Source organism: Ruegeria sp. N11 (assembly GCF_056531525.1).
The window spans coordinates 170,252-214,523 of sequence record NZ_JBQFLX010000007.1; the positions used below are offsets into that span (position 1 = coordinate 170,252).

General features: G+C 59.6%; 40 protein-coding genes and 1 pseudogene (1 of these 41 only partly in view). 21 read left to right on the forward strand and 20 right to left on the reverse strand.

All coding sequences use genetic code 11. The annotated features are described in order from the left end of the window. The 4 genes from ACR0J8_RS09735 to ACR0J8_RS09750 all read left to right on the forward strand — a co-directional run. Window positions 1–940 carry the 3' portion of a TCR/Tet family MFS transporter gene (locus ACR0J8_RS09735; protein ID WP_480524951.1) on the forward strand. 260 nt of this gene lie to the left of the window's left edge, so 940 of the gene's 1,200 nt are visible here — the last part of the coding sequence; its start codon lies beyond the left edge, outside the window; its stop codon occupies window positions 938–940. A gap of 81 nt (window positions 941–1,021) precedes the next feature. Next, window positions 1,022–2,116, forward strand: coding sequence for a Zn-dependent alcohol dehydrogenase (locus ACR0J8_RS09740; protein WP_480524953.1), 1,095 nt, complete (start codon window positions 1,022–1,024; stop codon window positions 2,114–2,116). Between the two features lie 24 nt (window positions 2,117–2,140). Next, on the forward strand, window positions 2,141–3,373 hold the full coding sequence (locus ACR0J8_RS09745; RefSeq protein ID WP_480889889.1) for a mandelate racemase/muconate lactonizing enzyme family protein: 1,233 nt from the start codon (window positions 2,141–2,143) through the stop codon (window positions 3,371–3,373). Between the two features lie 112 nt (window positions 3,374–3,485). Beyond that, a complete protein-coding gene (locus ACR0J8_RS09750) occupies window positions 3,486–3,779 on the forward strand; it encodes an ArsR/SmtB family transcription factor (RefSeq protein ID WP_480525030.1) in 294 nt (97 codons plus the stop codon). Here the strand turns inward: ACR0J8_RS09750 and ACR0J8_RS09755 are convergent. Continuing rightward, window positions 3,776–6,772 (reverse strand): cyclic nucleotide-binding domain-containing protein, encoded by a 2,997-nt coding sequence (locus ACR0J8_RS09755; RefSeq protein WP_480525031.1) that lies wholly within the window; start codon window positions 6,770–6,772, stop codon window positions 3,776–3,778. The two genes, ACR0J8_RS09750 and ACR0J8_RS09755, sit on opposite strands and share 4 nt — an antisense overlap. Before the next feature lie 214 nt (window positions 6,773–6,986). Between ACR0J8_RS09755 and ACR0J8_RS09760 the strand changes: the two genes are divergently transcribed. After that, the gene (locus tag ACR0J8_RS09760) at window positions 6,987–7,376 is read left to right on the forward strand and encodes a DUF3307 domain-containing protein (RefSeq protein WP_480524956.1); all 390 of its coding nucleotides are present in this window, start codon (window positions 6,987–6,989) and stop codon (window positions 7,374–7,376) included. 10 nt (window positions 7,377–7,386) lie between these two features. Here the strand turns inward: ACR0J8_RS09760 and ACR0J8_RS09765 are convergent, their stop codons facing one another. Next, a complete protein-coding gene (locus ACR0J8_RS09765; protein WP_480524958.1) occupies window positions 7,387–8,016 on the reverse strand; it encodes a glutathione S-transferase family protein in 630 nt (209 codons plus the stop codon). Window positions 8,017–8,040: 24 nt separating this feature from the next. Beyond that, a complete protein-coding gene (locus ACR0J8_RS09770) occupies window positions 8,041–8,538 on the reverse strand; it encodes a class I SAM-dependent methyltransferase (protein WP_480524960.1) in 498 nt (165 codons plus the stop codon). A 233-nt stretch (window positions 8,539–8,771) separates the two neighbouring features. Here ACR0J8_RS09770 and ACR0J8_RS09775 point away from each other — a divergent pair, with 233 nt between their 5' ends. From ACR0J8_RS09775 to ACR0J8_RS09795, 5 genes are read left to right on the forward strand one after another with little or no spacing between them, the layout of a single operon-like run. Continuing rightward, entirely contained in the window at window positions 8,772–10,544 is a 1,773-nt protein-coding gene (locus ACR0J8_RS09775; RefSeq protein ID WP_480524962.1) for an ABC transporter ATP-binding protein, read from the forward strand. Then, entirely contained in the window at window positions 10,537–12,450 is a 1,914-nt protein-coding gene (locus ACR0J8_RS09780; RefSeq protein WP_480524963.1) for an ABC transporter substrate-binding protein, read from the forward strand. The genes ACR0J8_RS09775 and ACR0J8_RS09780 overlap by 8 nt, the downstream gene beginning before the upstream one ends. 13 nt (window positions 12,451–12,463) lie before the next feature. Continuing rightward, a complete protein-coding gene (locus tag ACR0J8_RS09785; RefSeq protein WP_170613497.1) occupies window positions 12,464–13,492 on the forward strand; it encodes an ABC transporter permease in 1,029 nt (342 codons plus the stop codon). Next, a complete protein-coding gene (locus tag ACR0J8_RS09790; protein ID WP_170678343.1) occupies window positions 13,489–14,643 on the forward strand; it encodes an ABC transporter permease in 1,155 nt (384 codons plus the stop codon). The genes ACR0J8_RS09785 and ACR0J8_RS09790 overlap by 4 nt, the downstream gene beginning before the upstream one ends. Further along, entirely contained in the window at window positions 14,640–15,995 is a 1,356-nt protein-coding gene (locus tag ACR0J8_RS09795) for a CoA transferase (protein WP_480524967.1), read from the forward strand. Before ACR0J8_RS09790 ends, ACR0J8_RS09795 begins: the two co-directional genes overlap by 4 nt. A 189-nt stretch (window positions 15,996–16,184) precedes the next feature. Here the strand turns inward: ACR0J8_RS09795 and ACR0J8_RS09800 are convergent, their stop codons facing one another. Continuing rightward, on the reverse strand, window positions 16,185–18,566 hold the full coding sequence (locus ACR0J8_RS09800) for a mechanosensitive ion channel domain-containing protein (protein ID WP_480889896.1): 2,382 nt from the start codon (window positions 18,564–18,566) through the stop codon (window positions 16,185–16,187). Between the two features lie 371 nt (window positions 18,567–18,937). Between ACR0J8_RS09800 and ACR0J8_RS09805 the strand changes: the two genes are divergently transcribed. The 7 genes from ACR0J8_RS09805 to ACR0J8_RS09835 are packed head-to-tail and all read left to right on the forward strand — an operon-like array spanning window position 18,938 to window position 25,437. After that, window positions 18,938–20,152 (forward strand): glycosyltransferase family protein, encoded by a 1,215-nt coding sequence (locus ACR0J8_RS09805; protein WP_480524971.1) that lies wholly within the window; start codon window positions 18,938–18,940, stop codon window positions 20,150–20,152. Continuing rightward, window positions 20,149–21,396, forward strand: a complete 1,248-nt coding sequence (locus ACR0J8_RS09810; protein ID WP_480524972.1) for a glycosyltransferase family 4 protein — start codon at window positions 20,149–20,151, stop codon at window positions 21,394–21,396. Before ACR0J8_RS09805 ends, ACR0J8_RS09810 begins: the two co-directional genes overlap by 4 nt. Continuing rightward, window positions 21,396–22,472 carry a glycosyltransferase family 4 protein gene (locus ACR0J8_RS09815; protein ID WP_480524974.1) on the forward strand — a complete coding sequence of 359 codons (1,077 nt, stop codon included), beginning with the start codon at window positions 21,396–21,398 and terminating at the stop codon, window positions 22,470–22,472. Before ACR0J8_RS09810 ends, ACR0J8_RS09815 begins: the two co-directional genes overlap by 1 nt. Continuing rightward, window positions 22,469–23,053, forward strand: a complete 585-nt coding sequence (locus ACR0J8_RS09820; RefSeq protein ID WP_480524976.1) for a histidine phosphatase family protein — start codon at window positions 22,469–22,471, stop codon at window positions 23,051–23,053. Before ACR0J8_RS09815 ends, ACR0J8_RS09820 begins: the two co-directional genes overlap by 4 nt. Next, complete coding sequence (locus ACR0J8_RS09825) at window positions 23,050–24,192, forward strand: glycosyltransferase family protein (RefSeq protein ID WP_480889901.1); 1,143 nt, start codon at window positions 23,050–23,052, stop codon at window positions 24,190–24,192. The genes ACR0J8_RS09820 and ACR0J8_RS09825 overlap by 4 nt, the downstream gene beginning before the upstream one ends. Then, window positions 24,189–24,974, forward strand: a complete 786-nt coding sequence (locus ACR0J8_RS09830) for a polysaccharide deacetylase family protein (RefSeq protein WP_480524981.1) — start codon at window positions 24,189–24,191, stop codon at window positions 24,972–24,974. Before ACR0J8_RS09825 ends, ACR0J8_RS09830 begins: the two co-directional genes overlap by 4 nt. After that, the gene (locus ACR0J8_RS09835; protein WP_170678362.1) at window positions 24,961–25,437 is read left to right on the forward strand and encodes a class I SAM-dependent methyltransferase; all 477 of its coding nucleotides are present in this window, start codon (window positions 24,961–24,963) and stop codon (window positions 25,435–25,437) included. Before ACR0J8_RS09830 ends, ACR0J8_RS09835 begins: the two co-directional genes overlap by 14 nt. A 20-nt stretch (window positions 25,438–25,457) precedes the next feature. Here the strand turns inward: ACR0J8_RS09835 and ACR0J8_RS09840 are convergent, their stop codons facing one another. Continuing rightward, window positions 25,458–26,600, reverse strand: coding sequence for an alpha-D-ribose 1-methylphosphonate 5-triphosphate diphosphatase (locus ACR0J8_RS09840; RefSeq protein WP_480524983.1), 1,143 nt, complete (start codon window positions 26,598–26,600; stop codon window positions 25,458–25,460). Window positions 26,601–26,653: 53 nt separating this feature from the next. Between ACR0J8_RS09840 and ACR0J8_RS09845 the strand changes: the two genes are divergently transcribed. After that, window positions 26,654–27,337, forward strand: a complete 684-nt coding sequence (locus ACR0J8_RS09845) for a DUF1045 domain-containing protein (protein ID WP_480524984.1) — start codon at window positions 26,654–26,656, stop codon at window positions 27,335–27,337. Here ACR0J8_RS09845 and phnN read toward each other — a convergent pair. The 8 genes from phnN to phnG form a co-directional block, all read right to left on the reverse strand. After that, a complete protein-coding gene (gene phnN, locus ACR0J8_RS09850; protein ID WP_480524986.1) occupies window positions 27,319–27,867 on the reverse strand; it encodes a phosphonate metabolism protein/1,5-bisphosphokinase (PRPP-forming) PhnN in 549 nt (182 codons plus the stop codon). The genes ACR0J8_RS09845 and phnN overlap by 19 nt on opposite strands. Beyond that, on the reverse strand, window positions 27,864–28,547 hold the full coding sequence (phnL, locus tag ACR0J8_RS09855; RefSeq protein WP_480524988.1) for a phosphonate C-P lyase system protein PhnL: 684 nt from the start codon (window positions 28,545–28,547) through the stop codon (window positions 27,864–27,866). Before phnL ends, phnN begins: the two co-directional genes overlap by 4 nt. Window positions 28,548–28,571: 24 nt before the next feature. Next, window positions 28,572–29,342, reverse strand: coding sequence for a phosphonate C-P lyase system protein PhnK (gene phnK / locus ACR0J8_RS09860; protein ID WP_480524990.1), 771 nt, complete (start codon window positions 29,340–29,342; stop codon window positions 28,572–28,574). Further along, window positions 29,339–30,199, reverse strand: a complete 861-nt coding sequence (locus tag ACR0J8_RS09865; RefSeq protein WP_480889907.1) for an alpha-D-ribose 1-methylphosphonate 5-phosphate C-P-lyase PhnJ — start codon at window positions 30,197–30,199, stop codon at window positions 29,339–29,341. Before ACR0J8_RS09865 ends, phnK begins: the two co-directional genes overlap by 4 nt. Window positions 30,200–30,461: 262 nt before the next feature. Further along, the gene (locus ACR0J8_RS09870) at window positions 30,462–31,058 is read right to left on the reverse strand and encodes an HAD family hydrolase (RefSeq protein ID WP_480524993.1); all 597 of its coding nucleotides are present in this window, start codon (window positions 31,056–31,058) and stop codon (window positions 30,462–30,464) included. After that, window positions 31,055–32,146, reverse strand: coding sequence for a carbon-phosphorus lyase complex subunit (locus ACR0J8_RS09875; RefSeq protein WP_480524995.1), 1,092 nt, complete (start codon window positions 32,144–32,146; stop codon window positions 31,055–31,057). Before ACR0J8_RS09875 ends, ACR0J8_RS09870 begins: the two co-directional genes overlap by 4 nt. A 3-nt stretch (window positions 32,147–32,149) precedes the next feature. Continuing rightward, window positions 32,150–32,725 (reverse strand): phosphonate C-P lyase system protein PhnH, encoded by a 576-nt coding sequence (phnH, locus tag ACR0J8_RS09880; protein WP_480889911.1) that lies wholly within the window; start codon window positions 32,723–32,725, stop codon window positions 32,150–32,152. Next, entirely contained in the window at window positions 32,722–33,183 is a 462-nt protein-coding gene (gene phnG, locus ACR0J8_RS09885) for a phosphonate C-P lyase system protein PhnG (RefSeq protein WP_480524999.1), read from the reverse strand. The genes phnH and phnG overlap by 4 nt, the downstream gene beginning before the upstream one ends. A 103-nt stretch (window positions 33,184–33,286) precedes the next feature. On the opposite strand from phnG, the gene phnF reads away from it, so the two are divergent. Next, window positions 33,287–33,997 carry a phosphonate metabolism transcriptional regulator PhnF gene (gene phnF, locus ACR0J8_RS09890; RefSeq protein WP_480525001.1) on the forward strand — a complete coding sequence of 237 codons (711 nt, stop codon included), beginning with the start codon at window positions 33,287–33,289 and terminating at the stop codon, window positions 33,995–33,997. Between the two features lie 156 nt (window positions 33,998–34,153). Here phnF and ACR0J8_RS09895 read toward each other — a convergent pair. The 5 genes and pseudogenes from ACR0J8_RS09895 to phnC all read right to left on the reverse strand — a co-directional run. Then, window positions 34,154–34,465: pseudogene (locus ACR0J8_RS09895) on the reverse strand (LbetaH domain-containing protein); the annotation flags it as partial. 23 nt (window positions 34,466–34,488) lie between these two features. Further along, the gene (phnE, locus tag ACR0J8_RS09900) at window positions 34,489–35,856 is read right to left on the reverse strand and encodes a phosphonate ABC transporter, permease protein PhnE (RefSeq protein WP_480889915.1); all 1,368 of its coding nucleotides are present in this window, start codon (window positions 35,854–35,856) and stop codon (window positions 34,489–34,491) included. Then, on the reverse strand, window positions 35,853–36,734 hold the full coding sequence (phnE, locus tag ACR0J8_RS09905; protein ID WP_480525005.1) for a phosphonate ABC transporter, permease protein PhnE: 882 nt from the start codon (window positions 36,732–36,734) through the stop codon (window positions 35,853–35,855). The genes phnE (ACR0J8_RS09900) and phnE (ACR0J8_RS09905) overlap by 4 nt, the downstream gene beginning before the upstream one ends. A gap of 66 nt (window positions 36,735–36,800) precedes the next feature. Next, the gene (phnD, locus tag ACR0J8_RS09910; RefSeq protein ID WP_480889917.1) at window positions 36,801–37,703 is read right to left on the reverse strand and encodes a phosphonate ABC transporter substrate-binding protein; all 903 of its coding nucleotides are present in this window, start codon (window positions 37,701–37,703) and stop codon (window positions 36,801–36,803) included. A 63-nt stretch (window positions 37,704–37,766) separates the two neighbouring features. Beyond that, the gene (phnC, locus tag ACR0J8_RS09915) at window positions 37,767–38,588 is read right to left on the reverse strand and encodes a phosphonate ABC transporter ATP-binding protein (RefSeq protein WP_480889920.1); all 822 of its coding nucleotides are present in this window, start codon (window positions 38,586–38,588) and stop codon (window positions 37,767–37,769) included. 207 nt (window positions 38,589–38,795) lie between these two features. Between phnC and rpe the strand changes: the two genes are divergently transcribed. Beyond that, the gene (gene rpe / locus ACR0J8_RS09920; RefSeq protein ID WP_480525011.1) at window positions 38,796–39,482 is read left to right on the forward strand and encodes a ribulose-phosphate 3-epimerase; all 687 of its coding nucleotides are present in this window, start codon (window positions 38,796–38,798) and stop codon (window positions 39,480–39,482) included. Between the two features lie 131 nt (window positions 39,483–39,613). Here the strand turns inward: rpe and ACR0J8_RS09925 are convergent, their stop codons facing one another. Beyond that, a complete protein-coding gene (locus ACR0J8_RS09925; RefSeq protein WP_480525013.1) occupies window positions 39,614–40,552 on the reverse strand; it encodes a transferrin-binding protein-like solute binding protein in 939 nt (312 codons plus the stop codon). 237 nt (window positions 40,553–40,789) lie between these two features. Between ACR0J8_RS09925 and ACR0J8_RS09930 the strand changes: the two genes are divergently transcribed. Beyond that, the gene (locus ACR0J8_RS09930) at window positions 40,790–42,046 is read left to right on the forward strand and encodes a surface lipoprotein assembly modifier (RefSeq protein ID WP_480889924.1); all 1,257 of its coding nucleotides are present in this window, start codon (window positions 40,790–40,792) and stop codon (window positions 42,044–42,046) included. Window positions 42,047–42,264: 218 nt separating this feature from the next. On the opposite strand, the gene ACR0J8_RS09935 is transcribed toward ACR0J8_RS09930, so the two are convergent. Then, window positions 42,265–43,977 (reverse strand): amidohydrolase, encoded by a 1,713-nt coding sequence (locus tag ACR0J8_RS09935; RefSeq protein WP_480525018.1) that lies wholly within the window; start codon window positions 43,975–43,977, stop codon window positions 42,265–42,267. Window positions 43,978–44,272 lie beyond the last annotated feature (295 nt).

Sequence of the window (44,272 nt, forward strand, 5' to 3'; positions counted from 1 at the left end):
CGTGGTCATGGCGGTTGCAGGTAGTATCTGGTTGCTTCTTGCCGGGCGCATCGTGGGCGGCATTACCGCCGCCACCCACGCAACCGCGGCAGCTTTCATGGCGGACGTGTCAAAGCCATACGAGAAAGCCGCCAATTTCGGACTGATCGGGGCGGCCTTTGGCGTTGGCTTCGTGCTTGGGCCGGTTCTGGGCGGTGTGCTGAGTGAATACGGAACCCGCGCGCCGTTCTGGGCGGCGGCGGGATTGTCTGCGCTGACCTTCGTCATCGGTCTGTTCGTGATGCCGGAAACGATCACGGACAAGACCCGGCGAGCATTCAGCTGGCGACGTGCCAATACCGCAAATTCTTTGCGCGCCATCGCCGGACTGCCGGGAATTCGACCCTTGTTGTGGGTCTATTTCCTGTATTCGGTGTCAATCTATGTCTACCCCGCAATCTGGTCGTATTTCACGACTGAGCGCTTTGGCTGGTCACCGCAGATGATCGGATTATCCCTTGGGGTCTACGGCATGGCCATGGCGGCCGTGCAGGGCGGTCTGATCCGCCCGGCCACGCGATATCTGGGCGAGCGGGCAACCATCATCTACGGCATGGGATTCGAGATAATCAGTTTCTTGCTGTTGGCGTTTCTGACCAACGGAACTGTCGCTCTGATCCTGATCCCGATCACGGCCTTTGGCGCCGTGATCACCCCGGCCCTGCAGGCCATGATGTCGCGGGCCACACCGGATTCCCAACAGGGCGAACTACAGGGCGTTCTGACCTCACTCCATGCTCTGTCGATGATTATCTCTCCGTTGCTGATGACCGGCGTATTCGCGCATTTCGTGCGACCGGACACAGCTATCTATTTGCCCGGTGCGCCGTTTCTTCTTGCCCTTGTGCTGATGATTGCAGGTTTCGTGCTGTTTTCCCGGGCGCGCCCGCTTGTGGCGTAACAACGACATCCCAATGACGGATTCCGCCTTGCAGCCTGCGCGCCATAACGCCACCGTGTGCGAAAGGGAGAGTTAACAACAATGCAAACCATCAAAGCCGCTGTATGCCATGCGTTCGGGGAACCGCTTGTTATTGAAGATGTCCGGATTTCGGCTCCGGGCAATGGCGAGGTCGAAGTGACCCTGCACGCCGTCGCGATCTGTCATTCCGACATAACCTACGCCAGTGGCGCCTGGGGCGGGTTTCTGCCTGCCGTTTACGGGCACGAGGCGGCTGGCATCATATCGGCGGTGGGCAAGGACGCAGGCGGGTTCCAGGTCGGCGACCCGGTCGTTGTCACACTGATCCGGGCCTGCGGGTCCTGCCCGTCCTGCGCAGGTGGCAAACCCACGATCTGTGAAACCCCTTACGACACGGTCAAGGGTCCGCTACGTACAGCCGATAACGGTCCGCTTGAACAGGCCATGGCCTGCGGCGCTTTTGCGGAAAAGGTGGTCGTCAGCCACAGGCAGATCGTCAAGATCCCGGAAACGCTGCCCAAGGACGTTGCCAGCCTGTTGTCCTGCGGCGTGATCACGGGCGTTGGCGCAGCCGTCAACGCGGCCGGTTTGCGCCCGGGTCAGGACGTAGTCGTGATCGGCGCCGGGGGCGTAGGCCTGAACGCGATACAGGGCGCACGGCTTGCCGGGGCGCGGCGCATCGTGGCTGTAGACATGACCGAAGAAAAACTGGAAATCGCCAAAGAGTTTGGCGCAACACATGGCGTGCTGGGCAGCCTGGACGAGCCGTGGAAGGCTGCATACAAGGCTTTGGGCGGGCGCGGGGCGGATGCTGTTCTGATTACCGTTGGCGCGATACCGGCCTATGATCAGGCCCCGCGTTACCTTGGGCGCGGCGGCAAGGCCGTCATGATCGGCATGCCGCATTCCGGCGATCAGTCTACCTACGAACCCGTCATCCTTGCCGCATTGGGACAGGGCCTGGTCGGATCGAAAATGGGCGACGTGGTCATTCAGCGCGATATCCCCTGGATGATCGACCTGTACGAACAGGGGCGGCTGAAACTGGATGAACTGATCTCGGGGCGCTGGACGCTGGATCAGATCAACGAGGCGATTGCCGACACGAAGACCGGCTCGGCCAAACGCAACGTCATTATCTTCGACCAGAACTAACGCGACCCGGCAGGAGGGCAGCTGATGAAACTGCAGGATCTCGACATTATTGTCACGGCCCCTCCGGCCCCCGGCTGGGGCGGGCGGTACTGGATACTGGTCAAGGTCACGACCGATACCGGGATCATCGGCTGGGGGGAATGCTACGCCTCGTCGGTTGGCCCGGAGGCCATGAAACATGTCATCCGGGACGTGTTCGAACGACATATGCTGGGCGAGAACCCGGAAAACATCGAGCTGATGTTCCGCCGCGCCTATTCAAGCGGCTTCACCCAGCGTCCGGACCTGACGGTCATGGGCGCGTTTTCCGGGCTTGAAATCGCGTGCTGGGACATTTTGGGCAAGGACCGGGGCCGCCCGGTTTACGCCCTGCTAGGCGGGCTGATGAATGAACGCATTCGCGCCTATACATATCTGTACCCCCTGCCCCGGCACAATCTGACCGATTTCTGGACGTCACCCGATCAGGCGGCGGAAAGCGCGACCGAAATGGTCCGGCGCGGCTTCACCGCGGTCAAGTTCGACCCGGCTGGTCCTTACACGATGCGCGGAGGCCATATGCCGGCGATGTCCGATATCTCGATGTCGGTGGCGTTCTGCAAAGCCATACGCGAGGCCGTCGGGGACAAGGCCGACCTGCTGTTCGGCACCCACGGCCAGTTCAACACGGCGGGGGCCATCCGACTGGGTCAGGCGCTCGAGCCGTACTCGCCGCTCTGGTTCGAAGAACCCACACCGCCGGACATGATCGAAGACATGGCGCGCGTTGCCCGCAATGTCCGCATTCCGGTGGCCACAGGCGAGCGAATGACCACAAAGGCCGAGTTCGGGGCGGTTTTGCGGGCTGGCGCGGCAGAAATCCTGCAACCCGCGCTGGGACGCGCAGGTGGGATATGGGAGATGAAGAAAGTCGCCGCCATGGCCGAGATCTTCAACGCACAGATGGCACCGCACCTATACGCGGGGCCTGTGGAATGGGCCGCGAATATCCATCTGGCCGCATCCATACCCAACTTGTTGCTGCTGGAAACCATTGAAACCCCGTTCCACAACCAGTTGATCAACGGCAGTTTGCAGGTGGACAATGGATTCGTGATCCCGCCCACTGCTGCCGGCCTCGGGATCGACGTCAATGAAGAACTGGCCCGCGCGCACCCCTATACCGGGGATGGCCTGCACCTGCAGATGCAGGAGGCACCTTGTGACTACGTCAACGGCAACGCCTTTCAGGGCGGCGCACCGGCTGTCGAGGGGTGACAATCACGACTGTAATCAGGCATAATGCTGACAATACAGACTAGTAGACAGGTCGCGCGTGACGTTCAAGGAAGTGCAGTCCCAACAACTGAGCCCTGAAAAACCTGCGGATATGAGCGAAAGCGCCGCTCGCGCGGCAGCATTTCTCAAGACGCTGGCCCATGAAGGCCGATTGATGATCCTGTGCCATCTGGGCGATGGCGAAAAATCCGTAGGGCAACTGGAGGAGCTGTTGCAGCTAAGGCAAGCGGCAGTCAGTCAGATGCTTGCCCGCTTGCGCGAGGAAAACCTGGTCTCGACCCGCCGGGATGGCAAGACAATCTACTACACGCTGAAAGACGGCAATACCGCACAGGTCATCACATTGCTCTATGACCTGTTCTGCAGCCCCGAGGGCGGCATCTAGTTCGAAACGTAACCGGCAATGACCTGCAACAGCTTGAACGCGGTTGCGGCATCGTTTTCGACGACGGCAAGGAATTCTTCTTCACCGATACGCAGGCAGGACAGGTCGGTTTCGGCAATCATGCTCAGCGCGCGCGGCTCTTTGCGGATCAGACCAAGCTCACCAACCAGCGCGCCGGGTCCGACCTTGGTGATCAGCTGATCCGGTTCGTCCTTTTGCGGCAGATACAAACCCGCCTCGCCCTCAAGAACAACGTATGCCCCATCCGTCGGCTGGTCGTCTTTCAGAAAGATTACCTCGCCTTTGGCGGCCTCGAACCAGCGCGCACCAAATGCCAGCAGGCGCAGTTGTCTGCGGTTCAGACCCGAGAACAATGGCGTCTGTTCCAATGCCCGCAGTTTGCGCGCAAGGTCGGCTGAGGCGGCGCTGTCTTCCTCCACGTCGATCGGTCCCTCCCCTGAAACGACACGACCTTGCCTGATTTCCACATGCATGTCGAATGCATCCGGATTCTGGAACTGATCGTTCAGGTATACAACCGTGGTGTCCGGCAGCAACTCGCGCAGGTTCTTGTAAACCGCCACTTTGGTTTTCATGTCATAACTGGCCAGCGCGTTCTCAAGGACCAGAACGTCCGGCTTCTTGATCGTTGCACGGGTAAAGGCCAATGGTTCGGCAAAAACCGCCGGAAGGTTTTGCCCGCCGAGGGCAACCGGAACGTTGTAGATCAGTTCGATCACCAGTGGGCGCGCGCCGTTTTCGGACAGCACATCGACAATCACCTTGCGCAACTCGTCGGACCGGGCCCCTCCAACCTGGCTGACCTTGCCAAAAAGGGCGTTCTCCATCACGGTCAGCCCCGGTGCAAACTCGCCCTCATCCAGCGGCACGAAGACGTCATGCAATGTCTCAAGCAGCTTGTCAGAGTGACTGTGACGCAACTCGAGAATCCGGTCCTTCAGTTCACTGGTAAAGGCCGGCCCGATCTGTTCGGCCGAGATCACCAATGGCACCGCCAGCAGGTTTGCCAACTGTTCATCGTTCAGCCCTGTCGCGCCTTCGTCCCGGGTGCGGTCGATCAGCTCGACTGCGGCCTCATAGGTCTGGGCTTCAAGGCCAAGTTTGCGGAACAGAGGGTGATCGGTTCCATCCAGCCCAAAGATCTGGCGCAGCATGTCGATCACGTCCCGGGTCAGACTGACCAGCGTTTCATCCAGCCCCAGTTCGCGCAATTGCCCAAGAAACACGGATTGGCGCGCCAGAAGATCCTGCGTGACCCGGACGCGCGGGGTGGCAAACAGCAGGTTTTCCGCCACGGGCAATGCCGGGTTATAGGTATCGCGACGGAAAATCAGCGCTTGCTGTTCCAGCCCATTCTGCTGAACAGCCTGCTGCACCACCGGGCGCAGTTCGACCAGTTTTGCCGCCAGCTCGGGGTGCTCGGCTGCATCGAATGTCTGCTCGCTACCCCGCTGGAACAGGGCCGCGCCCGAGCCCATCCCCTCGACCAGTTGCAGCCACCACGCACGCAGTGCCTGCGCATTGTCCAGACCGGCCAGTGACGGATCCAGCCAATCTGCCCGGAACGGGTCCGGGCTGTTTCCGGCACGCTGGGTTTCGGCGAATCCGGGATCGGCCGGCCCTTCCGACAATGGCTTGAACCGCATCGGCATCATGACGTTGTCGCCCAGCGTTCCCTGAAACATCACGGGCCGCGACGTGGCATACCCGATCCGAGCCGCCACAACCCCCTGATGCATTTCGGCCAGGTTCTGCCCCCCGATTTCAACGCGCCCGGCACTTGGCAGGATTTCCCGTGTCAGCAGTTCCGCCAATGCGCGCCGGTCTTCCTCGCTGGGGGCGGAAATACCAACCGTCTTTCCACCCGGAAACGTCAGGTTCAGATCGTCCAGCACCTGATTCCCATCCATATCGCGCACCGAGACATGGTTCAGGTGGATATCGCCGTTCAGATGCGGACGTGTTTCAGGTTCGCCATCGAATAGATTTTCATCCAGCATTCCCGAGGGCGCAAAGCGTTCGACCACCACGTCCCAGCGCAGGGACATGTCCTGTGTCTGGTTGTAATAGGTCAGAAGTTCCTTCCACGGGGAACTCAGGTCCTTGTAGGCAGCCAAGGCCGCGACCAGCGCCCCCAGCGAGACCGACCCCTGAAGCACCAGAAGCCCGCCAACCAGATAGAACATGAACGGCGTCAGCTGCGAGATGAAGTTGTTTATGAATTTCATAAAAAACTTCTTTTGGTAGATCTCTAACCGGATGCCGAACAGCCGCCCCAGCTGATCCGAGACCATCGCGCGACGATACCGCCAGCCGCCGTTTGACCGCAATGTCGATGCGCCCGCCGCGTTTTCACCAATCTGGGCCGCAAGCACGCGCACTTCCTGAATGCGTTTCTTGTTCAGCAGGTTGATCTGCTGCTGCAGGCGCGGGATAAGCCAGGCCTGCAAGGGGATCAGCGCCACTGCTGCCAATCCGAACCAGACGCTTTGCAGAAACAGGAACGACAGGATCGTGATCATCTGTCCGGCCTGCAACACCGGCTGGCTGATCGCATCGCCCATCAACCCGCCCATCGGCTCGCTTTCGGCTGTCACCATCGAGACCAGTTCACCCTGGCTGACCCGCTCGAAATAGGGTTGTGGAAAACGCAGCGCGCTGTTGATCAACTGATAGCGGAACCGGCGCAACATCCGTTCGCTAAGGATCCCCTTCATCGTGTTGATGCGCATCTTCATCAAACCATGCGCCAGAACCGAGGCCAGAAATGCAAAGCACAGGATGATCAGGAAATTGGTCTGCGTCAGACTGTAGCCCCAGACCTCGACCACGCTGCTGGTTGCGCCGATGGCGTCATTGATGATGCGCTTGGGCAGTTCCAGCGTCAGGTAAAGCAATGGAAACAGCGTCGCCGTCACGGCCAGCAGCACCAGCTGATCGCGTTTGGAGTACTTCCAAATAAACCGGAAAATCGTTCTTTCTATTGAACCCGCCCCTACTTCAGGTCATCGACCCGTACGTCATGGTAATCTTTAAATTCAGCAGTACGAATTTACCGCAATCCCAACAAAAGACGCAAATAGTTTCCAATTGATCGAAAATTCCCCCCTTGTGTGAACTAGTTCATTTGCGCGAGCCCAATTTAGCACCTAGAGTTTGAGACAGACTGATATGGGGAAGGCGATTTTGACTGCTACACTTGGCGCGGTGTTGCTGATGATCTGCTTATTGCAGGTCAAACATATGTTCGCGGATTTTTATCTCCAGACAGCAAAAATGCTGTCGGGCCGCGGGGAATATATGCATTTGGGACGCGCGCAGCATGCAGCGGTGCATGCGGCGGGTTCTGCTATTGTGTTTCTGCTGTTCGGGACCGCGATAGCTTTCATCCTTGTTATCGCCGTTCTGGAATGGTTCGTGCATTTCAACATAGACTTTGCCAAGGCCCTGTACTCGGACAAGCGGCAACTGCAACCCAATCAGGCGGCATTCTGGCGGGCTGCCGGGCTGGATCAGTTCATGCACAACCTGACTTACGTCGCCATGGTCTGGGCCTGGGTGGTCTACGCTTCCTGAAACCTTGGCTTCAAAGGTTGGCGCTGGGTCGTTCCTTGATCCCCTCGAACCATGCCAGCGTCGCCGTGTTTTCCTGAGGTATGCGCGTTCTGATGACACGCGCAAAATCGACAAAAACAAAAGCCGAAATATCCGCCAGTGAAAACTCTGCCCCGGCCAAGAATGCGCTGTTTCGCAAGCGCTGCTCCAGAAGATCGAAAAACCGTGCCACGCGGTCGGCGCCGCGCTGCGCCAGTTCGGGGATCTGCGCGTAATTGACCGGTCCCGGGATCGCCCGGTCCTGAAAGAAGGGATTGGTGTTTCGCAGCACTTCGGCAATCGGGGCGCCGCCCTGTTGCTCGACAATACTGTTCCACATCAGAACAAGGCCCTTTTCGTCCGGATCACGGCCCAACAAAGGCGGATTGGGAAAGCGCGCTTCAAGATAGGCAGCGATTCCAAGGTTTTCGGTCAGGACTGTGCCGTCATCCGTCACCAGAACCGGCACCGTTGCCCATGGATTTACCGCTTTGAAATCGTCGCTCAACTGCTCTCGATCAGCGATCGAGATGTGCCGGGTTTCAATATCAAGCCCTTTTTCAGCGATGAACATGCGGGACCGGCGCGGGTTGGGGGCGGTTGAGCAGTCATAAAACAGCATTGGCGATCTTTCCTGTGGCCCGGATCAGCGGCGATAAATGAAACAGCGGCCTTCCACAGCACCTGCCGGCAGCGGCACTTCAGTCAGGGCCTCGAAATACATACGGTCACTGGACACCATCAGTCCGCCCTCGGCCAGCAGCGGTTCGATCAGAGGCGATACAAATCGGGCGAACGCATCGTTCTTGGCCCTGTTATGCCCGCCCAGATCCGCATGTATCAAGCTGGCCGATGCGCCAAAACGGTCGACCGACGCGGGCAGAGTTTCCCGCACGTCGCCAAGGATCACCCGATCGTCGAGCGGCGTGGACTCCGGGTGCGACGCAACCGCCCGTTCAAAAACATAAACCGGGCGATCCTGAATACGACCGATCATGTGATGATAGGTTCGCCCGTTGCCCAGCCCGAGCTCAAACACGGGACCCGGCATGCCGCGGGTTTGCGCAATGGCAAAATCCAGGCAGGCACGCTGTGACACCATGCGGTCGATGAACAGATCCAGACGGCTTTGATTGTCGGACACGGGGCAAATCTCTCCTTGATGGCAGTCGACAGACAAGATGTGGCCGACACTGCCCTAGATGACAAGAACTCAAGACCTTGTGTAGATAAATTGCCCCCGGTTTCACGTTTCCGCGACGTTTGGGCCCAAGAACGGTTTGACTATGCGGCACTAACCGCGCGAAACTGAGCCAAAAAACACAGGGAGTTGAACAAGCCGATGCCGACCTACGGTCAAACAGGTGGTAAACCTGCATGAATGCGTTGTTGTCTGTCCAAGACCTCAGCATTGGCTTTGGCAGTGCGGAATCTGTTGTCAAAGGCGTGAATTTTGACGTCGAGGCGGGGCAAACGCTTGCTTTGGTCGGAGAATCCGGATCGGGCAAAACCATTTCCTGCCGGGCAGCGTTGCGCATTCTGCCGCGCACGGCCCAGATCCGCAGCGGAACAATTACCTTGAATGATTCCAAGGGTCTGGTGGAACTGACCCGAATCAACGAACGCCAGATGCGCGATATTCGCGGCAATCGCGTTTCGATGATTTTTCAGGAGCCGATGCGATCCCTCTCTCCATTGCACAAGATCGGCAATCAGGTCAGCGAGGTTCTCTGGCTGCATCGTGGCGCGTCCGAGGCGCAGGCTCGCAAAGAGGTTCTGACCCAGTTCGAGCGCGTCGGGTTCCCCGACCCTCAGCGGGCGTATGATTCTTACCCTTTTGAATTGTCCGGCGGCATGCGGCAGCGGGCGATGATCGCCATGGCGATGGTCTCGAAACCCGAGCTGCTGATCGCAGATGAACCGACCACCGCGCTGGACGTGACGACGCAGGCGCAGGTTCTGGGGCTGATCAAGGACCTACAAAAAGAAACCGGTATGGCGCTGATCCTGGTCACGCATGACTTGGGCGTTGTCGCCAACATGGCCGAGCAGGTTGTCGTCATGCACAAGGGTCGCGTGATGGAGGCCGGTCCGGCCGAGCCGATGCTGAATGCGCCCGCGCACCCATACACGCGGCAACTGTTTGATGCCGCACCGGAAATCCCGGACAAGGATGCCGTCGGCCTGCCGATGCCGCAGGATGATCTGATCCTGCAGATGAAGGACGTCAGCAAGACCTACACCATGCGTTCAAGCAAGGGTTGGCAGGACGACAAGAAAATCTTCGCCTGTCAGGGTGTCGATCTGCAGCTGGCCCGGGGCAAAACACTGGCCGTTGTAGGCGAAAGCGGGTCTGGCAAGACCACCGCCGCCCGCATCGCCTTGGGAGCCGAGCTACCTGATCCGGGCGGCGAAGTGCTGTTCCGAACTTCCGCAGATGCCGATCCGATCACCGTCCACAAGATGACACGCGCCCAGCGCACCGCGTTTCAACGCAATGCGCAGATGGTGTTTCAGGATCCCTACAGTTCGCTTAGCCCGCGCATGCGCATTCAGGACGCCATGACCGAGCCGTTGGAAATCCACCGCATCGGGTCTGTTTCCGAACAGCGGGACAAGGCGGCCGAGATGCTGAAACGGGTGGGCTTGAATGCGGACATGCTCAAACGCTACCCGCATGCGTTTTCCGGTGGCCAGCGCCAGCGCCTGTCGATTGCCCGCGCCATGATGCTGGACCCGTTGCTGATCGTCTGTGACGAGCCGACCTCGGCACTGGACGTGTCGGTGCAGGAACAGATCCTGACATTGCTGGAGAATCTACAGGACAGTCTGAACCTGTCCTATTTCTTCATCTCCCACGACCTTGCCGTCGTGGCACGCATCGCTGATGAGGTCGCCGTGATGCGACGGGGACTGATCGTCGAACAAGCCCCGCCTGAGACCCTGTTTTACAATCCCCGCCACCCTTACACCAAAGCGCTGATTGCCGCTCAACCGGAACCTGACATCAACCGTCCCATCGACCTGAAACTGGTCGCTTTGGGCGCGGGGGCACCGAGCAGCTGGGAAGAAGCCTTTCGTTTCTCTGACACCGTGGTACCCTCATTGATAGAGCTGGAGCCCGGCCATAAGGTACGTTGCCATGTTTAAAACCACTCGTCCCCTGTTTCTGGCCGCGTCGCTGGCCCTGACCTGGATGCTGCCCGCCACGGCAGAGACCGTTCCGACACCACAGGAAAGCGAATTCTGGGCCACTGAAGTCAACGCAGGCAACCTGCCCCCGGTTCAGGAGCGTTTGCCAAAGGACCCCCTGATCGTTGATCTGGCCGCAAAGGGGCGTGAATTCGGCACGCCCGGCGGAACTTTGCGCACGATGGTGACGCGATCCAAGGACATCCGCCAGATGGTCGTCTATGGGTATGCCCGCCTGGTCGGTTTCGACCAGAATTATGAAATTGTCCCGGACCTGCTGGCCTCATTCGACAACGAAGACAACCGCAAGTTCACGCTGCATCTGCGCGAAGGGCACAAATGGTCCGACGGCTCTCCCTTCACCTCGGAAGATTTTCGCTACTGGTGGGAGGATGTGGCCAACAATGAACTCCTCAGCCCCTCCGGTCCGCCGGATTTCCTGCAAGTCGAAGGCAAGTTGCCGACCGTGACTTTCCCGGACGAGCAGACAATCATGTACGAATGGGACGATCCGAACCCGAATTTCCTTCAATCTTTGGCGCAGGCCCGCCCCCCCTTCATTTACCGCCCGTCCGCCTTCCTCAAGCAATACCATGAGAAGTTTGCAGACGCCGAAGATCTGGCCTTTCAGGTTGACGATGCAAGGGTCAAAAGCTGGGCCGCGCTGCACAACAAGCTGGATAACCTCTATAAATTCGACAATCACGAACTGCCTACCCTGCAGCCCTGGCTGAATGCAAGCTCTGGCAAGAAGATCCGGCACAACTTTGTCCGAAACCCTTACTATCACCGCATCGACTCCAAGGGTGTGCAACTGCCCTATATCGATGTGGTCGAGATGGAGATCGTCGCCCCCGGCCTTGTTGCAGCCAAGACCAACGCGGGTGAGACCGATTTGCAGGGGCGCGGGCTGGCTTTCCGTGACGCATCAATCCTGAAAAAGGGTGAGGAGAAGGGAAACTACAAGACACTGCTTTGGAAAACCGGGGTGGCGTCACAGATCGCAATCTACCCGAACCTGAATTACTCGGATGATGGCTGGCGCGAAGTGTTGCGCGATGTGCGCGTGCGCCGCGCCCTTTCACTCGCAATTGACCGCCAGACGATCAACCAGGCGCTTTACTTCAAACTGGCCCAGCCCGGTGCGATGTCGGTGCTGCCTGCCTCACCTTTCTACAACGAAGAAAACGCACAGGCTTGGGCGCAATTCGACATCGAACAGGCCAATGCTCTGCTGGATGAGGCCGGGCTGGACAAACGAGATAACAATGGCATCCGCTTGCTGCCCGATGGCCGACCGATGGAGCTGGTGATCGAAACCGCCGGCGAACGTCAAGAGGTTGAAAACGCATTGCAGATCGTCACCGACACCTGGCGCGAGGTTGGCGTCAAGCTGGTCATGCGTCCGCTGGACCGGGACATCCTGCGCAACCGCGTCTTCTCGGGTAATACGATGGCATCCGTCTGGTTTGGCTGGGATGACGGTATCCCGCAAAATCACACTTCCCCCGCCTATCTGGCCCCGACCGATCAGGTGTTTCTGGCGTGGCCGAAATGGGGGCAGTATCATCAGACAGGTGGCGAAGCGGGCGAGTCACCAGACATGCCTGAGGCAGAGCGGTTGATGGAACTGGCCCACAAATGGGAAATCGCCACAACCGACGAAGAGCGTCAGGCCGTCTGGACCGAAATGCTGAAAATTCATGCTGACCAGCTTTACGCCATCGGTATACTGAACGGCGCACCGCAACCGATCGTGGTTTCGAACCGTCTGCGCAATGTACCTCAGCAAGCCATGTGGGCGTGGGAACCCGGTGCGCATTTCGGCGTCCACCGGCCAGACGAGTTCTTTTTCGCCGACTGACAGGAGCAGCTAAATGATCATGCTGCGCTACGCGGTGTACCGCTTTTTCACGATGCTGCTGACACTGCTGGTGGTGTCGGTTCTGATCTTCGTGATCATCAACCTGCCGCCCGGCGACTATCTCAGCAACCAGATTGCCGAATTGCAGGCCTCGGGTCAGTCGGCCGGCGTGGCCAAGGCCGAGTTTCTGCGCAAGGAATACGCGCTGGACCGGTCGATGCCGGAGCAATACCTGATCTGGATGGGATTCTGGCCCGGTCCCCACGGGTTCGAAGGATTGTTGCAGGGCAATTACGGCTGGTCCTTTGAATTCGACCGCCCCGTGTCCGAAATCGTGGGTGACACGCTGTGGCTGACGGTCGTGGTCAACCTGGCCGCGATCCTTTTCGTCTATGCAGTGGCCCTGCCGCTGGGTGTTTTGGCTGCTGCAAAGTCACGAACCTGGATCGACTACACCTCGGCCTTTGTTGGCTATCTTGGTCTCGCCACGCCAAACTTTCTTCTGGCGCTGATCCTGTTCTATTACGGCCACCGCTATTTCAACCTGCCCATCGGCGGGCTGATGGACCCATCCTTCGAAGGCCAGCCGATGAGTTGGGACAAGCTGAAGTCCATTCTTGTCCACCTGATTGTTCCGACCTTTGTCATCGGCACCTCCGGGGCATCCGCAATGATGCAGCGTTTGCGGGCCAATATGCTGGACGAGTTGGGCAAGCCTTATGTCGAAACCGCCATCGCCAAGGGCATGGCCCCGTCGCGGATGCTGACGAAATACCCATTGCGCGTTGCCTTCAACCCGTTTGTGGCGGACATCGGCAACCTGCTGCCCTCGATGGTATCGGGATCGGTACTTGTGTCGGTCGTTCTGGGTCTGCAAACCATTGGCCCGACCCTGCTGACCGCGCTTAAGACACAGGATCAGTTCCTGTCGGCCTTCATCCTGATGTTCGTCGCCCTGCTGACCCTGATCGGGACGATGATCTCCGACATCCTGCTGGTCATGCTGGACCCGCGCATCCGATACGAGGGCCGTGAAGCATGAGCAAACTTCCCGACGGCCGCTATGTCGACGACGCCCCGTTCGATCCCGAAGCCTCGATCCAACAACTCGAACGCGCGGATCTGGACGCACCGAACTGGGTTCTGGTCTGGCGCAAGTTCCGGACCCATAAGCTGGGCCTGATTTCGGGTATCTTCCTGCTGCTATGCTATCTGATGCTGCCCTTCGCCGGGTTCATTGCGCCTTACGGGCCGAACGACCGCAATGGTGAACACCTCTATGCCCCGCCCCAAAGCGTCAACTGGTTCCACGAAGGTGAATTTGTCGGGCCTTACGTCTATCCCATCATAGCCGAAGCTGATCTTGAGACCTTTCAGTGGAAATTCGTCCCCGACACCGAAGACCCACGCCCGATCCGGTTCTTCTGTGAAGGGTCCGAATACAAGCTGGCAGGACTGATCAAAACAAACAGGCACCTGTTCTGCGCCCCCGAGGGCGCCACGCTGTTCCTTTGGGGCTCGGATCGGCTGGGCCGGGACGTGTTCAGCCGCATCCTTTACGGCGCGCAACTGTCGCTGACCGTGGGCCTCATCGGTATTTCGGTGTCGTTCTTTCTGGGTATCCTGTTCGGGTCGATGGCGGGGTATTTCGGCGGCAGGATCGACTGGACCATCAACCGGGTGATCGAAATCCTGCGCTCGCTGCCGGAACTGCCTCTGTGGCTGGCCTTGTCCGCTGCGGTCCCGTCGAACTGGAGCCCGGTGGCGGTGTTCTTCATCATCTCGATCATTCTCGGCATTCTCGACTGGCCCGGCCTCGCCCGATCCGTTCGCGCCAAGTTCCTGTCCCTGCGCGAAGAGGAATACGTACGCGCGGCGGAAATGATGGGCGCGAGCTCGGGGCGGGTGATCCGCAAGCACCTGTTGCCGAACTTCATGTCACATCTGATCGCCTCAGCCACACTGTCGATCCCGGCAATGATCCTCGGGGAAACGGCGCTCAGTTTCCTCGGCCTTGGCCTGCGGGCACCGGCGGTCAGCTGGGGCGTGATGCTCAACGACGCACAGAACCTCGCTTCGATCGAGATCTACCCATGGACCGCCATCCCGATGTTGCCGATCATCGTCGTCGTGCTGGCCTTCAACTTCCTTGGCGACGGGCTGCGCGACAGTCTGGACCCCTATCAGCAATGAGCCTGCTGTCGTCCCTTCCCGCCGCAGACAGCTATCGGACTACCGGGAACGGCGCACTTTCAAGCGTGTTTGCGGTGTCAGAGCTGGCCACGGCCAGCTTTGCCGCCGTCGGGCAAGAGCTTGCTTCATTGACTTCAGCCCTGAACCTGTCCGCGAAGCTACCGGAAATCACCGTCGATCACCGCCTGGCATCGCTCTGGTTCGGGTTTTCGTTCAAACCCGATGGCTGGCAGATGCCGGACCTGTGGGATGCGGTTGCCGGCAACTACAGGGCATCGGACGGTTGGATCCGGTTGCACACCAACCTGCCGCATCACCGCAGCGCGGCCCTCAAGGTTCTGGATACACCCGCAGATCGGGACGCCGTATCCCAGGCGGTCAGGCAGTGGGCGATTTCGGAACTTGAAAGCGCGATTATCGCCGAAGGCGGTGTTGCGGCCGCCATGCGCAGCCGGGTGGAATGGCTTGAACATCCTCAGGGCCGTGCCGTGTCGCGCGACCCGCTGATTACCTGGGAAAACCCGCGAATGGTCACCCTGCGCGACCGGCCAAATGCCACAGCAGAACGGCCGCTGGCTGGCTTGCGGGTCCTTGATCTGACCCGCGTTCTGGCTGGCCCGGTTTCCACACGAACCCTCGCCGGATTCGGCGCTGAAGTGCTGCGGATCGATCCCCCCGGCTGGGACGAACCCGGTGTCATTCCCGACATCTCGCTGGGCAAACGATGCACCTATCTGAACTTGAAATCTCCTGCCGGGGTTCAAAAGTTGCATGACCTGCTGGCCGAGGCGGACGTCTTTGTTCACGGCTATCGTCCCGGCGCACTGGACGCGCTTGGATTGACCAAAACCAAACGGGATGAACTGGCCCCGAACCGGGTTGAGGTGACACTGGACGCCTATGGGTGGCAAGGCCCCTGGTCGACCCGACGCGGGTTTGACAGCCTTGTCCAGATGAGCGCCGGGATCGCCGACGCCGGGCGCATCTGGGCGCAGGCGGACAAGCCTACCCCCCTGCCCGTGCAGGCGCTGGATCACGCCACCGGTTACCTGATGGCCGCATCAATCCTGTCGGCACTTGCGCAGGCCGCGCGGGGGAACCCGGTGATGCACGCCAAACTGTCACTTGCACGCACCGCAGAGTTGCTGGTGGCACTCAGCAAATCCGACCCCGAGGTTGAGATGCAGGGTGCCACCCCGCAGGACTATGCCCAGGCTACCGAGGTTTCGGGCTGGGGACCAGGCCACCGACTGAAACCCGCGCTGAGCGTCGGGACGGCCAGGATGCACTGGCCGCTACCCGCATCAAGGCTTGGCACCTCCCCGCCACAGTGGGCTGGTCTGTCTGCCTGACGCTTTTTCGACAGACCCTCGCTCGCAAAAATCCCAACCGCTCTGCACGTTCTCGGCCCGCCGTGGCTCAAAGGCGTGTCAGTTTATCCCACTCATCCAAAGAGCCACCGCCGCGCGGGACGCGCGGCCCGGCCCAACACTTTGCTGGCGTCTCGTCAGAGACGCCGGTCAAAGGGGCGGGAGGATGCGCTATCTGTCATCACCGCCGCCCGGGCCGATATCGTCAAGATAGTCTTCATCAATCGCAGCCTGCACAGCGCCGGTTACGGCCTCGCGCTGCTTGGGCGTCAGGTCCTCGGCATTCTTGTCATCGGCCAGACGCACGGTGACCTCGCGGTGGGCGAAACGAATGCCCTCGCGCGCGAACAGTTCGCGGATTTCCTGATAGACCTTCTTGCGCACCAACCACTGGTCGCCCGGCTTGGTCATGAACTTGACCCGGATGATCATCGCTGAATCCTGCATTTCAATCACGCCTTGCGATTTCAATGGCTGAATGAAGTTCTCGCCGATCACCGGATCGCTCAGCAACTGCTGGCCCAGCTTCTTGATCAGCTTGCGCACTTGCTCGACATCGGTGTCATAGGTCACACGCAGCGGCAGCTTCATGATCACCCAGTCGCGCGAGTAGTTGGTCAGCACCTTGATCTCGCCAAACGGAATGGTGTTGAGCGCCCCAAGATGGTGGCGCAGCTGGAAGGACCGGACCGAGATTTTCTCAACTGTCCCCTTCACGTCGCCGATATCGATATATTCGCCTTTGCGGAAGGCATCATCCATCAGGAAAAACGCGCCCGAGAAGATGTCCCGCACCAGCGTTTGCGAGCCGAACCCAACGGCCAGACCAACAACACCGGCACCCGCGAACAGCGGACTGACGTTGATGCCCAGCTCCATCAGCACAATCAGAATGATGGTCACGACGACAACTGCAAGGATCGCACCGCGGAACAGCGGCAGCAGGGTGGCCAGACGGCTTTGCCCCCCTTCGCCGCCTTCATCGCCCAGTTCCGCTTCGCCGACATCGACCTCTTCTTCGGCGATTTTGGAATCGATCCAGATGCGGAAGAAATGGAACAGGATATAGCCCATGAAGATGATCACCATCACATCGAGCACCCGCTCGATCGGAAGATCCTCGCTCCAGTTGGCGTCCGGGTTCCAGATCACCACCAGTGCGTAGGCACCAACCACGAAGGCCAGAATGCCCGCAACACGCCGGGCCAGATCCTCGTAGGTCAGGATGGTGTGCTTTCTCTGCTCAGCTTCAGGTGTTTCCGCTGCGCCCTGCCCCTCTTCGGTTTCGGCCTCTTCCGCGCGGGCGTTCATTTCCTCGATCTGACGGTTGCGGTCGAAATACCGCTCCAACAGATAATTCATGGCGCCGTAAGCAATCACGACGGACATGAAAATGAGATAGCTGCTGGCGACAATCGGTATGGAGTTCTGATTTTCCAGCAGCAGGTCCACGGCCAGTTTCAGCCAGCTGAACACCAGATACACGATCAGCACAGGGGCCCAGGCGAACGAGATGAACCGCAATATCCACGACACCTGATCCGGCGCGCGTCCGCCGCGAATGGCGTTCGAGATCGCACGGGCATTGAACAGGATCATGAAGACATTGGCGACAGCACCCAGCATCGTCAGACTTCCGTAGACCATCGCGTAGACGTTGTAGTTCAGCCCGAAATCGGCAACCCAGGTGGAAAACAGAACGACCGAAATATCATAGGTCGCGATGGCCGAAGCCCAGATGTACAAGCGCTTTGCGTCCCTGTCGGAAAAGGGTGGCAGTCGGTATTGGCTCAGGTAGGGCGACAGGACCATCCGCCACAGATCCGACACTGTCCGCGACAGGAAGAACGCCGTGAAGATGGCTGTGACCGTGAACTGGATCGAGATGTCCTCGGCCTCGCCAAGAAACAGATACCCCACGATCAGCGCCAGCAACATGGCAAACACGGTGGCCCCAATCCCCATCAGGAACCGGAACACCAGGAACGGCATCTTCTCACGGTACCCCTGGGGGTTGTCCTTGGATCGCGCCACCACGATACGCCGCGCGATGCGCTTGCCGTAGATCTCGATGGACAGCCACCGTCCCAGCAGCAGGAACAGGATATTCCAGGCCAGAACCTCGACATAGGTCATGATCCGCCCGTCCGGGCTGGTCTGGCGCAGAATGTACTGCACTTCGAAGATCGAATAGGGCAACGCCTCCAGCCGCGACTGAACCGACCCCCGGAAAGTCCTGAACCTCTCCTGCGCCTTCATCAGTTGCGAGCCTTCACCCATCGGGTCGTTCTCGTCGCCCGTAGCCGCACCTGCGGTTCCGGTGGTTCCGGCAGTTGCGACCTGCCCGGCGCTGTCGATCACAATCACGCTTGCGCCAGCTTCGGTCGCGGCGCGGATGGCTGCGGCTATGTCTCCGTCGGCGGTCGTCTCGGCACTGGTGTCGCCAGCAGTCGGGTATCCCGGAATCAAGGATGTCTGAGCGACGGCCCCCGTTCCGGCAGCAAGCACTGCCCAGAAAGTGAAAACCAGCGCGGCAAACAGTTTGAAGTGCATGGGTTTGTGTCCAGTTCGCATGTTGCCGCACAGAATACTCAAGCGTTTACAGGTGTTCAAATTATCCAACCTTCCCATCTCGATAAAGTGTCCAGCCGTGTTCCTGGCGCACAGTTTTGGACAAGGCTGTTTTCAACCTGACAAAAACTGAATATGACCAATCCTGTAACAAGTGAACACCGTCAGACCGGTTCGGGCGGGACAATCCGGTGCCACGCGCCTGTTCTGCCCTGGAATTGATGTTGCCAAATCGCAATGCATGGCGCATTTGCAGGTCGGCAGCGCTCGTTTGGCGGGCAGAGACTGAAATAATAAGATACGGGTGCATTTGCGCGGATACTGCACCGAAATGACAAAAAACGGGCGAAGGCATGAGCCTAGAACGACATAGTGAGATATCCGGCCGCGCGCCGCGCATTTTGTTTTACAGCCACGATACGTTCGGGTTGGGCCATTTGCGCCGTTCCCGTGCACTGGCCGCCGCGATCACCCAGGCAGATCCGACGGCGTCCGCGCTGATCCTGACGGGCTCCCCCGTGGCGGGGCGGTTTACGTTTCCACGCCGCGTCGACCATGTGCGCCTGCCCGGCGTCACCAAGCGGGCCGACGGTTCATATGCCTCGCAGACCATTGGCATGGGCATCGAAGAAGTCACGGAGCTGCGCGCCCGTCTGATTCAGACCGCAGTCGAGCAGTACGATCCCGACGTCTTTGTCGTGGACAAAGAGCCGACAGGGTTTCGGGGCGAGTTGCTGCGTACACTGGAATCCCTTGAACGTTCGCGCCGGACGCGGCTTGTGCTGGGTCTGCGGGATGTTCTGGACGAGCCCGAGGTTCTGGCCGCCGAGTGGGCCAGAAAGGACGCAGTGGCCGCGACGGAGCGGTTTTACGACGAAATATGGGTGTACGGGTTGCGCTCGGTCTACGATCCGACCAAGGGGCTGCCGCTAAGCCCGGCGGCGCAGTCCCGTATTCACTGGACAGGTTATCTTCGGCGCGATCTTGGCCCCGTTGGTGAACCACCCAAGCAGCCTTACGTGCTGATCACGCCCGGCGGCGGCGGAGACGGCAAAGCGCTCGTCAATCTGGTGCTGTCCGCTTACGAAAGCGACCCCGACCTGTCGCCAAGGGCGGTGCTGGTCTACGGACCGTTCCTGTCGGGCGAATTGCGGGAAGAGTTCGAAACGCGCGTTGCCGCGCTTGATGGGCGTGTTACCGCGGTAGGATTTGAATCGCAGATTGAAACCCTGTTTGCCGGCGCCACCGGAGTTGTCTGCATGGGTGGTTACAACACCTTTTGCGAGGTTCTGTCCTTTGACAAACGCGCGGTCATCGTACCGCGCACGACACCGCGCCTGGAACAGTGGATCCGGGCTTCCCGGGCCGAAAACCTGGGCCTGATCCGCATGCTGGACGAACGCCGGGAAGGGTTGACAACCGAAGCAATGATCCAGGCCATTCGTAATATTCCGCACCAACCGCTGCCGTCAGAAGCCATCCGGGGCGGATTGTTGGGCGGGCTGGATTACGTGACCGATCGTATAGAGGTTTTGCTGGGCCGCAAACGGGAACGGGCCACCGGATGACCGCAGACCTGCCGAAACTGGCGGTGCTGGTCAAAGGTTGGCCGCGCCTGTCCGAGACGTTCATCGCCCAGGAACTGGTGGCCCTGCAAGAGGCTGGCCACCGCTTTGACATCTGGTCCCTGCGCCACCCAACGGATGTCAAACGCCACCCTCTGCACGACCGTTTTCGGGGTCGGGTCCATTATCTGCCCGAGTACTTGTACGAAGAACCCGGCCGTGTCTGGGTTGCCCGTCATGTGGCGCGGGCTTTGCCCGGCTACAACCAGGCTTACCGGGTCTGGCGCGATGATCTTCGCCGCGACCCTAGTCACAATCGCATCCGGCGCTTCGGGCAGGCCTGCGTTCTGGCCGCCGAACTGCCGGAGCAAACGCTGGCGCTTTATGCGCATTTCATGCACACGCCCTCCTCAGTCGCGCGATATGCCGCGATCATGCGGGGATTGCCGTGGAGCTTTTCCGCCCACGCCAAGGACATCTGGACCTCACCAGAATGGGAGAAGCGGGAAAAACTGCGGTCCGACACGTTTGGTGCCGCGTTTGGGGCCACTTGCACCGCCATTGGCGCAAAACACCTGCGTGGGCTTTCTGATGATCCCGCGCGGATTGAACTGATCTATCACGGGCTGGATCTGTCGCGCTTCCCGTCCCCTCCTGACCGTATGATCCGGGCCGCAAACGACCCGTTTCACATGCTGTCCGTCGGCCGGTTGGTCGAAAAAAAAGGGTTTGACCGACTGATCGACGCATTCGCCCTGTTACCGGATGCACTGGACTGGCACTGGACCCATATCGGGGGCGGTTCATTGAACAAACAGCTGCAGGAACGGGCCGTCGCTGCGGGTTTGGCGGACCGGATCAGCTGGAAAGGTGCCTGCGATCAGCCCGAAGTGATCGAGGCGATGCGGCGTGCCGACCTGTTTGTTCTGCCCAGCCGGATTGCGGTGGACGGCGACCGTGATGGTTTGCCCAACGTGTTGATGGAAGCGGCCTCTCAGCAGTTGCCAATCCTGTCCACCCCGGTTTCCGCCATTCCCGAGTTCATCGAGACCGGCGTGCACGGTATTCTGGCGGACGATGATCCCGCAGCGCTTGCATCCGCAATGTCCGGTGTTGCCGCCGATCCGGAAGAGGCGGCCAGAATGGCTGCGGCGGCTTACAAGCGCCTGATCACCCAATTCCAAATGGATCCCGGCATTGCCCGGCTGTCCGCCCGCCTGAACGCCTTGTGTCTGGAACCTGCCTGATGGCAAGGGTTGCCTTTTATGCTCCGATGAAATCTCCGGACAGCCCGGTTCCCTCGGGCGACCGCGAAATGGCGCGCAATCTGATGAAGGCGATCGGCGCACAGGGGGACAAGGTCGATCTCGTTTCCACGCTCCGCATCTATGACAAGACCGGAGATACCGGAATCCAGCAGGCGCTGCATGCCGCGGCACGGGTCGAAGTGGAACGCGTTCTGGACACGATGCCAGCCGAAACGGCTCTGTGGGTGACCTATCATAATTATTACAAGGCCCCTGATCTGCTGGGGCCACAGGTCTGCAAGGCCCGGGGAATTCCGTATGTGCAATTGGAAAGCACCCGCGCTTCCAGCCGGCTGAACGGCCCTTGGGCCGATTTTGCCAGTGCTGCGCATCGGGCCAGTGATGCGGCGCGGGTGATCTACTATCACACCGCCAACGACCTGATCACGCTGGAGCGGGACCGATTTGGCGATCAAATCCTGGCCGAGTTGCCGCCGTTTCTGCCCATTGCAGATCTGCCCGCCGTTTCGGAACGCAACGGGCCCATGCTGGCGGTCGGCATGATGCGGCATGGCGACAAGCTTGCCTCGTACCGGGTTCTTGCCGACGCACTGGCGCGGTTAAACGGGGAATGGGCCTTGAATATCGTTGGCGATGGGCCCGCCCGGCCGGAAGTCGAAGCCTTGATGGCCCGGTTTGACGGGAAGGTGCGTATTCTGGGTCTGCTGGACCGGGCCAGGGTCCAAGCTGCCTACCTAAAGTCGTCCTTTCTTGTCTGGCCCGGCGTGAACGAAGCCTATGGTATGATCTATCTTGAGGCTCAGGCCTGTGGCCTTCCGGTTGTTGCGCAGGACAGACCCGGTGTGCGCGATGTTCTGGCCCCCTCGGACCATCCGACTGTCGAAGCAGGCGCCCAAGGCCTGGCCGACCGGATGCAGCTGTTGCTGAATGACCCGGTCCTGCGCCGCACGCTGGGAGAAAACGCGCGCGCGCATGTGGCGGCGCGCAACCTGATGCCCGAAGCCACCAGGCGCTTCTGGCAACACGCCCGCCCGTTATCGGGGGCACCTACATGACCCGGCTTGCCCTTCTTCGACATGGCCACACGCATTGGAACCGTGCGGGGCGCATTCAGGGGCGCAGCGATATTGCACTGGATGACGACGCGCAAGCCGAGCTTTCGGGTTCCGCCCTCCCTTCCCCGTGGGACACGGCCGAGCTGTGGTCCAGCCCGCTGATGCGTGCAAGCGAAACGGCGCAACTGGTGTCAGGACGCGCGCCAAAGACGTCAGACGCCCTGATCGAAATGAATTGGGGCGCCTGGGAGGGTAAGCGTGGCGTTGACCTGATCGCAGATGCCAGCAGCGGTTACCGTCATATCGAGGACTGGGGATGGGATTTCCGCCCCCCAAACGGAGAAAGCCCGTCCGACGTCCGAGCCCGTCTGGCCCCTTGGCTGTCAGGCCTGCAAAGGGACACAATTGCCGTCTGCCATATCGGTATCATGCGGGTCATTCTGGCGCAGGCCTGGGGGTGGGACTTTAACGGCCCCGCACCCTTCAAAATCAAGCGCAACCGGCTGTATATCGTCGACATGAGAAACATGCACCCTGATCCCGAACCGGTTCGCCTGCTGCGCCCGGAGGCCAATTCATGAAGGTTCTGATCGTAGTCACGCACCTGTTGGGCACTGGTCATCTCAGCCGTGCCCTGACACTTGGGCGCGCCTATGCGCGGGACGGGGCTGAGGTGTTGGTCGTATCTGGCGGGATGCCCGCACCGCAACTGAACAGTGCGGGGCTGACGCTTTTCGGGCTGCCGCCCCTGCGGTCGGATGGAACGGACTTCACGCGACTTCTGACCGAAACAGGCTCTGTTGCGGACGACACATATCTGTCAGCCCGGATCGTCGCGCTGACGCAGGCCGTTCAGCGTTTTCAGCCGGATGTGCTGATCACCGAACTGTTTCCGTTTGGTCGGCGCTCGCTGGCCCGAGAGTTCACGGCTGCCCTTGAAGCAGCGCATGGCCTGCCGCGCCGCCCGCTGATTCTGGGGTCGATCCGCGACATCCTTGCGCCGCCCTCCAAACCGGAAAAAGCTCATCGCGCACTTGCGATGGTGATGCGGTACTATGACGGCATCTTTGTCCACTCGGACCCAAAATTCACGAAACTGGATGTCAGCTGGCCCGTCACGGCGGAGCTGTCCGAGCGGTTGCACTACACCGGTTTTGTTGCCCCACCGGCACCACAACCGCACGCGGACGGCGTCGGCCGGGACGAGGTCATCGTCAGCGCCGGTGGCGGATCGGTGGGCCAGCCGATCTTTCGCGCGGCCATCGAGGCCGCCCAAAAGATGCCAGACAGGCGCTGGCGCCTGCTGGTCGGCGGACGAGACGCAAGCGCGCGCATCGCTGATCTGTCGAAACAGGCCAAAGGCACCAACATCACGCTGGAACCGGTCCGGCCGGATTTTCGTGAAATGCTTCCAATTGCCGCCGCTTCGGTCAGCATGTGCGGTTACAACACTGCGCTGGATATTCTGCAAAGCGGCACGCCGGCGGTTTTCATACCCTTTGACGACGGCAATGAGGTCGAACAGGGTTTGCGCGCTCAAAGCCTTGCAGATCTTCCGGGCATCGGGGTGCTGCCCAGCGCCCGGTTAAGCGGCACTGCTCTGGCCAAGGCTGTCGGCACAGTATTGTCAGACGGTGCACGCGAGGTTCCAACACAGGGGTTCGACGGGGCGCGGGAAGCGGTCGAGATCACGAAAACGCTGCTGGAGCGGTGCCGATGACCGCAAACTGGAATCCTCTGACACACGAACTGAAACTCTGGTCGGATGCAGAGTTGACCCTGCCGCTTTGGTGGCGGGACGACGATGCGGTAACCGTGACGCCGCAGTTGGAAACCCTGTCGGCACTGTCTTGCCGCATCGGCCTGCCCGTACATCTTGCCGTAATCCCCCGCAACGCAGACGAAGCCCTGGTCGATTATGTCGCGCAGCATTCCGAACTGGTCCCGGTGGTGCACGGGTTGTTCCATCAAAACCACGCTCCCGCCACCGAGAAAAAAGCTGAATTCCGCCTGCACCGTCCAATCGCGCAAATTGCGCAGGACGCGGGGGCTGGAATTTCGACTCTGCACAAACTGTTGGGCGACCGGCTCAGGCCCGTTTTCGTTCCGCCATGGAACCGCATCGCCCCCGAAGTGGCGCAGGTTTTACCCGATCTCGGCTATCGCATTCTGTCAACGGCAACGCCACGTGCATCAAGGCTGGCCGCGCCTGGGCTGGAACGGGTGAACACCCATCTGGACCCCATCGACTGGCGTGGGACACGGGGACTTGTTGACCCGGACATACTTATTACCCGAACCGCAGGCCTCCTGCGGGACCGGCGCGAAGGTTGCGCGGACAATACCGAGCCATTTGGCGTGCTGACCCACCACCTGGTGCATGATCCGGACATCTGGCGATTTACCGAAACCCTGCTGGCCAGATTGCTGGACGGACCCACGGAGATCTGGGTCGCGCCCCACATTCGAAACACCCACGGAGTACCCGATGAGCCGACTTGATTCCATGCTGCGCCGCCTGACCGCGCAACGCGACGGTCTGAACTGGGCTGCAGCCCGGATCGCCGAAACACCTGGGGATATTCTGGATATGGGACTTGGCAATGGCCGGACCTATGACCATTTGCGGGAGATCCTGCCCGACCGGCGCATCTGGGTCATGGATCGCGTGTTGCAATGCCACCCCTCCAGCACACCCCCGGCCGAAGATTTTCTGCAGGGCGAGGCAGAGCCGATGCTGGAAAAGCTGGCAGAAAACGGCCCCTGCATCGCCATGGCCCACTATGATTTCGGACGCGGCATCAAGGAAGAGGATGTTGCCGAGGCCGCCCGCCTCAGCCCGCTGATCGCACGGGTCATGCTGCCGGGCGGATTGCTGATCTCCGGCCAGCCCCTGGTGGGATTCAAGCAATTTGCCGGACCCGAGACCATAGCCCCGGACCGCTATCTGTTCTACAGGACCTGAGCAGCCTTTATCCTGCCGCTCTAAGCGACGCGGCGCCCCCGTGACCAGGCCGCGCTCAGCGCGGGAATACCATCGCGCAGGCGAAAGCGGATCAGATCAGCACGAAGACCTGCGCGCAGTTCACCCCGATCGGCCAGACCGGCGGCCTGCGCGGGGGTCTGTGTCACTGTCTTCAGGCCCTGCGCCATGTTGCCCCACATCTCACCTAGCATCGTGGCGGACAGCAGCAGCGCCGACGGCACGTAGTCCGAAGACAGAATATCCAGATGTCCAAGTTCGGCCAGATCACGGGCGGCCACATTGCCCGAATGCGACCCACCCCGGATCACGTTCGGCGCGCCCATCATGACCTTGATGTCATGCGCATGGCAGGCCTGCGCCGCCTCGACCGTTGTGGGAAACTCGGCCAGACGAATGCCGTGACCGGCTGAGATACGAACCTGATCTGCTGTGGTGTCGTCATGGCTGGCAAGAACCGCACCAAACCGGCGCGCAGCCTTGACCGCCTCGGTTTCGTGTTTTTCACCATTGCGTTCCCGCAGCCCCCTAAGCTGGGCCACGTGACGCGTGAACATCGCGTCATCCATCGCGTATTTGCCCTTCAGATAGGCTTCGAGCTTGTTCATGTCCCGGAACTGCCGCTGCCCCGGCGTATGATCCATCAGCGAGACCAGCCCGACACGATCTTCGGGGCCGAATTCGGCCAGTTCCTCGATCAGAGTTTCTGAACAGACCTCGGCCCGCAAATGCAGAAAATGGCTGATCTTCAATGCGTCCTGCTCGCGCAATTGCCAAAGCTCACGCGACAAACCCCGGGCATATTTCCCATAACGCCCCGCGCCCGAAGGGATGGAACCCACGCGCATGGCATCGAAGACGGTCGTAATGCCGGTGCTGGCAAGTTCCGCATCATGGGCAATGATGGCCGCGGCGTGCGGCCAGTGTACGTTTGGACGCGGCTGAATGTGACGCTCCAGATTGTCGGTATGCAATTCGACAAGACCGGGGCTGATGTAATCGCCTTCGCAATCCGTCGCCCCCTTGGGGACCGCCACCCCAGTATCGACCTGAGCAATGGTTTCGCCGAGGATGCGAATGCTGCCCGTAACCGTTTCATCGGGCAAAACAAGCGTCGCATTGGCAAGGATCAATTCTTCTGTCATCTGAACTTCACGCAGTTTGGGCTATGGATCGGCCACACAGGTAGGAGGCCAATGTGACATTCACGCGATACGCGATCTATTTTGCGCCATCCGGCGACGCGGACTGGACAAGGTTCGCAACAAGCTGGCTGGGTTGGAACATGGAAACGGGCTCGGTGGCGGCGCATCCCGACGTCGACGGCGTAGACGTAGCCGCCGTGACCGAGGTTCCGCTCAAATACGGCCTGCATGCGACGATGAAACCGCCCTTCCGCCTGCACAAAACCCGAACAGCCGCAGAACTGCAGGACGCCTGCATACGACTGGCGGCATCCTACGCTCCGGTCACGTTGGAGGGTCTGGAGATTGCGCGGTTCGGCCGCTTCCTCGCCCTGTGCCCCTTGGGAGACACCGCGAAACTTGGCGAACTGGCCGCCGCATGTGTTCGCGATCTCGATACGTTCCGCGCCCCTGCGACCGACGCGGATCTGGCCCGCCGTCGCGGCAACGGCCTGACGCCGGAACAGGACGCCAATCTGGTCAATTGGGGCTACCCTTACGTGTTGGATTCGTTCCGATTTCACATCACGCTTAGTGGCAAACTGGACAAACCCACGCTTCGCAGCGTTCAGGCGGCACTTGCAACACACCTTGGCCCGATGCTGCCAACCCCGTTTCGGATCGACGACTTGGCATTGGTGGGCGAGGCTGAAGACGGTCGGTTCCATCTGATCCATCGCTACGCTCTTTCCGGCTGAAGCCGGGACAGAATCTCATCCACTGTGGCATCGAGTGGACCCGAGTTGTCGATTTCGATCACCCGGTTCAAACCTTCGGGCAGCGGAGCCTCCGCCCGACCCAGGCGACGCGCCTGTTCCGCGGCACTTTCACGTCCGCGCGCCGACAGGCGTTGTGCCAGAACGTCCGGATCCGCGGTCAGCGACACGACAATCAGCTCACCAAACACATCCTGCGCCTGCAACAGAACCGCACGCGACAGGTTGACCAGCAACGCCTCGGCCCTGCGGCGCTGATCCGCGACCCCGCCCGGAATTCCGTACTGCAACCCATGGGCGCGCCAATGCAGCGCAAACGCGCCATCCTGTGCCATCTGTCGGAACATCCCGACCGGAACACGTTCGAAATCTTCGCCGCCTTCGCCTTCGGGTCGCGTGATCACCCGCCGCACCCGCTGAATGCCGTCCACCCGCGCCTCCAGCGCCTCCATCACACTGTCCTTGCCCACACCCGAAGGGCCGACAATCGCTATGACAGGGGCCAGGGTCATGCAGCCACACCCGGCGTGAAATCCGAGACGTTGACCTCGCGATCGCACACCCGCTCCCGCGCCTGGACATCGTGGAAGATTCCAACAATCGCGGCGCCGCGCCCCTTCGCCTCCTGGATCAGCGACAGGACGGTTTCACGATTTTGCGCATCCAGGCTGGCTGTGGGCTCGTCCAGCAGCAAGGCAGGATATTCATGCGCAAAACCACGCGCGATGTTCACCCGCTGCTGTTCGCCGCCCGAAAATGTCGTCGGGCTGAGTGTCCAAAGGGGTTCGGGAATATTCAGACGCCGCAGCAACCGGGCCGCGCGGTCCAAGGCCGCCTGCTTGTCGCAGCCAACCGCCAACAACGGCTCGGCCACTACCTCAAGCGTCGGCACCCGGGGCACCACGCGCAGGAACTGGCTGACATAGCCCAACGTCTCTCGCCGTAACGCCAAAATCTCGCGCGGTTCAGCCCGCGCCACATCCACCCCGCCGACCCGCACCTGACCCGAGGCGGCCAGATAATTTCCGTAGATCAGCCGCATCAGGGTCGACTTGCCCGCTCCGGAGGCTCCGGTCAGGGCCACGCATTCACCCGGTCCGACTTGCAGACAGGCGCCTTCCATCACCGGGATCACCGCGCCCCCCTGATTGTGCAGGGTGAAGCTCTTGCTCACGTTGACTAACTCGATCATCGCACTTCATCTTTTCCCAAATACTCAAACCTGCAGAACGCTTGACACAAGCAGCTGCGTGTAGACGTGTTGCGGGTCGTCCAGCACCTGATCCGTCAACCCGGCTTCGACCACGCGACCATCCTTCATCACCATCAACCGGTCCGCCAACAGGCGCACCACGGCCAGATCATGGGTGACGATAATGGCGCTGAGCGCCATTTCACGCACAAGCCCACGCAGCAGATCCAGCAGACGCGCCTGAACCGAGACATCCAGCCCGCCGGTCGGCTCATCCATGAACACCAGCCGCGGTCCGGTCACCAGATTCCGCGCGATCTGCAACCGCTGCTGCATCCCGCCCGAAAACGCGGTTGGGCGGTCATCGACACGCTCTGCCTCGATTTCGACCCGGTCCAGCCAGTCGATGGCCTTGTGGCGGATATTGCCGTAGTGACGATCGCCGACCGCCATCAGCCGCTCGCCGATATTGCCGCCGGCACTGACCGACATGCGCAAACCATCCCGCGCATGCTGATGCACAAAAGCCCAGTCGGTACGGCCAAGCATCCGACGTTCGGGTTCCGACATGGTAACGGTGTCAACCGGTCCATTCGCCCGAGTTTCAAAGATCACCTGACCCGCATCCGGTTCCAGATGCCCCGCCAGGCAGTTCAGAAGGGTCGACTTGCCCGACCCGCTTTCGCCCACGATCCCCATCACCTCGCCGGGGTAGAGGTCGAAGCTTACATCCGTGCACCCGATCCGCGCGCCATAGCGTTTCCCGATGCCTTTGACCTGCAACAAAGGGGTCATGCCGCGCTCTCCTCAGCCAATCGGCCCACATGGCCTGCCTCACGGCGTGACCGGCAATAGTCAGTGTCAGAACAAACAAACATCCGGTTGCCCGCATCATCCATGATCACCTCGTCCAGATAGCTGTCCTCGGCCCCGCACAGATTGCACGGATGGTCGGCCTTCGTCGCTTCAAACGGATGGTCTTCGAAATCGAGGCTCACGACTTTGGTGTGCGGCGGGACCGCGTAAATCCGCTGCTCCCGGCCCGCGCCAAACAGCTGGATCGCATCCATTTCAAGCTTGGGATTGTCGAATTTCGGGATCGGCGACGGGTCCATGACATAGCGGCCCGACACCTTGACCGGATAGGCATACGCGGTCGAAATCGCGCCGTGCTGGCTGATATCCTCGTATAGCTTCACATGCATAAGCCCGTACTCCTCAAGGCTGTGCATTTTGCGCGTCTCTGTCTCGCGCGGCTCCAGAAAACGCAGCGGTTCCGGGATCGGCACCTGATAGACAAGTATCTGATCTTCGGTCAGCTTCGCCTCGGGGATGCGGTGGCGGGTCTGAATGACTGTGGCCTTGGCCGTCTCTTCGGTTGTCGCGACGCCCGCAGTATTCTCGAAGAACTTGCGGATCGACACCGCATTCGTCGTGTCATCCGCGCCCTGATCGATCACTTTGAACGTGTCATCCGGCGTCAGCGTCGCCGCTGAAACCTGCACACCACCGGTGCCCCAGCCGTAAGGCATCGGCATTTCGCGGCTGGCAAACGGCACCTGATAGCCCGGAATGGCAAGGCCTTTGAGGATGGCCCGGCGTATCATTCGCTTGGTTTGTTCGTCCAGATATGCGAAGTTATACTCAGTCATTTGGCGTATCGTTTTGTTTTTTGGTGTTTTTGTGGACGTAATGTTAATTGGTTCGTTCTTATTGATCGTTTTCTTCTATTTGCTTTGGCACACCCGCCACGCAAAACGGCGACACGAGGCGCAACAACGCGACCCAACGGACGAATGGAGCGCGATCGGCGCGCCGACGCAGACCTCTCTCGGCAAAAATCCGCCAGCCCGCGCGGATACACCGGAGCGTTCCCCAGCTCACTTCGCCCCGGACAGACAATCCTGAACCCCGTCACAGGAAACCCCTTTCGCTCAGTTCTGCCTCCAGCGCCCGCGGCGTCGTAAAGTGAATGCCATCCATGCCAACTGCACGCGCGCCTTCGACATTGTGCAGACCGTCATCGATGAACACACACTCCGCGGGCGCAATACCAGCACGCGCGCAAAGCAGTTCGAAAATTCGCGCGTCGGGCTTCATCACGCCCTCCTGCCCCGAAACGACCAATGTTCCGAACACCTCGCCCAGACGCGGGTGCACCTTCAGTCCTTCTGGCCAGGTTTCGGCTGACCAGTTGGTGATGGCATGAACCGGCGTACCCTGCGCCCTGAGCCGGTCCAGAACATCCCAGGTTCCATGGATCGCGTTTTCAACGGTACGCGTGTACAATCCTACATATGCCGCAAAAAGGCGCTGGTCCTGCGGATCGTCAAGTTCCTGTGCCAGATCGGCAAATCGCTCGCCATTGTCTCCACGCGCATTGCGCGCCAGGAAATCCGTGCGTTCGATAAACGCATGTGCGGCGTCTTCCGACCCAAGCGCCTCGACCCAGGCCAGATGCGGTTTCCAGTCAACCAGTACACCGCCAATATCAAAAACAACCGCTTTCATTCTGCCGCCTCCTTCCCAATAATCCGTTCTTCGGCTTCCCGGCGCAGTTTCCGCACCAATTCCAGTTCAGACTGGAAATCCACGTAGTGCGGCAACTTGATATGCTCGAGAAAGCCCGTGGCCTGAATGTTGTCCGCGTGGCTCAGAACAAACTCCTCGTCCTGGGCCGGGGCGCCCAGATCGTCCTCGCCCAGTTCTTTCCAGCGCAGGGCACGGTCAACCAGAGCCATTGCGATGGACTTTCGCTCGGACTGGCCGAAGACCAGACCATAGCCGCGCGTAAACTGCGGCGGTTCAGTTTTGGACCCTTTGAACTGGTTCACCGTTTCGCATTCGGTCAGTTCGACCTCGCCAATCTCGATGGAAAAGCCCAACTCTGGAATGTCCATCTCGACCGCGACCTTGCCAATCCGCAACTCTCCCACGAACGCATGATTGCGGGCATAGCCACGCTGGGTCGAGTAAGCCATGCCCAGCACAAACCCCTCATCCCCGCGCGTTAGGGATTGAAGGCGCAGTGGCCGGTTCGACGGGAACTCCATCGGCTCGCGTGTCAGGTCTCCCGGTGTCACGTCGCTGGGCGGTTCGTCCTGAATGATATCCTCACCCTTCAAGAATTCGGTGATATGCGGTGTTGGTTCCTGCCTGGCAGAACCTTCGGGCGCAGCAGCCACCTCTCCGTCAGCGGCCAGTTTGAAATCCAACAGACGGTGCGTGTAATCAAAAGTCGGGCCCAGCACCTGCCCGCCCGGCGCATCCTTGAAGGTGGCCGAGATGCGGCGATCACATGCCATGCCACCCGTCTCAACCGGATTGGAATAACCAAACCGCGGCAGTGTCGTGCGATAGGCCCGGATCAGGAAAATCCCCTCGATCAGATCACCGCGCGCCTGTTTGATCGCCAGCGCCGCAAGATCAGGATCGAACAGGGACCCTTCGGCCATCACGCGGTTCACGGCGAGGCTCAGTTGTTCTCGGATCTGCGCAAGGCTCAACTCGGTAACATCCGTTGATCCGCGCCGTTCCTCGGCCAGCCAGGAATGGGCGTTTTCGATGGCCTTCTCGCCACCTTTGACAGCAACATACATCGCTTAACCCTCTGCCCTGATCTGCGTGCTGCGCGGCAATGCCGCGACTTGCGTTCCGCTGGTGAAAAAGAAGTCGCATCCCAGTGGGTAGAGCGCTGCATTGCCTTGCAGGACAGCGATATCCGGCAGCGAAAGATGCGCCACCTCCTTGATCCCCGGCCCGCTGAGTGCCGCGCCCTGCTGTTTGAGCGCGTCGCATTCCACGATCAGCGTGGCAGACCGGTCGGGATATTCCGGCGTGCCAATCCGGTAGGTGTTCAGCGGCATGAGATCCTCCCAGCGGCCAACCGAGAAATCGGCCTCGACCGCCGGAACAATCGGCGCGCCGGTATGGAAGGTCAGCCATTTCCGCACCGTTTCGGTATCAGCCTCCCCGGCAAGATGAACGCGGGTTTCAGGATCACACAGCGTCAACAGCAATGTACCCGCCGCAATGGACAAAGGCACGGGGGGTTCAGCACCAGTCAGGTCACGAATCTCTCCAGGTCGCGCCATGACGGTCATTGCCGCACGAAAGGCATGTGCGGCATCAATCGGCGCATTTAGGAACCCACCCGAGAATTGGGTTTGCGCGCTCATTGATCTTCTCCGCGTACCATGGTGAAGAACTCGACTTTGGTGGCCGCTGCCTTGGCCGCACGTGCCGTCTTGGTGGCCTGCATCTCCCGTGCAAGCGGATCAATCACTTTTGCCCGGACCATGTCGGCAGACCCGGTCTGCATCAGCGCATCGACCAGAGCCGCCGTTCGGGCCTTATCCCGGGATCGGCCCTGAACATAGCCGTGCCCGACCGTGCCATCCTCCAGCACCAGTGAGCATCGCGTCACTGTCATCTCACCCAGATTAAACGGGGCACCCGTGCCACCCGTGCGACCGCGCACCATGACGCCACCGATTTCGGGCGCACGCAGCCATTCATATGTCGGGTTCAGCTGCAGGCCGTCCCATAGTGCCATCAGGGCATCCTGCGGCGCCCGGGCCAGCACACCCATCCATGCTTGCCGCGCTTGGGCTGATTTATCTGTCTGTTCCACCATCAAAGCCTCTTGGCCAGGTTGTCTATTTTTACTATACAACTAGACAAATATTACACCTGTCGATCTCGAGTCGCAATCTCCTGAGCCGTGAAGTTTTTATGACATGAGCAAAACACCGATCTGGAAAAGCATCGCTCTGACCCTGACCTCGGACATTGCCGAGGGCCGCTACAACACCGGCGACCGCCTGCCCACCGAAGCGCAACTAGCCGCCACCCATGGTGTAAACCGGCATACCGTCCGAAGGGCGCTGTCCGATCTGGCCGAGCGCGGGCTGGTCCACGCCCGGCGCGGTGCAGGCGTGTTTGTTTCGGCCCGCCCCACCGACTACCCGATTGGCAAACGTGTCAGATACCACAAAAACATCTCGGCCAGCGGCAAGATTCCGGGCAAACGGGTGCTGGCCCTGACAACCCGCGCGTCTGATGAGGCAGAGGCCGAAGCGCTCGGCCTGCAAACAGGTGACCCGGTTCATGTCTATGACGGCTTGTCTCTGGCTGACGGGCAACCTGTGGGTCTGTTTCAGAGCGTCTTTCCGGCAGAGCGATTTCCCGACCTGCTGGACGCCCTGTCCGAAAACGCATCGGTGACAAAGGCCCTGCAAACCTGCGGTGTGCCGGATTACACCCGCATTTCGACCCGCCTGACCGCGCGATCCGCCAGCGCAACGCAGGCACTGCATTTGCATTTGACCGAAGGCGCCCCCGTGTTGCATTCGCTGGGGATAAACGCTGATCCTGACGGACAGCCCGTTGAATATGGCAAGACCGTATTCGCGGGTGAGCGCGTAACACTAACCCTAAGCGAAGAATAAAACGGGATTGCTCCCGCCCGTCTTCAGCCTCCTGACGGAGGCCTCATCCCGTTGGGCATAGCGCCGCGCAATGCGCGGCGCCGGGCCCAAGGCCGCCAAGGGGCGTCGGCGCAGCCGATGTCCCTGCGGGCGCGGGAGCTGACTTGGCTGACTTGATCACGCCTCGTGTCTTTCCAGAAATGCTTCGGCAGACAAGGCACGGAAATCTGGCAGGGCAGTACGAATCCTGCTGTTGTCCCAATCCCACCAGGCCAGTGCCATCATGCGATCTGCAATATCCGTGGGAAAGCGACGACGCACCGGCTGTGCAGTCACACCAGCAACAATAGAGTAGGGCGCTACATCCTTGGTGACAATCGCTCCAGAGGCGACGACCGCGCCATGGCCTATGGTAACCTCGGGCTTGATGATCGCGGCATGACCAATCCACGTGTCATGGCCGATAAACGCCGTGCGCCCCGCGATATGGTCTTTTTGTCCTTGTTCTCAGGTCACGGCAACAGGAACGGCATGCCCTTGCGATCCCGCGGCTTGCGTGTCTTTCCGGTTTCACCCTGGATCAGACGTCGGCGCAGCCAGCCCGAGAACCAATCCATCAGCATCACCATCAGGATGATCAGGACGATATAGTAGGCGACCTCTTCCCAGTCTTTTTGCGTGATGATGGCCTGCGTCAGCAGCAGACCGATCCCGCCGCCGGTGATCGCACCGATCACCGTGGCACTGCGGGTGTTGGATTCGAGGAAATAAAGCAACTGGCTCAACAACACCGGAGTGATCTGCGGGATCACCCCAAAGCGATAGCGCTGTGGCGCGTTCGCTCCGGTAGATTGCACACCTTCGATCTGCTTCTGATCCACATTTTCCAGCGCCTCAGAGAAAATTTTGCCGAATGTGCCGGTGTCCGTCACCAGAATGGCCAGCGCCCCTGTCAGCGGACCCGGACCAAAGGCCCGGGCCAGAACAACCGTCCAGATCAGCGCATCCACGCCACGGACAAAATCGAACACCCGGCGCGTGAAAAAGCGTACCGACCGCAACGGATTGAAATTGCGCGTCGCCATGAAGGCCAGCGGCAATGCAATCAGGCCAGCCCCAAGGGTTCCCAGAAAGGCCATCAGGATGGTCTCAAAGATCGCCCAGGCCACATCCTGATGCCGCCACATCTTGTTGGTCCAGAAGTCATTGAATATCGCACCGGCCTCACCTGATGCGGCACGCCCCATCAACTCCGAGAAGGATTTTCCGTAATACGGGCTGTCCAGTGTGAACCAGAACAGCTCCCAACCGGTGAAATAGCGGAATACTTCTGATCGGTTTCGGGTGACCGTCAGACGGCCCGCATCCGTCGTGATCGCCAAACGGTTCTTCGAGACATTGATCCATTCAGGCACATCCCCTGACGGCAATTCCGCCTGCACGCCAGCGGATCGGCTGGGTGTCGCGCGTACCCTTCCATAACCTGGGATGTCGTATTCGACCGTCTCGGGACCAAAGCGCACAAAGTGTCCGTCTTCCAGATCGATCACGGTCGTCTCACCCAACGCGACCCAATCCGGCGCGGTCCCCTCGGGATAGGCACCCTTACGCTCGCCCTCGATGGCAACCGAGACTTCACCATTGCGGTTGTCGCGTTCGACATGGGTCTTGTAGCTGTAGCTGTCCGAAACCAGCGTCTTGCCGTTTTCCCAATTGGCGCGTTCGGCCAGCCCAGGCACGTCAAAGGCAAAGAAGACATAGATCAGGTACAGGACAACCAGACCGGGCAATCCAAAGTTCACGATACGTTTGCGGCTGAACAGGCGGTCAGCCTCGGCCTCGAGGTCATCTATCGACAGGTCGGTGGGAAAGGTACTCATGCCGTGGCTCCTTTTTCCGACCCGTGGGTCAGGCGGTCGCGCAGCAGCCCGGACAGCTGATCAACGATAACGATGGTGACGAAAAGCAGGATGAAGATGGCCGCGGCCTCATCGTAACGCCCCTGTCCCCAGGACATGGCATTACGTAGCTCATAGCCCAGACCACCCGCACCGACGAAGCCCAGAATAGCCGAGGCGCGGATGTTGATCTCGAACCGCAATAGCGCATAGCTGACATAGTTCGGCCCGACCTGCGGGATCACGCCCAGATACATGCGCTGCGACCAGTTGGCCCCGACTGACTGCAACCCTTCAACCGGTTTGAGCGAGGCGTTTTCATTGACCTCCGAGAACAGCTTGCCCAGCGCACCCGCCGTGTGAATGGCAATGGCGATCATCGCCGGGATCGGGCCACCACCCAGAATGAAGATCAGAACCAGCGCAATCACGATCTCGGGTATGGCGCGGAAGATATCCGAGATACGGCGGAAGACCGGGATCAGTGATGGCCAAAGCGCCATGCCCCGCGTCGACATCAGTGCCAGAAACGTTCCACCGATCGTACCGACCAAAGTCGCCGCCGCCGCGATGTTCAGCGTCTCGATCAATGCTGGGAAAAACTCGACAAGATTCGCCGGCATAGCGCCGATCTTTTCCCAGGCTTCCGACAACACCTCGGCCGGATAGTCCAGAATGCGATGCCAGCCGTCGGTGAAGCTCCCCGCATTGCGGCTGTCGGCGGTGCGGAATCCCGCAGCCATCAAAGCCACGAACAGGATCAGAAGGATACCACCATAGACCCTCTTGCGTCGCGTCATCACTGTATATTCGTCGCGGATCTGATCGACGCTTTGGGACCCTGCAGTCAGGTCTGTCATGGAATGCTCCTGAGGGGAATACGGGGTCCGGTTCAATACCAGACCCCGATCATTGGATAGGCAGGCTTAGTTGGACTTCAGCTTGCGTGCTTCGATGATGATTTCGTAGGCGTCATGCGTGATCGGCTCGAACGCTTTTGCCTCACCCGCGGCAACACCGTAAAAGCATTCGCGGTCTTTCTCATGCAGGCCAGCCATCAGGGCAGTCATCTTTTCTTTGACATCCGCAGGCAGCGCGGTGCGCAGAACAACCGGACCTTCCGGGATCGGCTTGGATTTCCAGATTTCGACCATGTCATTCATGTCGACCAGACCGGAATCAACAGCGCGGCGCAGGGCGCCCGAATTGTAGCCGTCTTCCCAATTGCCCAGACCGTCAGCCCAGGTAACGCCACCGTCAACGTCGCCATTGTTGACCGCAACGATGGTCTGCTCGTGACCGCCGGTGAACTTCACTTCACCAAAATAGTCGCCCGAATCCATGGTCGCACCCGTAGCCTGCGGGATTTCGATCGACGGGATCAGATAGCCCGAGGTCGAGTTCGGGTCACCAAAACCAAAGGTCTTGCCCTTCATGTCGTCCAGCGAGTTGATGCCGCTGTCCTTGCGTGCAAACCCGATCGAATAGTAGCCGTAACCACCATCGACATTCACTTTGACCAGAACCGGCTCAACCGCCTCAGGATCGCTCAGATAGGTTTTTGCGTAGCCCGACGCGCCCAACCATGCCATGTCGATGGTACCGCCCAGCAGACCCTGAATAACGCCGTTATAGTCGGCAGGGGCAAACAGCTTGGTCTCAACGCCCAGCGCTTCTTCGGTGTATTCCCGCAGGCACTCGTTGTTGTTCAGACGGTCCTGAGCGTTTTCGCCGCCCAGAATACCGATGCGGAATTCGCTGATGTCCTGAGCCATTGCAGGTGCGGCCATGGCAGTGGTCGCAACAAGGGCAGCCATTAGTTTTTTCATCTGTCTCTCTCCAGTTTGATTACCCCGACCTCTCATCGGGCCGGGCGATGAAAGGTGGGGGGCTCAGATGGTGGCCTCGGCTTCCATCAGGGCCTTCTGGGTGGCGTCGAGCGTTTCGATCTCGGTCGATGTCGCCTCTTCAGAGAAGCTGGCGTCGGCGCCATAGATTTCGCGGGCAACCCCGGTGGTCAGCTGCTCGGGCAACCCGTCAAACACGATGCGCCCGTCGCGCATACCAACCACGCGGTCGCAATAGCGGCGCGCAGTATCCAGCGTGTGAAGGTTTGCGATGACGGTGCGGCCGTCCTCTTCGTGGATACGGCGCAGGGCCTGCATCACGACCTGCGCATTCATCGGGTCCAGCGAGGCGATGGGTTCGTCCGCCAGTATGATCCTGGGGTCCTGCATCAGGGCACGTGCGATGGCGACGCGTTGCTGCTGCCCCCCCGACAGGGCCTCAGCCCGCTTTGGCGCATGTTCGGCAATGCCAAGACGATCCAGTATGCCGATAGCGCGATGGATATCCTCCATCGGAAACAGGTTGAATATCGTCGCCAGTGTCGAGTGTCGGTTCAGCGTCCCGTGCAGCACGTTCGACACTACATCCATGCGCGGCACCAGATTGAACTGCTGGAAAATCATTGCGCACTCGGCCTGCCAGGACCGTTTTTCCCGGCCTTTCAGTCGGGTAACATCGCGGTCTTTGTACAGGATGCGGCCATCGCTGGAATCGGTTAACCGGTTGAGCATTCGCAACAGCGTCGATTTACCCGCCCCGGACCGTCCGATGATCCCGATCATGCAAGGTTTGTCCACATCCAGCATTGCCGCATCGACAGCAACGTTGTCACCAAATCGCTTGGTCAGTTTTTCGATACGCAGCACTTGCCACCCCCAAAACGTGTTGGTGGCCAGCTACAGACGGCACTCAACGGGGATGTGTCGGTTCGATGAAGGTTTTGTAACTGCGATCCGTGCTGCAAGTATCGGCCACTCGGCTCCAAGCCCCGCAAACGCGGGATTGGGCCTACCCATTGGCATCAATCGCGGCTATATGCGCGGGCAACACGTTACCTGAGCACGAGGCCAGCCATGAGCTTTGACCGTTCCATCAAGATTGCCCCATCCATCCTGTCCGCCGATTTCGCCAATTTCGGACAAGAGATTCAGGCGATCGAGGCCCAGGGCGCCGACTGGGTGCATGTCGATGTCATGGATGGTCATTTTGTGCCGAACCTGACCTTTGGTCCGCCAGCGGTGAAGGCATTCCGCCCGCATGTGAAGACCGTGATGGACGTGCACCTGATGATCACGCCGGTCGATCCCTACATTCAGGCCTATGCCGATGCGGGTGCCGACATCCTGACCGCCCATGTCGAGGCGGGCCCACATACGCACCGCACCTTGCAGGCAATCCGGGCCGCCGGGATGAAGGCTGGCGTTGCGCTGAACCCGGGAACCCCTGCCGAGGCGGTCGAGCATCTGCTGGACCTGACGGACCTCGTTTGCGTCATGACGGTGAACCCTGGATTTGGTGGCCAGAAATTCATCGATATGACCGCAAAGATCCGCCACCTGCGGCAGATGATCGGTGATCGCCCGGTTCACATCGAGATTGACGGGGGCGTTGATCCCCAGACGGCACCGCTGGTCGCTGCCGCCGGGGCGGACGTACTGGTCGCCGGTTCCGCCGTATTCAAGGGCGGCTCGGTCTCCAGACCCGAAGTATACGGTGCAAACATTCAGGCAGTCCGGTCGGCCGCAAACTCCGCACTCTAGGCGTCATGGCGGCCAGATAAACACGAGGAACTCTTGGCAACGAAACCCAAGCCCATAAGTAACAGGCTTGGGACACCTGCATTCAGCCCTGACAGCAAGAGCCTTTACACAGAAAGGCTCTTGCAGGGTGATCAATCTGCGCCGAACGCCCCGATATATGACACTCCGTTCGCGCCAGTGGTCTGAAAGGTCCCGCCAACTTCTTCTGCATTGGGGCCGTAGAATACACCATGAGCCTGACCGCTGGTTCCCGAACCGGCGACATTCGCCACGAAGCCTGAGTTCGAAACGCTGCCGGTACCTGCGAAATCCAACTCTGGGGCGAGACCGGTGCTCCCTCCGACCAGCAGGCTGTCTGCCACGGTATTGGTGCTGCTCATCGAAACGGTGGAGAAATCTGTCGACACATTGACTTCGGAAACCGTCTGATAGTGGGTTCCATCGGCGCGCCGTGCAATCCCGGTGCTTGCACCCTGATAGCTGGCGGTCTGCCCGCGCGGCATGTCGGCGGTCGGCGTAACCGAGCCATAGGACCCGGCGCCCGCAGTACCGGACGGCTGGTTCCGGTCATGCAACCACGCTCCAAAGGTCTGATACTCAAACCGTGTCCGGGTTGGGTCCAGAATGGTTGCACCGGAATTCAAATCCGGAGAGTTGAAGGTGACCGCCGCCGTACCTTGATCAATCCTGTCACCATTGCGGCTGTCCAGATTGAAACTGGACCCCCCCGAAACAGCCGTCGCCGCAACGATGTTTCCGCCGCTTGTAATCAGCGTCAGATCCGATGGAATGGGGCCAGTCTGGTTTTGAACGATGACCTGACCATTGGCCTGATTTGACGAATACGCCTGCACGACTGCCCTGCCGTTCAAAGTTGCGGTGCCATCCTGCGGCAGATTGATTTTCTGGGCCGGTGTTGTTGAAATCGGCCCTTCGGCGGAATTTCCACCACCAGAGGACGACTCACCGCCGCCGCCGCCATCAAAATCAAGACCGGCGGCTCCGCCGCATGCGCCAAGGAATAATACGGGGATGAATGCTGCAATCAGGCAACGTGTTTGGGAATTCATAACTGCTCCATAGTCAAATCTGAAACGGCACATTAGTTACTCACCCATACGGCGCAAGTGATGCCGCCCGTGCAATCTATAGGAAATGTTTTTGTTGCTGAAAATGCGATAGGCACTGTGGGCCGGATTGACGCACAATATTGTTTTCAAGGCAAAAATGATTTCCCACAACAACAAAAATAGACCGCGCCACTCAATTTCGTTCTGGCGCCGGATGACGTTCAAAAAGGCTTGTTCTTGACCCGTATTCTGCTTACCGCCTTCAGCTTACTGTTTGTCCTGTTACCCAATACCGACGTCCGCGCCCAGTCAGAAAACAAAGTACCAGTTGCTGCGTTCGTCGACGAAACGGAAATCGAAGCTTTGTTTCTAAGCGGCCTTGCGGATCTGCAACGCGGACAACCGCAAGCTGCAATCGAAAAGTTCTCCTCGATACTCGCGGCCAATCCATATCTCGTGCGGGTCAGGCTGGAATTGGCCCGCGCATTCTTTCTGGCCCGTCAGTGGGACCGGTCACGAAACGAGTTCTTTGTCGTTCTTTCTGGCGATCTGCCGGACCCTGTGCGCGCCCGTGTTCTCAGCTACATCCGGCAGATCGACGCCCGCCGGGGGTTCGACTGGGATCTCAGCCTCGGCCTGACCACCGTCGGCAATCCGCGCAAATACGACACGGACCAGATCACACTGAACCTGTTCGGGCTGAATCTGCCGTTCACGTTGGACCGCGACACCTCGACTGAACTCGGCCTGCGCATCACCGGAGCGGCGAATTTTCGCAAACCGGTCGACCTTTCCTTTTCCAACCTCGATACCGTTGCATTTGCATCATTGGCGTTTGACGTGACCGAGGCGCGAACCTCGAACTACGATGACTACATTTTCGTTGGAAGGTTCGGTCTGCGCACCCTCGCCCCGTTGACCACCGTGTCTTTCGGGCCGGCCCTCTCGACCCGACTGGTCGGCGGCAATGTGTTCGAAAACCGCATCGCGTTGGAAACCGCATTCGAACGCAGAAACCTGCTCGGGGGATCTGTCTTTGGTCTGCTGTCTGCGTCGCGCCTGCACAACCCGACAAACAGCGCGCTGGACGGTCATGAATTTCAGGCCGAACTTGGTGTTCGCCGGTCCATCGGCGGGCGGGGATCCATCGGGTTGAGCGCACTGATCCAGGACAAGTCAGTCGAAGGCGATCTGGATAATTACTTGCGCAAGCGATTGACCCTGTTTGGTCAGGTTGACACTCGCGGCGGCTTCACGTTTCGTCCGTCCGTCTATCTTGAAAACAAGACATTCCAGACCCCTAGCCCGATCCTCACCGCTTCACCGGACGAGACGTCATGGGGTACGGCAGTCAGGGTCGAAAAAAACGATCTGTTTTTCGGCAACGGCTTCTCGCCGTTCCTGCAACTGGAATACAACCGAACTCAGTCTGATATCCGGGCCTACAGCTATACGGAAACCGAGTTTGAGCTGGGCTTCGAGCGGCGTTTCTGAAAATGGGCGGTCACGTCCGCAGGGCAAACCGCTTGCAGGAGTGGAACGGCCTTATGTTCAGCAGAGTCCGCACCCCGAGATCATTCGCGAAGTAGTCTCGGCCGTGCACGAAGCAAAAAAGGGCGTCCTGCGGGACGCCCTTTCCGTAGCTTTTTGCAGATGCGATTTACTCGATGATCTTCGACAAAACGCCTCAGCTTTCCGCGAAAAAACTCATGTTAATTCCGCACGAGCCATGGGGTTTCGACCTTCATCCCTTGATAAACCGCATGCAGAAAAAGATGCGCGATTACTGGATCCTTCGAAAACGGCGAGAATTGCAGATTGCCTTCCCTGATACCGTCTTCGGCCTCATAGACAACCTCGTCCCCCTTTATGGTCACAAGTACTTCAAGTTCGGCCAGCTTCTCGGGATCAACAGCAGTTGGATCGTCGGACAAAATGACGAAATCGGCGACTTTTCCAACTTCGATTGAGCCCTTCTGATCTTCTTCGAAATGTTGCCAGGCGGGCCAAATTGTCATGGCTTTCAACGCAGTCATCACATCAACCCTCTGGTGCGGCCCAAGAATGTCACCAGACCGTGTTCGACGTGTAACCGTCGCCGCAAGGACACGCATACTGTCCGGAAAGGCGACCGGGGCATCGTGATGCGTGCCGAACATCATGTCCCGCTCATGCAGCCACCCTGTTGGAGAGATATTGTCGGCATTCACTGGACCGACTGTGTGTTCCCGGTGCCAATCACCCCAGTAGAATGTGTGCATAGGGAAAAGCGTCGGGAACACTCCTAACCGTTTGATGCTGGCGACCTGATCCTCTCGCAGAAATTGACCGTGAACCAGAACAGGCCGATTGCCCGGATCCCCATACTTGATCTGCGCCTCTTCGAGGGCCGCAATCAGCATGTCCGATGCCCCTTCACCGTTGGAGTGTACGAGGATCTGGAAACCGTTCTCGAAACACCAGTTCACGGCATCCTGGAGTTGCTCCATTGTGATGGCGGAGTATCCTGCATACCCGGCGGCATAGTTTCCAACCGGATCGTAATAGGGTCGATCCCGCAAAGCTGTAAAGCCCTGCGGCGATCCGTCAATTGTCAACTTGCAGCCACCTACCCGAACCCGGTTGTCATAATCCGCCGAGGTGTTTGCGCCAATATACTCCCTCGACTCGAGAACATCTGGAAACGCGACAACGTCGATAGGAAGCCCTTCTTCTGCGGCAACTTTCTTGAGAGCTTCGACTATTTCACCCGATGACCGGCCTTCTTGCCCGGTCGTGTATCCAAACTTTGCCCAAAGTTTGGTTCCGGCTCGGGCAAAAGCCGCCAGACCTTCCTCGCCCAGATTCCCCAAAATCGGCACCAGAACCGAAAAGAACGCGTATTCTTCCAGAACACCATTTGGTTCCCCGGCCTCATCGCGTTGAATGACCCCACCCGGAGGAGCCTCTGAGGCGGCTGTGATGCCTGCCAACTCCAGGGCTTTCGAGTTTGCCACACCCAGGTGCCCAGACTGATGAATAATGACGACCGGCAGGTCCTCGGACACCACGTCCAACTCCTGCCGCGTAGGGTGGCGCAGTTCCTTTAGTTGCGCATTGTCGTAACCAAAGCCGATGATCATTTTGACCTTTTCAACAGCCTGCGCATTCTCCTCGGCCCAGTCTGTCAGTGTGGATTGCAGACTGGCGATATCAGTGACCTCCCCGTCCGGTGGCGCAAGAAGGTTGGCGGACAAAGCCTGCACCCCCCCCAAAACGACATGCCCGTGGCTGTCTACGAAACCTGGAAGCATCGCGCGCCCTTCCAGATCATAGGTTTCGGTTTCTTCACCCTGATGCGCCGACAAGTCAGACAGCGACCCAACGGCAAGAATGCGCCCATCTTTAACTGCGACAGCTTCGGCGGACGGAGCCGTATCGTTCATCGTTACGATGGGCCCTCCGTGATAGATCTTATCCGCAATCTGTTGTGAAGACGCTGAGGTAGATGAGAAAACAACTGCTATGACAAGACAAATTGAACGCGCCGAAAAATGCATCTTATGACTCTTTCTAATTGCAATGTCTCAATACGAAAGAAGTTAGCATTACAGAAGGCTTAGCAAAAACAAAAAAAAGGGCGTCCCGTGGGACGCCCTTTCCGTAGCTTTTTGCAGATGCGAATTACTCGATGATCTTCGACACAACGCCGGCGCCGACGGTGCGGCCGCCTTCGCGGAT

Excerpts from the sequence above, each read along its gene's own strand:
- ACR0J8_RS09810 (WP_480524972.1), top strand. The coding sequence starts at position 20,149 with ATGACCGCAGACCTGCCGAAACTGGCGGTGCTGGTCAAAGGTTGGCCG.
- phnG (WP_480524999.1), bottom strand. The coding sequence starts at position 33,183 with ATGGTGGAACAGACAGATAAATCAGCCCAAGCGCGGCAAGCATGGATG.
- ACR0J8_RS09870 (WP_480524993.1), bottom strand. The coding sequence starts at position 31,058 with ATGAAAGCGGTTGTTTTTGATATTGGCGGTGTACTGGTTGACTGGAAA.
- ACR0J8_RS09875 (WP_480524995.1), bottom strand. The coding sequence starts at position 32,146 with ATGTATGTTGCTGTCAAAGGTGGCGAGAAGGCCATCGAAAACGCCCAT.
- ACR0J8_RS09830 (WP_480524981.1), top strand. The coding sequence starts at position 24,189 with ATGACCGCAAACTGGAATCCTCTGACACACGAACTGAAACTCTGGTCG.
- ACR0J8_RS09865 (WP_480889907.1), bottom strand. The coding sequence starts at position 30,199 with ATGACTGAGTATAACTTCGCATATCTGGACGAACAAACCAAGCGAATG.
- ACR0J8_RS09805 (WP_480524971.1), top strand. The coding sequence starts at position 18,938 with ATGAGCCTAGAACGACATAGTGAGATATCCGGCCGCGCGCCGCGCATT.
- ACR0J8_RS09765 (WP_480524958.1), bottom strand. The coding sequence starts at position 8,016 with ATGCTGTTTTATGACTGCTCAACCGCCCCCAACCCGCGCCGGTCCCGC.
- rpe (WP_480525011.1), top strand. The coding sequence starts at position 38,796 with ATGAGCTTTGACCGTTCCATCAAGATTGCCCCATCCATCCTGTCCGCC.
- phnF (WP_480525001.1), top strand. The coding sequence starts at position 33,287 with ATGAGCAAAACACCGATCTGGAAAAGCATCGCTCTGACCCTGACCTCG.
- ACR0J8_RS09820 (WP_480524976.1), top strand. The coding sequence starts at position 22,469 with ATGACCCGGCTTGCCCTTCTTCGACATGGCCACACGCATTGGAACCGT.
- ACR0J8_RS09935 (WP_480525018.1), bottom strand. The coding sequence starts at position 43,977 with ATGAACGATACGGCTCCGTCCGCCGAAGCTGTCGCAGTTAAAGATGGG.
- ACR0J8_RS09745 (WP_480889889.1), top strand. The coding sequence starts at position 2,141 with ATGAAACTGCAGGATCTCGACATTATTGTCACGGCCCCTCCGGCCCCC.
- ACR0J8_RS09775 (WP_480524962.1), top strand. The coding sequence starts at position 8,772 with ATGAATGCGTTGTTGTCTGTCCAAGACCTCAGCATTGGCTTTGGCAGT.
- ACR0J8_RS09795 (WP_480524967.1), top strand. The coding sequence starts at position 14,640 with ATGAGCCTGCTGTCGTCCCTTCCCGCCGCAGACAGCTATCGGACTACC.
- phnL (WP_480524988.1), bottom strand. The coding sequence starts at position 28,547 with ATGATCGAGTTAGTCAACGTGAGCAAGAGCTTCACCCTGCACAATCAG.
- ACR0J8_RS09790 (WP_170678343.1), top strand. The coding sequence starts at position 13,489 with ATGAGCAAACTTCCCGACGGCCGCTATGTCGACGACGCCCCGTTCGAT.
- ACR0J8_RS09740 (WP_480524953.1), top strand. The coding sequence starts at position 1,022 with ATGCAAACCATCAAAGCCGCTGTATGCCATGCGTTCGGGGAACCGCTT.
- phnE (WP_480889915.1), bottom strand. The coding sequence starts at position 35,856 with ATGAGTACCTTTCCCACCGACCTGTCGATAGATGACCTCGAGGCCGAG.
- phnK (WP_480524990.1), bottom strand. The coding sequence starts at position 29,342 with ATGACCCCTTTGTTGCAGGTCAAAGGCATCGGGAAACGCTATGGCGCG.
- ACR0J8_RS09840 (WP_480524983.1), bottom strand. The coding sequence starts at position 26,600 with ATGACAGAAGAATTGATCCTTGCCAATGCGACGCTTGTTTTGCCCGAT.
- phnN (WP_480524986.1), bottom strand. The coding sequence starts at position 27,867 with ATGACCCTGGCCCCTGTCATAGCGATTGTCGGCCCTTCGGGTGTGGGC.
- ACR0J8_RS09750 (WP_480525030.1), top strand. The coding sequence starts at position 3,486 with ATGAGCGAAAGCGCCGCTCGCGCGGCAGCATTTCTCAAGACGCTGGCC.
- ACR0J8_RS09800 (WP_480889896.1), bottom strand. The coding sequence starts at position 18,566 with ATGCACTTCAAACTGTTTGCCGCGCTGGTTTTCACTTTCTGGGCAGTG.
- ACR0J8_RS09825 (WP_480889901.1), top strand. The coding sequence starts at position 23,050 with ATGAAGGTTCTGATCGTAGTCACGCACCTGTTGGGCACTGGTCATCTC.
- ACR0J8_RS09835 (WP_170678362.1), top strand. The coding sequence starts at position 24,961 with ATGAGCCGACTTGATTCCATGCTGCGCCGCCTGACCGCGCAACGCGAC.
- ACR0J8_RS09785 (WP_170613497.1), top strand. The coding sequence starts at position 12,464 with ATGATCATGCTGCGCTACGCGGTGTACCGCTTTTTCACGATGCTGCTG.
- phnH (WP_480889911.1), bottom strand. The coding sequence starts at position 32,725 with ATGAGCGCGCAAACCCAATTCTCGGGTGGGTTCCTAAATGCGCCGATT.
- ACR0J8_RS09780 (WP_480524963.1), top strand. The coding sequence starts at position 10,537 with ATGTTTAAAACCACTCGTCCCCTGTTTCTGGCCGCGTCGCTGGCCCTG.
- ACR0J8_RS09925 (WP_480525013.1), bottom strand. The coding sequence starts at position 40,552 with ATGAATTCCCAAACACGTTGCCTGATTGCAGCATTCATCCCCGTATTA.
- ACR0J8_RS09815 (WP_480524974.1), top strand. The coding sequence starts at position 21,396 with ATGGCAAGGGTTGCCTTTTATGCTCCGATGAAATCTCCGGACAGCCCG.
- phnE (WP_480525005.1), bottom strand. The coding sequence starts at position 36,734 with ATGACAGACCTGACTGCAGGGTCCCAAAGCGTCGATCAGATCCGCGAC.
- phnD (WP_480889917.1), bottom strand. The coding sequence starts at position 37,703 with ATGAAAAAACTAATGGCTGCCCTTGTTGCGACCACTGCCATGGCCGCA.